General features: G+C 70.3%; 45 protein-coding genes, 1 tRNA gene and 1 pseudogene. 25 read left to right on the top strand and 22 right to left on the bottom strand.

Going from position 1 to position 43,694, the window contains the following annotated elements:
- The 5 genes and pseudogenes from G3573_RS04455 to G3573_RS04475 all read right to left on the bottom strand — a co-directional run.
- A pseudogene (locus G3573_RS04455) lies at positions 1 to 202 on the bottom strand (hypothetical protein); the annotation flags it as partial.
- A 64-nt stretch (positions 203 to 266) separates the two neighbouring features.
- Positions 267 to 737, bottom strand: coding sequence for a hypothetical protein (locus G3573_RS04460; RefSeq protein ID WP_163259650.1), 471 nt, complete (start codon positions 735 to 737; stop codon positions 267 to 269).
- A gap of 67 nt (positions 738 to 804) precedes the next feature.
- On the bottom strand, positions 805 to 1,197 hold the full coding sequence (gene folB / locus G3573_RS04465) for a dihydroneopterin aldolase (RefSeq protein ID WP_163259651.1): 393 nt from the start codon (positions 1,195 to 1,197) through the stop codon (positions 805 to 807).
- 4 nt (positions 1,198 to 1,201) lie between these two features.
- A complete protein-coding gene (locus G3573_RS04470) occupies positions 1,202 to 1,951 on the bottom strand; it encodes an SDR family oxidoreductase (RefSeq protein ID WP_163259690.1) in 750 nt (249 codons plus the stop codon).
- On the bottom strand, positions 1,951 to 2,103 hold the full coding sequence (locus tag G3573_RS04475) for a hypothetical protein (protein ID WP_163259652.1): 153 nt from the start codon (positions 2,101 to 2,103) through the stop codon (positions 1,951 to 1,953). Before G3573_RS04475 ends, G3573_RS04470 begins: the two co-directional genes overlap by 1 nt.
- Positions 2,104 to 2,155: 52 nt before the next feature.
- Between G3573_RS04475 and G3573_RS04480 the strand changes: the two genes are divergently transcribed.
- On the top strand, positions 2,156 to 2,632 hold the full coding sequence (locus tag G3573_RS04480; RefSeq protein ID WP_240454514.1) for an NUDIX domain-containing protein: 477 nt from the start codon (positions 2,156 to 2,158) through the stop codon (positions 2,630 to 2,632).
- A 3-nt stretch (positions 2,633 to 2,635) separates the two neighbouring features.
- Here G3573_RS04480 and G3573_RS04485 read toward each other — a convergent pair whose 3' ends face one another.
- From G3573_RS04485 to G3573_RS04500, 4 genes are read right to left on the bottom strand one after another with little or no spacing between them, the layout of a single operon-like run.
- Positions 2,636 to 2,899 (bottom strand): hypothetical protein, encoded by a 264-nt coding sequence (locus tag G3573_RS04485; protein WP_163259654.1) that lies wholly within the window; start codon positions 2,897 to 2,899, stop codon positions 2,636 to 2,638.
- Positions 2,896 to 4,326 (bottom strand): radical SAM protein, encoded by a 1,431-nt coding sequence (locus G3573_RS04490; RefSeq protein ID WP_163259655.1) that lies wholly within the window; start codon positions 4,324 to 4,326, stop codon positions 2,896 to 2,898. Before G3573_RS04490 ends, G3573_RS04485 begins: the two co-directional genes overlap by 4 nt.
- Positions 4,247 to 5,017 carry a prolipoprotein diacylglyceryl transferase family protein gene (locus G3573_RS04495; RefSeq protein WP_163259656.1) on the bottom strand — a complete coding sequence of 257 codons (771 nt, stop codon included), beginning with the start codon at positions 5,015 to 5,017 and terminating at the stop codon, positions 4,247 to 4,249. Before G3573_RS04495 ends, G3573_RS04490 begins: the two co-directional genes overlap by 80 nt.
- Entirely contained in the window at positions 5,014 to 6,483 is a 1,470-nt protein-coding gene (locus G3573_RS04500) for a S41 family peptidase (protein ID WP_163259657.1), read from the bottom strand. Before G3573_RS04500 ends, G3573_RS04495 begins: the two co-directional genes overlap by 4 nt.
- Positions 6,484 to 6,602: 119 nt before the next feature.
- Between G3573_RS04500 and G3573_RS04505 the strand changes: the two genes are divergently transcribed.
- From G3573_RS04505 to pgsA, 3 genes are all read left to right on the top strand, one after another.
- Complete coding sequence (locus G3573_RS04505; protein ID WP_163259658.1) at positions 6,603 to 7,049, top strand: DMT family transporter; 447 nt, start codon at positions 6,603 to 6,605, stop codon at positions 7,047 to 7,049.
- 22 nt (positions 7,050 to 7,071) lie between these two features.
- Positions 7,072 to 8,949 (top strand): excinuclease ABC subunit UvrC, encoded by a 1,878-nt coding sequence (uvrC, locus tag G3573_RS04510; protein WP_163259659.1) that lies wholly within the window; start codon positions 7,072 to 7,074, stop codon positions 8,947 to 8,949.
- A gap of 79 nt (positions 8,950 to 9,028) precedes the next feature.
- Positions 9,029 to 9,661: a CDP-diacylglycerol--glycerol-3-phosphate 3-phosphatidyltransferase gene (gene pgsA, locus G3573_RS04515; RefSeq protein WP_163259660.1), complete on the top strand. Its 633-nt coding sequence runs from the start codon at positions 9,029 to 9,031 to the stop codon at positions 9,659 to 9,661.
- 54 nt (positions 9,662 to 9,715) lie between these two features.
- Here pgsA and G3573_RS04520 read toward each other — a convergent pair whose 3' ends face one another.
- The 3 genes from G3573_RS04520 to G3573_RS04530 all read right to left on the bottom strand — a co-directional run bounded on the left by G3573_RS04520 (position 9,716) and on the right by G3573_RS04530 (position 12,587).
- Positions 9,716 to 10,231 (bottom strand): energy transducer TonB, encoded by a 516-nt coding sequence (locus tag G3573_RS04520; protein ID WP_163259661.1) that lies wholly within the window; start codon positions 10,229 to 10,231, stop codon positions 9,716 to 9,718.
- 84 nt (positions 10,232 to 10,315) lie between these two features.
- Positions 10,316 to 10,840, bottom strand: coding sequence for a beta/gamma crystallin-related protein (locus G3573_RS04525; protein WP_163259662.1), 525 nt, complete (start codon positions 10,838 to 10,840; stop codon positions 10,316 to 10,318).
- A gap of 64 nt (positions 10,841 to 10,904) precedes the next feature.
- Positions 10,905 to 12,587, bottom strand: a complete 1,683-nt coding sequence (locus tag G3573_RS04530; RefSeq protein WP_163259663.1) for a cisplatin damage response ATP-dependent DNA ligase — start codon at positions 12,585 to 12,587, stop codon at positions 10,905 to 10,907.
- Positions 12,588 to 12,656: 69 nt separating this feature from the next.
- Between G3573_RS04530 and G3573_RS04535 the strand changes: the two genes are divergently transcribed.
- Positions 12,657 to 12,938, top strand: coding sequence for a DUF1294 domain-containing protein (locus tag G3573_RS04535; protein ID WP_163259664.1), 282 nt, complete (start codon positions 12,657 to 12,659; stop codon positions 12,936 to 12,938).
- Positions 12,939 to 13,013: 75 nt separating this feature from the next.
- Here G3573_RS04535 and G3573_RS04540 read toward each other — a convergent pair whose 3' ends face one another.
- The 5 genes from G3573_RS04540 to G3573_RS04560 all read right to left on the bottom strand — a co-directional run bounded on the left by G3573_RS04540 (position 13,014) and on the right by G3573_RS04560 (position 18,220).
- The gene (locus tag G3573_RS04540) at positions 13,014 to 13,478 is read right to left on the bottom strand and encodes an RcnB family protein (RefSeq protein ID WP_163259665.1); all 465 of its coding nucleotides are present in this window, start codon (positions 13,476 to 13,478) and stop codon (positions 13,014 to 13,016) included.
- A gap of 160 nt (positions 13,479 to 13,638) precedes the next feature.
- Positions 13,639 to 14,058, bottom strand: coding sequence for an RcnB family protein (locus G3573_RS04545; RefSeq protein WP_163259666.1), 420 nt, complete (start codon positions 14,056 to 14,058; stop codon positions 13,639 to 13,641).
- 153 nt (positions 14,059 to 14,211) lie between these two features.
- The gene (locus G3573_RS04550; RefSeq protein WP_346427342.1) at positions 14,212 to 15,822 is read right to left on the bottom strand and encodes a M20/M25/M40 family metallo-hydrolase; all 1,611 of its coding nucleotides are present in this window, start codon (positions 15,820 to 15,822) and stop codon (positions 14,212 to 14,214) included.
- Positions 15,823 to 15,896: 74 nt separating this feature from the next.
- Positions 15,897 to 17,675, bottom strand: a complete 1,779-nt coding sequence (locus G3573_RS04555; protein WP_163259667.1) for an ATP-binding protein — start codon at positions 17,673 to 17,675, stop codon at positions 15,897 to 15,899.
- A gap of 263 nt (positions 17,676 to 17,938) precedes the next feature.
- Complete coding sequence (locus tag G3573_RS04560; RefSeq protein WP_163259692.1) at positions 17,939 to 18,220, bottom strand: BolA family protein; 282 nt, start codon at positions 18,218 to 18,220, stop codon at positions 17,939 to 17,941.
- Positions 18,221 to 18,268: 48 nt separating this feature from the next.
- On the opposite strand from G3573_RS04560, the gene G3573_RS04565 reads away from it, so the two are divergent.
- The 5 genes from G3573_RS04565 (at position 18,269) to G3573_RS04585 (ending at position 23,982) form a co-directional block, all read left to right on the top strand.
- Positions 18,269 to 18,943, top strand: coding sequence for a J domain-containing protein (locus tag G3573_RS04565; RefSeq protein ID WP_163259668.1), 675 nt, complete (start codon positions 18,269 to 18,271; stop codon positions 18,941 to 18,943).
- A gap of 223 nt (positions 18,944 to 19,166) precedes the next feature.
- Positions 19,167 to 20,174: a cobaltochelatase subunit CobS gene (cobS, locus tag G3573_RS04570; RefSeq protein ID WP_163259669.1), complete on the top strand. Its 1,008-nt coding sequence runs from the start codon at positions 19,167 to 19,169 to the stop codon at positions 20,172 to 20,174.
- A 5-nt stretch (positions 20,175 to 20,179) separates the two neighbouring features.
- Complete coding sequence (locus G3573_RS04575; RefSeq protein WP_163259670.1) at positions 20,180 to 21,049, top strand: hypothetical protein; 870 nt, start codon at positions 20,180 to 20,182, stop codon at positions 21,047 to 21,049.
- Positions 21,050 to 21,106: 57 nt separating this feature from the next.
- Positions 21,107 to 23,053, top strand: a complete 1,947-nt coding sequence (cobT, locus tag G3573_RS04580; protein ID WP_163259671.1) for a cobaltochelatase subunit CobT — start codon at positions 21,107 to 21,109, stop codon at positions 23,051 to 23,053.
- Positions 23,050 to 23,982, top strand: a complete 933-nt coding sequence (locus G3573_RS04585; protein WP_163259672.1) for an esterase-like activity of phytase family protein — start codon at positions 23,050 to 23,052, stop codon at positions 23,980 to 23,982. The genes cobT and G3573_RS04585 overlap by 4 nt, the downstream gene beginning before the upstream one ends.
- 193 nt (positions 23,983 to 24,175) lie before the next feature.
- On the opposite strand, the gene G3573_RS04590 is transcribed toward G3573_RS04585, so the two are convergent.
- From G3573_RS04590 to G3573_RS04600, 3 genes are read right to left on the bottom strand one after another with little or no spacing between them, the layout of a single operon-like run.
- Entirely contained in the window at positions 24,176 to 24,739 is a 564-nt protein-coding gene (locus tag G3573_RS04590) for a demethoxyubiquinone hydroxylase family protein (RefSeq protein ID WP_163259673.1), read from the bottom strand.
- On the bottom strand, positions 24,729 to 25,253 hold the full coding sequence (locus G3573_RS04595) for a disulfide bond formation protein B (protein ID WP_163259674.1): 525 nt from the start codon (positions 25,251 to 25,253) through the stop codon (positions 24,729 to 24,731). Before G3573_RS04595 ends, G3573_RS04590 begins: the two co-directional genes overlap by 11 nt.
- Positions 25,254 to 25,306: 53 nt before the next feature.
- Positions 25,307 to 25,882: a YqaA family protein gene (locus tag G3573_RS04600; protein ID WP_163259675.1), complete on the bottom strand. Its 576-nt coding sequence runs from the start codon at positions 25,880 to 25,882 to the stop codon at positions 25,307 to 25,309.
- A gap of 150 nt (positions 25,883 to 26,032) precedes the next feature.
- On the opposite strand from G3573_RS04600, the gene hppD reads away from it, so the two are divergent.
- The 13 genes from hppD (at position 26,033) to G3573_RS04665 (ending at position 36,976) form a co-directional block, all read left to right on the top strand.
- Positions 26,033 to 27,079 carry a 4-hydroxyphenylpyruvate dioxygenase gene (hppD, locus tag G3573_RS04605; RefSeq protein WP_163259676.1) on the top strand — a complete coding sequence of 349 codons (1,047 nt, stop codon included), beginning with the start codon at positions 26,033 to 26,035 and terminating at the stop codon, positions 27,077 to 27,079.
- A 90-nt stretch (positions 27,080 to 27,169) separates the two neighbouring features.
- A complete protein-coding gene (locus tag G3573_RS04610) occupies positions 27,170 to 28,258 on the top strand; it encodes an isoaspartyl peptidase/L-asparaginase (RefSeq protein WP_240454515.1) in 1,089 nt (362 codons plus the stop codon).
- Between the two features lie 131 nt (positions 28,259 to 28,389).
- Positions 28,390 to 29,529, top strand: a complete 1,140-nt coding sequence (locus G3573_RS04615) for a homogentisate 1,2-dioxygenase (RefSeq protein ID WP_163259677.1) — start codon at positions 28,390 to 28,392, stop codon at positions 29,527 to 29,529.
- A 3-nt stretch (positions 29,530 to 29,532) separates the two neighbouring features.
- Positions 29,533 to 29,808, top strand: coding sequence for a hypothetical protein (locus G3573_RS04620; protein ID WP_163259678.1), 276 nt, complete (start codon positions 29,533 to 29,535; stop codon positions 29,806 to 29,808).
- A gap of 2 nt (positions 29,809 to 29,810) precedes the next feature.
- Positions 29,811 to 30,188: a cupin domain-containing protein gene (locus tag G3573_RS04625; protein WP_346427343.1), complete on the top strand. Its 378-nt coding sequence runs from the start codon at positions 29,811 to 29,813 to the stop codon at positions 30,186 to 30,188.
- A gap of 134 nt (positions 30,189 to 30,322) precedes the next feature.
- On the top strand, positions 30,323 to 31,069 hold the full coding sequence (locus G3573_RS04630; protein ID WP_163259679.1) for a hypothetical protein: 747 nt from the start codon (positions 30,323 to 30,325) through the stop codon (positions 31,067 to 31,069).
- 9 nt (positions 31,070 to 31,078) lie between these two features.
- Positions 31,079 to 32,083 carry a fumarylacetoacetate hydrolase family protein gene (locus G3573_RS04635; RefSeq protein ID WP_163259680.1) on the top strand — a complete coding sequence of 335 codons (1,005 nt, stop codon included), beginning with the start codon at positions 31,079 to 31,081 and terminating at the stop codon, positions 32,081 to 32,083.
- Positions 32,084 to 32,116: 33 nt separating this feature from the next.
- Positions 32,117 to 32,632, top strand: a complete 516-nt coding sequence (locus G3573_RS04640) for a CcdC protein domain-containing protein (protein WP_163259681.1) — start codon at positions 32,117 to 32,119, stop codon at positions 32,630 to 32,632.
- Between the two features lie 6 nt (positions 32,633 to 32,638).
- On the top strand, positions 32,639 to 33,466 hold the full coding sequence (locus G3573_RS04645) for an alpha/beta hydrolase (RefSeq protein ID WP_163259682.1): 828 nt from the start codon (positions 32,639 to 32,641) through the stop codon (positions 33,464 to 33,466).
- A gap of 43 nt (positions 33,467 to 33,509) precedes the next feature.
- Positions 33,510 to 33,593, top strand: a tRNA-Leu gene (locus G3573_RS04650).
- 196 nt (positions 33,594 to 33,789) lie between these two features.
- Positions 33,790 to 34,620, top strand: coding sequence for a hypothetical protein (locus G3573_RS04655; protein ID WP_163259683.1), 831 nt, complete (start codon positions 33,790 to 33,792; stop codon positions 34,618 to 34,620).
- Positions 34,621 to 34,790: 170 nt separating this feature from the next.
- Complete coding sequence (locus tag G3573_RS04660) at positions 34,791 to 36,590, top strand: long-chain-acyl-CoA synthetase (protein WP_163259684.1); 1,800 nt, start codon at positions 34,791 to 34,793, stop codon at positions 36,588 to 36,590.
- A 119-nt stretch (positions 36,591 to 36,709) separates the two neighbouring features.
- Positions 36,710 to 36,976, top strand: coding sequence for a hypothetical protein (locus G3573_RS04665; RefSeq protein ID WP_163259685.1), 267 nt, complete (start codon positions 36,710 to 36,712; stop codon positions 36,974 to 36,976).
- A 93-nt stretch (positions 36,977 to 37,069) separates the two neighbouring features.
- Here G3573_RS04665 and G3573_RS04670 read toward each other — a convergent pair whose 3' ends face one another.
- Together G3573_RS04670 and nhaA are read right to left on the bottom strand one after the other, a co-directional pair.
- Positions 37,070 to 39,667 (bottom strand): TonB-dependent receptor, encoded by a 2,598-nt coding sequence (locus G3573_RS04670; RefSeq protein ID WP_163259686.1) that lies wholly within the window; start codon positions 39,665 to 39,667, stop codon positions 37,070 to 37,072.
- Positions 39,668 to 39,862: 195 nt separating this feature from the next.
- The gene (nhaA, locus tag G3573_RS04675) at positions 39,863 to 41,077 is read right to left on the bottom strand and encodes a Na+/H+ antiporter NhaA (RefSeq protein WP_163259687.1); all 1,215 of its coding nucleotides are present in this window, start codon (positions 41,075 to 41,077) and stop codon (positions 39,863 to 39,865) included.
- An 89-nt stretch (positions 41,078 to 41,166) separates the two neighbouring features.
- On the opposite strand from nhaA, the gene G3573_RS04680 reads away from it, so the two are divergent.
- A complete protein-coding gene (locus G3573_RS04680) occupies positions 41,167 to 42,600 on the top strand; it encodes a protein adenylyltransferase SelO (RefSeq protein WP_163259688.1) in 1,434 nt (477 codons plus the stop codon).
- A gap of 66 nt (positions 42,601 to 42,666) precedes the next feature.
- Positions 42,667 to 43,694 (top strand): nitronate monooxygenase (locus G3573_RS04685; RefSeq protein ID WP_163259689.1); only part of this gene is annotated, 1,028 nt, incomplete at its 3' end.

A 43,694-nucleotide genomic window follows, 5' to 3' on the forward strand; every position in this document is an offset into this window, starting at 1 on the left:
AGGCGGTGTCGGGCGCGCCCGCGCCGATGGTGCGGCCGTGGTGCGCGCCGCCGGACAGGGCGTCGGCGCCCATGGCGCCGGCCGGGCTGAAGGCCGGGTCGCTCTCGATCCGGCGCGCCTCTTCCGACGGCTCGGGCGGCGGCGGCGGAACCATGGGTTCCTCCGGCTGGGTCGGCTCGTTCGGGTCCTTCGGATCGCTCATATTGGCCTGCGACTCGCTGATCGGCGTTCGGTCATGGTGCGACGTGCGTCCGCGCCGCGCAACGTCAGCCGGCCGGGGCCGGCGTCGGCGCCGGCCCCGGGGCGGCGGTCGCCGGACCGTTGCAGCGGCCAAGCGTGATCGGCACGTCCCACGGTCCGCCGGACACGATCATCTGGCCCGGCTCGCTCGGGTCGAGCAGCAGCAAGACGTCGACCTGCGACGTCCGCCCCTCGGCCGAGCAGTCGCCGGTGAGGGTGTAGCCGCTCTCGGTCTTGGAGACCTTGCTCCAGGTGCAGGTCGTCTCGCCGGCGGTGCGCACGCCCTGGGCCGTGAACATCCAGGCGCCCGTGGCGCACATGTCGGGCTTGGCCGCCCAGACGCCGACGAAGGACGGCGGCTCGTCGAGGGGCTGGGCCGCCGCCGGCGGGACCGGCGGCTGGGCCTGTTCGTCGCGCGCGGGCCCCGGGGTCACCTCGCGGCCCTTGCAGGCCGCCGCCAGCGGCAACAGGCACAGACAGAGCACGGCCAGACGCATCGCACGCTCCTTCTAGAGGTCAACGCGCCTTCGGCGCGCCGGTTCGCCCCGTCGCCTTCGCCCCGCTTCAGGCGCGGGACAGCGCCACTTCGCAGCCGGCGGCTTCCGCGCCTGGGATGGCCTCGGGCTTTTCGACCCGCACGCGGACGGCGCGCACGCGCGGGTCGTCCAGGCAGGCGCGCGCCAGCCGGTCGGCGTATTCCTCGACCAGGTCGACGTGGCCGGCGGCGGCCAGGGCGCGGGCCTGGGCGGCCACGGTCTCGTAGTTCACGGTGTCGGCGAAGCGGTCGACGCGCTGCTCGCCCAGCTCCAGCTCGACGTCGACGACCAGCGGCTGGGCGCGGCCCTTCTCGTGAGCGTAGACGCCGATCTCGGCGTCCACCCGCAGGCGCTTGACGAACACCTTGAGCGGGCCGCGGCGCACGGCCTCGAGGCGCGTCGGCGTGGGGGCGAGGGTCATGAGCTCAGGGTTCCAGCACGTCGGGCGTGCGCCAGGCAAGGTGCTGGCCGCCGTCGACGGCGATCATCTGGCCGGTGACGGCGGGCGAGTCCACCAGGAACAGGACCGCCGCGGCGATCTCCTCGGGGCTCGCCCCACGCTCCAGCAGGGTGCCGCCGGCCTCGGCGGCGAAGTCGTCGGGGCTCTGCCAGATCGAGGCCAGGGTCGGGCCCGGCCCCACCGCGTTGACGCGGATCTTCGGGGCCAGCGCCTGGGCCAGCGTGCGGGTGGCGAACCACAGGCCGGCCTTGGACAGCGAATAGGAGAAGAACTGCGGGTTGGGCTTCCACACCCGCTGATCGACGATGTTGACGATCGAGGCCCCGTCGGGAGCCTGGCGGGCGAAGCTCTGGGCCAGCACCAGCGGCGCGCGCAGGTTGGTCTCCATGTGCGCGTCCCAGCCGTCGCGCGTCATGGTCAGCGCCCGGTCGTCCCGGAAGGTCGAGGCGTTGTTGACCAGCACGCTGACCGGGCCGAGCGCCGAGGCGGCCTTGGCGACCACCCGCTCGACTTCGGCTTCCTTGGTCAGGTCGGCCTTCACCAGGGCCGCGGCGCGCCCCTTGGCGGCGATCTCGTCGGCCAGGGCCTGCGCCTCGGCTTCCGAGCGGCCGTAGTGGACGGCCACGTCGAAGCCCGCGTCGGCGAGCTTCAGCGCGACGGCGCGGCCGATCCGCTTCGCCGCGCCGGTGACGAGGGCCGTTCCGCGCACGGCGATCAGTCGAGGCGGCCGAACTCGTAGAGGTTCAGCGCGGCCAGGGCGACGATGAAGACGGCGATGGTGGCGATGGCGATCATCGGACGAGACTCCGGAACAGGTCGCGCCGGGCTTAGCGGGCGGCGACGGTTACGGCAAGCGGCGCGACGCATGCGGGCGCGGCGTATATGCTGGCCGCACCTATCCGTTCCTGAGGAATGCGCCTTGGCCGGCACCTGGCGACGGTCCGTCGAACCGTTCACCCGTCCCCTGTTCTTCGCCGTCTCGCGCGCCACGCGCGGCATGACGCTGGGCGTGCGCGGGCTGGTCACCAACGCCGACGGCCACGTCCTGCTGATCGAGCACACCTACCTGCACGGCTGGTGGCTGCCCGGCGGCGGCGTCGACCGCGGCGAGACGGCCGAGCAGGCGGTGATCCGCGAGCTGCGCGAGGAGGCGGGCGTTGCGGTGCAGGGCCGCCCGCGCCTGCTGTCGGTCCACTCCAACGAGCGGTTCTTCAAGGGCGACCACGTGCTGGTCTTCCGGGTGACCGACTGGACGCCGACCGAAGCCACCTCGCACGGCGAGATCGCCGACGTGCGCTTCTTCCCGCCCGACGCCCTGCCCGAGACCACCAACCCGGCCAGCCGACGGCGCATCGCCGAGGCCCTGTTCGGCGCCGAGCCCGACACCGCCTGGTGAGGCTCAGCCGCTGCGGCGCAGGCCGCGGCCGAAAATGAACAGGCCCAGGCCGACGATGATCGGCAAGGCGCCGAACAGCAGCGGGATGAGGATCGCCTCGCCCATGCCGCCCATGCCGGACGATCCTGGCCGCTTCAGCTCGTCGCCGACCAGCATGACCAGGAAGCCGGCCGTGCAGAGCCCCGAAAGGGTGAAGACCAACACGCCGACGACCATGACCAGGCCGCCGAAGAACGTTCCGACCGAACGCTTTTTCTGACCGCTCACGCCGCTCCTCCCCGTCCGCGCGCCAGGGCCGCGGCGCCCGGCGCGCCCGGCCGATAGAAGGTGTTGTAGGTGTCGAACGGGATGATCCGGCCGTCCGGCTCCACGAAGTGCACGCAGGACCGCTTCACCGTGCCGAGGTCGAAGTTGAAGCGGTCGAGGAACTGGGACACGACCACGCGGAAGGTGTCGGCGTAGCCGATCTGCTCTGGCACGGCCGCTTCCGGCAGGCAGCACAGCAGGGCGGCCAGCTTCTCCGAGGTGTCGGTCTGGGCCGTGGACAGCGACATCAGGTCGAACACCCGCCGCTGCAGCTCCGGATAGCTCTCGAAGGTGACGGTGTTCGGGGCGGCGGCGACCAGCAGTTCGCGTGGCAAGAGCGAGGTGACCGGCACCACCTTCTCGCCGTCGCGCAGGCCGTAGCCGATGCAGATCTGGTCCGGATTGCACGGCAGCGGGATCAGGTCTTCCAGCGCGAACACGCCCGCCTCGGCGATGCGCCGGCGCACTTCCGACAGGACGATGCGGTGGCGCTTGGGATCGAAGCCGTCGTTGCGGCCGGCGTCCTGGATCGGCTGGAAGGTCACGCCCCTCACGCAGCGCCACTTCAGGGCGAAGCGGACGATGTCGGCGATCTCGTCGTCGTTGACCCCGCGCTTGAGGGTGACCACCAGGGTGGTCGACAGGCCCACGCGCTCCAGCGCCTCAAGCGCCTGGACGCGGATCGCGCTCAGGTCGGCCCCGCGCAGGTCCATCAGGGCCTCGCGCTTCAGCGAGTCGAACTGGAGATAGACCTCGAAGCGCGGCGCGAACTCGGCCAGCCGCTCGGCGAAGCCCGGCTCGCGGGCGATGCGCAGGCCGTTGGTGTTGATCATCAGATGGCGGATCGGCCGGCGCCGCGCCGCCGCCAGGATCTCGAAGAACTGCGGGTGGATGGTCGGCTCACCGCCGGAGATCTGCACCAGGTCCGGCTCGCCTTCGGAGTCGACCAGCACGTCGAACATGGCCTCGATCTCGGCCAGCGGACGGTGGCCCTCGCGCTTGACCGAGGAGTCGGCGAAGCAGACCGGGCAGCTGAGGTTGCAGGCCTCGTTGACCTCCACGATGGCCAGGCACGAGTGCTGCTCGTGGTCCGGGCACAGGCCGCAGTCGTAGGGGCAGCCGTGGTCGGTGCGGGTCTGGGCGGTCAGCGGCCGATCGCCGGGCTTCAGCCAGTCCTTCTGGGACTTCCAATAGTCGACGTCGTCGCAGACCAGGGTCTTCTGCACCCCGTGGTCCCGGCAGCGCTTGAGGAAGAAGACGTCGCGATCTTCGACCACGATCTTGGTCGGGGCCAGGCCCAGGCAGGTCTCACACAGGCTCGTGGTCTGGCCGAAGAACAGGTAGGGCGCGACCTTGCGCGTCGCGTTCTCGCCGGAGCTCCCGTCCATAGAACACGCCCCCGTAGACGATCAGCCCCAGGCTGAGCAGGTGGAACAGATTGAACGGTCCGGCCACGCTTGGATAGGGCTTGAGGAACTCCCAGGCGAACCGCTGCAGGCCGTACCAGGCGCACAGGACGTAGAAGCCCCGCTTCAGGGCCCACGGCGCGCGGGCGTTCAGGCCCGCCAGATAGACGGCCAGGAACAGGGCCATGGCCAGGGCTTCGTAGACCTGCACGGGATGGCGCCCGACGCCGTCGCCGAGGTCCACCGCCCAGGGCAGGGCCGTCGGCGTCCCGTAGGTCCGGTCGGCGAGCCCCGAGAACAGGCAGCCCATCCGGCCGATCACGACGCCCAGCGCGAACGAGCCCACGAACACCACGCCGGTCGAGCCGCGGATGCCCCGCATGAGCTTGTACAGCTCGACCGCCGCGATCGCGCCGACCAGGCCGCCCGCCACGCTGTGCGACAGCATGGGCGAGGCGGTGCGCAGGGTGTTCAACGACCCGGCCAGCCAGGCTCCCGTCACGGCGCCCAGCGCCAGGGCGGCGAACCAGCCGGAGCCGACCTGCATCGCCGTGCGCTCGACCGCCGCGCGCAGCCGCCAGCGGTAGAGCACCGCGCCCAGGGCCGCGCCCGCCAGCCAGGCCGTCAGGTCGAAGGCGACGTGCGCGAGCGGATGGGTCGGGACGGCGATCATCGCGCTGTCTGAGCCACCCAAGCCTCCAGCGCGGCGGTGTCGGCGATGTCGCCCCCGAACGCCTTCTCCGGAATGAAAGGTCCGATCTGGCGCGGCGCGCCCAGGGCGACCTTCTGCAGGGTCGAGAACCAGCCCAGCCCGGACGGCAGGGGCGCCTCACGCACCTCCATGTAGCGGGTCGCCGCGTCGGTCGCCTCGCCCAGGTGCAGCGCGCCCAGACGCCGGAAGTCGCGGGTGACCAGCAGGCACGAGCTGAAGCAGGCGTTGTCGGTGAGCACCACCAGCCGGCCCTTCAGCAGCGAGCCCTTGCCGCTGGCCGGCTTCGGCTCGGGCCGGTCCACGCCGGGACAGGCTCGGACCGGCTCGTCGAACGGACGCCCCTGCTCGATCGCCGCTGCGATCTCGCGTTCCAGCGCCTCGTAGTAAGCCACCGTGTCCGGCCCCCGCGAGGGAGCCTGGTGCAGGCGGAAGTCGCGGACGGCCTCCAGATTGCCGGACGTGGCGCGCCACAGGGCCGGGCAGTCGCCGGCCTCGGCCTTGAGGTTGCGGGCGACATAGGCCTCCCCGGTCAGGGCGCTCGCCAGCTCCACGCCGAAGGCGGACGAGCCGCCGCCGTTGCCGCGCAGGTCCAGCACGACGATCGGCGCGGTCCGGATCTCCGCGGCCTTGGCGGCCACCTCGTCGATCACCGGCCGGGCGCGGTCGTCCAGCGACTGCAGCGAAATCCACCAGCCGCCCTCGAAGCGCCGCACGCCGAAGCCGGCCTCGCCGGCGCTGACCGCCTTGCTAAGCTGCGGCTGAAGCACGGCGCCGGTCGCCGCCCGCCACTCGAGCCCGACCGTCTGGGTGCGCCCCTCCTGTTCGAACTCGCAGGCCGCGGGCCGCTTCAGGAACGGGTTGCCGTCGTCGAGCAGCAGCCAGGGCGCGTTCTGGATGCGCTGCGCCTCGATCGACCACACGGCGCGGAAGCCGCCGACGCGTTCCTTCGCCAGCGCGTCGGCGTCGCGGCCGTCGCAGCCGACCAGCCGCGCCCCCTCGAGCGAGGCGGCCTTCTCGGGCCGCGCGTCGACCGCCACCCGCCAGGCGCCGCCGCGACGGGCGACGACGATCCCGGTCCAGGCGTAGCTGGCCGGACGCAGGCTCTGGCGCGCCCAGATATGCTTGTCGCCCAGGTCGGTGGCGAAGCCGTTCATCACCGCCGCGTAGCCCGTGTAGCCCTGCACCTCCGCGGCCCGCGCCAGCGCAGTCTCGCGGGCGTGGGCGAGACCGGTCTGGAACGCCTCGTCGCCGAGTTCAGGCGCGGCGCCAGGGTGGTTGTCGCGGATCAGCCGAAAGGCGGCGTCGAGGTCGATTTCGGTCAGGGCGCGCCAGTGCGCGGCGGCGGCGTCCGACGGCGTCTGCGCCGCGGCCGTACCGGCCAGCGCCAGACCGAAAAGCAGGCCCGCGGCCGCGCCCCTGACCGACATGTTCGCAATCCCCCGTTCTCCGAACCGGATTTAGAGCTCGACCGGAACGGTGTCACGCCCGTAGGACCGGCGTGCGTCGCAGATTGGTCGACGCGAACCGTCGCCGTCGGGAGCCGCCCGTGAACCAGGTCCTTTCCGCCATCCTCGTCATGCTGGTCGGCGGCGCCCTGCTGGCCCTGCAGGCCCCGACCAACGCCATGCTGGGCCGGGCGGTCGGCTCGCCGGTCAACGCCGCCTTCGTGTCCTTCCTGGTCGGCACGGCGGTGCTGATCGTGGTGACGCTCTCGCTGCGGGTGAAGCCGGACGTCGAGGCGGTGAAGGCCCTGCCCTGGTACGCCTGGCTGGGCGGAGCCTACGGCGCCTTCCTGGTGGCCGCGACCACCTTCGCCGCGCCGCGCATCGGCGTGGCCTCGGCCCTGACCCTGGCGATCTCCAGCCAGCTGGTCGTGGCCCTGGTGCTGGACCAGTTCGGCGCCTTCGGCCTGGCCAGGCTGGCGGTCACGCCGGCCAAGGTGGCCGGCGTCGTGCTCGTGGCCATCGGCGTGGTGCTGGTTCGTCGCGGGTGATCCGGCGCGGCCGCGGGCCTATATGATCCCGCTGATGGACGACTCGACCGCCCTCCCCCAGGCCCTGATCGGCGCCGAGCTGATCCGCGACGAGGCCCGCCGCGCGCCCGACTGCGCCGGCGTCTACCGGATGATGGGCGACGCCGGCGAGGTGCTCTACGTCGGCAAGGCCAAGAACATCAAAAAGCGCGTCACCCAGTACGCGCAGGGCCGCTTCCACACTCAGCGCATCGCCCTGATGGTGTCGCTGACCCGGTCGATGGAGTTCGTCACCACCGCGACCGAGACCGAGGCCCTCCTGCTGGAGGCCAACCTCATCAAGCGGCTGAAGCCGAAGTTCAACGTGCTGCTGCGCGACGACAAGAGCTTCGCCGAGCTGCTGATCCGCCGCGACCACCCCGCACCGCAGATCCGCAAGCACCGCGGCGCGCGCACCATGAAGGGCGACTATTTCGGCCCGTTCGCCTCGACCTGGGCGGTGAACCGCACGCTGAACACGCTGCAGAAGGCCTTCCTGCTGCGCTCCTGCTCGGACAGCGTGTTCGACAGCCGCACCCGGCCCTGCATGCTGCACCAGATCAAACGCTGCTCGGCCCCGTGCGTGAACCTGGTCACCCCGACCGAGTACGCCGAACTGGTCGAGGAGGCCGGGGACTTCCTGCGCGGCAAGAGCCGGGCGGTGATCCAGCGGCTGTCGGACGAGATGCAGGCGGCGTCCGACGACCTCGACTTCGAGCGCGCCGCCCAGATCCGCGACCGCGTGCGGGCCCTGTCGGCCATCGCCATGGAGCAGTCGATCAACCCGGAGACGGTGGAGGAGGCCGACGTCTTCGCCCTGCACTTCGAGGGCGGCCACGCCTGCGTGCAGGTGTTCTTCTTCCGGGCCGGACAGAACTGGGGCAACTGGGCCTACTTCCCGCGCGTGGACAAGTCCGACACCGAGCCCGAGATCCTCTCGGCCTTTATGAGCCAGTTCTACGAGGACAAGCCGATCCCGCGGCTGATCCTGGCCTCGCACGAGCCGGCCGAGCAGGTGCTGCTGGCCGACGCCCTGGCCCTGAAGCGCGAACGCAAGGTCGAAATCCAGGTCCCCCAGCGCGGCGAGAAGCGCGACCTGGTCGACCACGCCCTGAAGAACGCCCGCGAGGCGCTGGGCCGCAAGCTCTCGGAGAGCTCGGCCCAGGGCAAGCTGCTGGAGGGCGTGGCCGAGACCTTCAAGCTGGACGGCCCGCCCGAGCGCATCGAGGTCTACGACAACAGCCACGTCATGGGCACGAACGCGGTCGGCGGCATGATCGTGGCCGGGCCCGACGGCTTCCAGAAGAACCAGTACCGCAAGTTCAACATCCGCGGCGACGAGCTCACCCCCGGCGACGACTACGGCATGATGCGCCAGGTGCTGGGCCGGCGCTTCTCGCGCCTGGTCAAGGACGAGGAAGAGGGCGAGGACCCGATCCGCCCCGACCTGGTGCTGATCGACGGCGGGGCCGGCCAACTGGCGGCGGCCCTGGTGGTGATGACCGAGCTCGGCGTGGACGACATTCCCGTCGTGGGCGTGGCCAAGGGGCCGGACCGCGACGCCGGCCTGGAGCGGTTCTTCATCCCGGGCCAGGAGCCGTTCATGCTCGAGCCCAAGAGCCCGGTGCTCTACTACCTGCAGCGACTGCGCGACGAGGCGCACCGCTTCGCCATCGGCAGCCACCGCACCCGGCGCAAGATCGACATGCACAAGAACCCGCTCGACGAGATCGAGGGGATCGGCCCGCGCCGCAAGAAGGCGCTGCTCGCCGCCTTCGGCTCGGCCAAGGGCGTGGCCCGCGCCGGCGTGGCGGACCTGGCCAAGGTCGACGGCGTCAACGACGCGCTCGCGCAGCGCATCCACGACTTCTTCCGGCGCTGAGCCCTTGCGTAAGCTTAGCCGGAGACAAATTCGGCGCTCGCGCGCTATGGATGGCGGGTCTTATCGACCGAGGAATCAGATGACCGCCGTCAACCCGCTTCCCAACATCCTGACCTGGCTGCGGCTGGTCGCGGGCATCGTGTTGTTCGCCCTGCTGGCCAGCGCCGTGGGCGCGGTGCCGTTCGCCGACCACATCCCGCCGGACATGCAGGAGACCTTCGCGGTCTGGGCCTTCATCATCTTCGTGGTCGGCGCGGTCACCGACTGGTTCGACGGCTGGCTGGCCCGCAAGCTGAACGCCACCACCGACTGGGGCGCCACCTTCGACCCGATCGCCGACAAGATCCTGGTCTGCGGCACCATCCTGGGCCTGGCCTCGCTGGGCCAGCAGCCGCACATCGTGGTGCCGGGCGCGCTGATCCTGTTCCGCGAGTTCGCCGTGTCGTCGCTGCGCGAGTCCTCGGCCTCGCGCGGCATCAAGCTGCCGGTCACCCTGCTGGCCAAGTGGAAGACCACCCTGCAGCTGCTGGCGCTGGGCCTGGAGCTGTTCGCCTACGTCTGGCCGTTCCTGGGCCTGCCCGACGATCCCGCCGTGCGCGGCCCGGTGACCAACACCGCGCACGTGCTGATGTGGGTGGCCGCGGCGGTCAGCCTGTGGACCGGCTGGGGCTACTTCCACGCCGCCCGCCTGAAGATCTCGCACGAGCGCTGAAGCAAGCCTGCGGACGCCGGTCGCCCGGCGTCCGCATCAGCACTTGAGCAGGATCTAACGTCCGTCGAGGACGTAGCCGGGTTCGTTCCGTTCCGAGTCGTAGCGCTTGCCCTGCCGGCGAGCCATCTCCCGGGCCTTGCGGTCCACGACCACCGGCGTCGCCGAGGCGTCGCCCTCGCCGACCTCGGGGCCCGACGGCAGCTCCGGATTGACCGCCGCCCGCAGCCCTTTCCCGGCCACCGGCCAGTAGCGCAGGGTCGCCTCGCGGACCCGGGCGTGGTCCAGGTCGCAGTACTGCGTGTCGAAACGCCAGGACTTCACCGCCTTCACCGCCGCGGTGCGGAACGCGTCGGCCGCATCCGCCTCGCGAACGCGCACCTCGGTGGTGCGGCCTTCGGCGTCCACGCGATAGCTGACCGTGACCCAGTGGTCGCGATCCTCCAGTCCCGTGGTGTCGAACGACGGCGCCGGTTGGTAGGTCGCCTGCGCCTTGCAGGTGTCGGCGGCTTGCGCGAGCCCCGCGAAGCCGAGCACGGCCGCCGACGCGGCCGCGAACACGACAAGTCTCATGGGTGGTCCCCTTTGGTGTCCCCGCCGCTCAAACTTGACTGTGGCGGTCGAAGTTCCAGGCCGCTCGCGGCGCGGACGAACTCCTCACTTCTTCCTGGGCGGAGGCGCCCGGCGCAGGGACGACACGTCGTTGGCCATGCCCAGCGTGGTGGTGTCCGGAACGCTGGTGGTCAGGTCGTCGCAACGGCCTGAATAGCGGATGCCGGTGCACACCTCCCAGGGACCGGCGTCGGCGGCCAGCTCGATCGAGCGCACCCGGTCGTTCAGGCCGATGTCGCCGAGATCGGCGACGTCGCCGTTGATCGCCCGCCATTCCCCGCGCCAGACCGTGCCGGTGTAGAGCACGATCGGCGGCCGCCCGCCGCCGGGGCAGACCAGTGCGCCGGCCTGCGACACGCCGATGTCGCGGCCGCGGCAGTCCAGGGTCTCGATCGAGCTTTCGCGCGGCGCGCCGGACGGGTCGCGGCACAGGGCGCGCAGGGTCGAGCCGTGCATGCGCGCATCCTCGCAGCGCGACGTGTAGCTGCCCTTCGGCGGAACCGGTGAGGGCGCCCAGGCCGCAAGGCCCGTGGTCGCCAGCCAGGCCAGCACTGCGAACGGAGCGCGCATCGACGCCTCCTCGACGCGTCCGGCCCACCAATCGGCGACCGGCGCCGCCGGTTCCGTGCTTATATCAGGCCCGTCCGCCGCCCGCTTCGATGCGCTCCAGCAGCGCCTGCACGGTCTCCAGCGTGTCGGCCTCGCGCGAAGGCTTGTCCCAGCGGATGCGGCTGATGCGCGGGAAGCGCATGGCCACGCCCGAGCGGTGGCGCGGCGAACGCTGCAGGCCTTCGAACGCCACCTCGAACACCAGGCCGAAGTCGCGGTCGGCGCGCACCGAGCGCACCGGCCCGAACCGTTCGACCGTGTGGTCGCGCACGAACTTGTCGATCAGCTTCAGCTCCTCGTCGGTGAAGCCGAAGTACGCCTTGCCGACCGGGGTCAGCTGCCCCTCCTCGGTCCAGACCCCGAAGGTGTAGTCCGAATAGAAGCTTGAGCGCTTGCCGTGACCGCGCTGGGCGTACATCAGCACGGCGTCCAGCAGGTAGGGATCGCGCTTCCACTTGAACCACGGCCCCTTCGGCCGGCCGGGCTCGTAGACCGAGTCCCAGCGCTTCAGCATCAGGCCTTCGGCCGCCGCGCCGACCGGCGGATCGGCGCGCAGGGCGACCAGCTCGCCCCAGGTCTCGAACGGCACCAGCGGCGACAGGTCCAGCCGCGGCGACGGGTGCGCCGCGACGAAGTCCGTCAGCCGCGCGCGACGCTCGGCGAACGGCAGGGCGCGGGTGTCCTGGCCGGCGTCGGACAGCAGGTCGTAGGCGCGCACGACGGACGGGAAGGCCTTGATCAGCTTGGCGCCAACGGTCTTGCGGTTGAGCCGCTGCTGCAGGTCGGCGAAGGGCGCGACCTGGCCGTCGCGGATCACCAGCAGCTCGCCGTCGATCACGCCGTCGAAGTCGAGCGCGTCCATCAGGTCGGGGAAGGCGCCCGAGATCTCGTCGCCGGTGCGGCTGTAGAGCCGCTTCACCCCGCCCTCGCACACCGCCTGGACGCGGATGCCGTCCCACTTCCACTCGGCGGCGAAGTCGGCCGGGTCGAGCTTGGCGAAGTCGACCGCCTCGTCGATCGCGTGGGCCAGCATGACCGGGCGGAAGCGGCCGGGCGCATCGGCGGACGGCCGGTCGGAGCGGCCCTCCAGCCAGGCGAACAGGTCGCCGTAGGGCGCGGCCAGCGCGTGCCAGACCTCCTCGATCTCGGCGACGTCCACGGGTTCCAGCGGCGCGCCCGCCTCCGCCGCCTCGCCGGGGCGGGCCGGCAGCGGGACCCGATCGGGCCGGATCATCGCCGCCGCGGTCTTGGCAAGGCGTGCGGACAGCCCCACCCGCAGGCCGCCGGTGACCAGCTTCAGCAGCGCCCAGCGGCCGGTCGAGTCCAGGGCGTCCAGCCAGCCCTCCAGCAGGCCCTGCACCTCGTCGCGTTTGGCGGTGCGCAGGGCCTCGACCACCTCGGACAGCTCGGGCTCGCGGTTGGGCCGGCGCGAGGGGTCGACCGGCCAGATCAGGGCTACGGTCTCGGCCAGGTCGCCGACATAGTCGTAGGACCAGCCGAACAGCACCGGATCGATCCGGGCCTCCACCGCGCGGCGGATCATGGCCGGCTTGGCGGCGTGGAAGGACAGGTCGCCGGTCAGCGAGGCCAGCGCCCAGCCACGGTCCGGATCGGGGGCCGCGCGCAGGTAATCCCGGACCAGCACCAGCTTGGCGTTGCGGGACGACGTCAGCGAGAGCCGGTCGAGCAGGTCGGCGAAGGCGCGCATTTGCGGGGAACGATAGGCTCCGTTTAGATCCGGCCGCTAGCCTGACGCGACAAGGCCGAAACGCGTTCCATGCCGCTGCTGATCTATCTCGCCGCCGTCAACCTGATCGCCTTCGCCGCCTACGCCTGGGACAAGCAGCGGGCGGTGGCGCGCAAGCGGCGCGTGCCCGAGCGCACCCTGCTGTTCCTGGCCGCGGTCGGCGGCAGCCCGGGCGCCTTCGCAGCCCAGCGGATCTGCCGCCACAAGATCAGCAAGCGGCCGTTCCAGGCGGTGTTCCGGATGATCGTCCTGGTGCAGGCGGCGGCCCTGGTCTGGGCGGTCGTGGGACACGGGATCGTTCGCCTGCCCTGACGCGCAAAAAAGAACCCCGGAACCGAGGTTCCGGGGTGGGGGAAGTTGGCTCGAAGGAAACCTTCGGGGAGGGACTTACTCGAACAGGCCGGAGACCACGCCCGCGATCACGCCGGTGGCGACGGCGGTCAGCACCGCGTTGTCGTCCACCCGGGTCCACACGTAGCCGCGCGGCGGGGCGTAGAGGCCGTAGCGGCCGTAATCCACGCGGTAGGCCGGGGCGTAGTAGGCCGCCGGCAGACGGTCGCCGTAGCGCCAGTCGCGGTACACGTAGCCGTACGGACGGTGGTAGACGCCGGCGCGATAGCGACGCTCGGCGGCCCGCCAGCGAGCTTCCTCGGCCCGGGCGTAGGCCCGGTCGGCCTTGCGCATGGACTTGTAATAGTCACGGTCGGCCCGCTCGCGGTCGCGGTAGTAGTCGCGATCGTCGTGGCGGTCGTGATGGCCGCGGCCGTGATCGTGGGCGCTGGCGGTGGTGGCGGCGCCCAGCGCGCCAGACGCGATCGTCAGGGCCAGGGCGGCGGAGAGAACCTTTTTCATCGTGCGTCTCCTACTGAACTGAGGCCCACCATGACGGAGCCTAGCCGAACCCAACCTGAACGGCGGTGTTCAGCTACGGTTCATCTGCGCCGCCGTCGCGCCGTTGTACGACAACGCCCCGGAGGCCGGCTCCGGGGCGTTGTGACGCTTGGTTGAACGCCTATTCGAACAGGTCGACCACCACCGAGGCGATCACACCGGTGGCGATGGCGGCCAGCACCGCCTTGTCGTCCACCCGGGTCCACACGTAGCCCGGCGGCGGCGCGTACAGGCCGTAGCGCTCGTATTCCAGCCGATAGACCGGGACGTAGTAGGCGGGCGGCAGGCGCTCGCCATAGCGCCACTCGTGGTGGACGTGGCCCGGCGGCGGGCTGTAGCGCCCGGCCCTGTAGCGACGTTCGGCGGCGCGCCAGCGGGCGCGTTCGGCCTTGGCCTCGAACTTTTCGGCCTTGCGGTCGTCGTGCCCCCGTTCATCGTGTCCGCGACCGTGCCCGCGATCCCGGGCGTCGGCCGCCGGGGCCGCGGCGAGCGCGCCGACCGCGACGACGGCGGCGAGGGCGGTGGAGAGGATCCTGTTCATCGTGCGTCTCCCTTTCTCGGAGCGCACGGTGGGCTGCGTCGCCCGAACGAAATCCCAACAACGATGCTTAGCCGCGCGTTCAGTAAAACGCCCCGGCGGTGAACCGCCGGGGCGTTTGCAGGAAGGGTCAGAGCCCTTTCCGGGGCGTGCGGATCACTGCTCGTCCGGGTCCGGATAGGCGAACGGATCGGTCGGCTTGGGCTGGGTCGGCACGACGTTGCGCGGCAGCGGCTCGTCGGCCTCGGCGGCGTTCAGCAGCATCCAGGCCATGACCGCGGCGGCCTGGCGCAGATCTTCCGGACGCAGATGATCGAAGCTGTCCAGGTCGGTGTGGTGGACCTGGGAGCCGTAGTCCAGCGGGTCCTGCACGAACTGGAAGGCCGGCAGGCCGACGCGGGCCATGTAGACGTGGTCGGTGCCGCCGGTCGGCGCGATCACCACCTGGTCGGCGCCCTGGCTGCCGTAGGGCGAGAGCCACTCGCGCAGCACCTTGGCGGCGGCGACATTGCCCTCGGCGTAGACGCCGCGGATCTTGCCGGAGCCGTTGTCCAGGTTGAAGTAGGCGGCCAGGTCCTTGTAGCCGGGCAGCGGCGTGACCGGGAACTGGCTCTGCGACACCGACGGGCCCATCGCCTGCTTGGCCGCGTCCGGATGCGGCGGGCGCTTGGCCAGGTGGCTGTCGACGTAGGCGGCCGAGCCCAGCAGGCCCTGCTCCTCGCCGTTCCACAGGGCGAAGCGGATGGTCCGCTTGGGCTTCACGCCCAGCGCCTGCAGGATGCGCGCGGCCTCCATCACCACCGCGGAGCCCGCGGCGTTGTCGGCGGCGCCGTCGGAGGCGACCCAGCTGTCCAGGTGCGCGCCGGCCATCACGTAGCCCGCTTTGGGGTCGGAGCCCGGAATTTCAGCGAAGACGTTGTAGGCCTTGGTGTCGCGGTCGTCGAAGCGGACCTGGCTGTCGATCTGAAGCTTCACCGGGCCGGTCTTGGCCAGGCGCGCCAGCCGACGGTAGTCCTCAGCGGCGATCTCCACGCCGGGCAGGGAGGGCGTGTCGCCGACCTTGTAGTTGTAGCCGGTGCCGTGGACGAGGCCGTTGTCGCGGGCCGACATGCGGCCCCAGGCCACCGCGCCCTCGGCCTTCAGGAAGGCGTCGAGCTTGCCGGCGAAGGCGCGGCGCTCGATCGACTTGTCCAGCTCGTCCGGATCGAACTTCGGCTGGCGGTACTCGTCGCGCTTCTTCACGTCGGCGTCGGCCAGGCGCACGAAGGCGGGGTCCTTCGCGTCCTTCGGCGGGGCCGGCCAGCTGATCAGCACGATCTTGCCGGCGAGCTTGCCGCGCCACTGATCGAAGTCGGCCTCGCGCTTGATCGGGGCGACGATCACCTCGGCCGACACGGGGCCGTTGGTGGCCGGGGTCCAGGCCACCGGAATGGCGCGCAGCTCGATCGGGCGGGGCGTGATCATCTTCACGCTGGAGGACTCGATCCACCAGCCGCGGCCGAAGTCGAAGCCTTCGGTGTGGACGTTCGACAGGCCCCACTCGCGGAACTGGGCCTGGGTCCAGCGCTCGGCCTCGCGCATGGCGGGCGAGTTGGTCAGGCGACCGCCGATCCGGTCGGTCAGGTACTCGGCGGTGTCGACCACCTCGCCGTGGTTGAAGGCCTGGTCGTTGATGCGGTTGACCATGCCGAGGTCGGCCGGCTTGGCCTGCGCGCTCGAACCGAGCAGGGCCGCGGCGGCGACCGCGGCCATAAGATACGTCTTCACTGTTGGACTTCCCCCTATTGTATGGCGACGCTAGACTCGCGCGCGCGCCGTCACAAGGGGGCGGCCCGCGGCGCTCAGGCCGCCGGCCGCAGGCCCTCGCGGCCGGACGGGACGCGGTGCAGCAGCCCGGCCAACGCCTTGAAATCGATGGGCTTGTTGACGTAGGCGTCGGCGCCGGCGGCATAGCCCGCCTCGTGGTCCTCGGCCCGGGCCGAGGCCGACAGGATCACCACCGGCGTCTCGCGGTTCGGGCCCTCGGTCTCGCGCAGCCGGCGCGTGGCGGTCAGCCCGTCCATCACCGGCATGTTCACGTCCATCAGGATCAGGTCGTAGGCCTGCGCCTCGCACAGGTTCAGGGCCAGCTGGCCGTTCTCGGCCGAGGCGGTGGCGTGGCCGGAGGAGGCCAGCCAGGCCTCGACCAGCATGCGGTTGACCGGGTGGTCCTCGACCACCAGCACCTTCAGCGGCTCGCCGGAGTCGAGGTCGGCGGTGACCTCCTCCTCGACCTTGGCGCGGGCCCAGGCGCGCACCTCGGCATCAATGGTCAGCACGAAGGTCGAGCCCTGGCCCGGCGTGGATTCCAGGGTCAGCTCGCCGCCCATCATCTCGGCCAGCTTGCGCGAGATGGTCAGGCCCAGGCCCGTGCCGCCGAAGCGGCGGGTCGAGGAGGCGTCGAGTTGGGTGAAGGGCTGGAACAGCCGCTCCACGTCCTCCTGCGCGATGCCCGGCCCGGTGTCGGACACGGCGAAGCTCAGGCGCGCGCGGCCGCCTTCGAGGCGTTCCGACGAAAGCTTCAGGCGCACGGCGCCCTTGTCGGTGAACTTCACCGCGTTGGACAGCAGGTTGTGCACGATCTGCGACAGGCGGTTCGGGTCGCCGATCACCGCCACCGGGGCCATCGGGTCCAGATCGACGACGTAGTCGACGCCCTTCTCGCGGGCCCGCGCGGTCCAGGCGGCGCCCAGGCGCTCGACCAGTTCCGGCAGCTCGATCTCGATGGCTTCCAGCTGCATGCGGTCGGCCTCGATCTTGGTCAGGTCGAGGATGTCGTTCAGCAGGGCCAGAAGGCTGTCGCCCGAGTTGCGGACGATGGAGACGTATTCGCGCTGGGTCGCGTCCAGCCGGCTCGAGGACAGCAGCTGGGCGGCGCCCAACACCCCGTTCATCGGCGTGCGCAGCTCGTGGCTGACCACGGCCAGGAAGGCGGACTTGGCCTTGTTGGCGGCGTCGGCCTTGTCGCGCGCGCCCTTCAGCTCGGCGATCAGGTGGGCCTGGTGGTCCTGGAAGGCGGTGATCTTGGCCTGGCCGACGGCGCTGACGATGGTGTGCACCGCCAGGCCCGAGGCCATCATCGGGAAGGCGGCGACCAGCGGCCAGAAATCGGGCGTGCCCCACAGGCTGGCGGCGAAGCCGATCAGCACGGCGGTGTAGGGGGCCGACACGGCCAGGGCCTGCTTGGGCGAGTTGCGCAGCTGGCTGAACACCAGCAGGTAGCCGACGCCGATCAGCGACAGGGCCAGCGGCCGGCCGAAGGCGTGGTGCGAGGTCCAGGCCAGCACGGGCGCGGCGGCCCAGAACACGGTTGTGGCGGCGCCCACGGCCGGGAACACGGCGCCCCAGCCGCGCTTCATGCCGGACGCGATGCGCTTCTCGAACCAGCCGCGCACGGCGCCGGCGGCCGAGGTCAGGACGAACCAGGCCAGCGCCGCGAGCGGCGGAATGGTCACGGCCAGCGCGATCGCCCAGCTGGCGATCAGCCAGTAGCGCAGGTAGTTGGTCTGCAGAATGGTCGAGAGGGCCTGGGCCGCCTCGCCGGGCTTCGCCTGACGGCGCCCCGTCCTTGTTTCGGCCATGCCCTCCCCCCGGACGGCGTTTAGGTCGGGGAAAGTTCTATCGTGACCGTTTTAAGACGAGGTGAATCTCTCCTCCACCGTAGAGCGAAGCGGCACGGGGGAGGGGGACCATGCGAAGCATGGTGGAGGGGGCGAGCCGCAGCCGCCCCGCTCAAAGTCTATTCGAATCCGGACCTTACCTTTACGTCGCGCGCCGGCTCGCCCCCTCCACCACACTTCGTGTGGTCCCCCTCCCCCGCTTCGCAGGGGAGGAGAAAATGCCCTCAGCCCGTCTCGGAAGGGGACAAAGCTTTTATCGAGAGGGCGTGCACGGGGCCGGCCAGTTCTTCGCGCAGGGCCGCGTTGACCCGCCTTTGACGTTCGACGCGAGTCAAGCCCTCGAAAGCCGCCGACACGATCACCACGTTGAAATGGCTCTCTCCGCCTTCGCGCGTTCCGGCGTGGCCGGCGTGGCGAGCGCTGTCGTCGACGATCTCCAGCCGGTCGGGGCTGAAGGCGGTTTCCAGCTTCCGCCGTAACGCCTGCGTCACAGAGCCTGGGGACATTTCACGGGTTTCCTTGAAAGCGACTCTTTCGGGCTTAGACTTCGGATCATGAGCGGCGCGTTTCAATACAAGCCCAAGTTCGTGGACATCCGCGTCCGTCCTCCCAAATCCGAGGAGGAGGAGGCCGCGAAGAACGACGTCAATCGCCTGAAGCCCGGCGAGAAGCGTTGCGACCATCCGGACTGCCTGTCGGTGGCCACCGCCAAGGCGCCCAAGTCGCGCGACCTGCCCAACGACTTCTACAATTTCTGCCAGCCGCACGCGGCCGAGTACAACAAGAGCTGGGACTATTTCGCCGGCATGAACGAGGGCCAGATCCGTCGGGCCCGCGAGGACGAGCTGACCACCGGCGGGCGGCCGACCTGGGCGTTCAAGGCCTCGCCGAACTCGCGCGAGGCGGCCGCCTTCGCCGCCAAGATGGGCGGGCAGAACACCGGCGGGGCCGGGGCCTACGCCGACCCGTTCGGCATCTTCGGGGCCGCCAAGCGCCGCGCCCAGGCCGAGGCCGAGACCGCCTCGCGCCGGCTCGGCAAGCTGGAGCGCCAGGCCCTGGCCGACCTCGACCTGGACGACAACGCCGACAAGGAGGCGATCCGGGCCCGCTACCTGGACCTGGTCAAGCGCTGCCACCCCGACGCCAACGGCGGCGACCGCTCGGCCGAGCACAAGCTCCAGCGCGTGATCAAGGCCTACAAGACCTTGCAGAAGACCGGGATGGCGTGAGCCTCCCCTCTCCTCCCCTGTGAGCGAAGCGAAACGGGGGAGGGGGACCACGCGAAGCGTGGTGGAGGGGGCGAGCCGGGAGCGCGCCCATCACTCTATAGCGAGCGGCGGCGGTTCGCCCCCTCCACCGCCGTTCCGGCGGTCCCCCTCCCCCGCTTCGCAGGGGAGGAGATAACGGCGCGAAGCTCTCGACCACACCCGTCCGGGCGCTTAGATAACGCCCATGTCCGTGAGCACCGCCCTCCCCGAAACCGATCCCCTGCTGGCCATGGAGCCGCACCGCCGCGTGTCGGTGCGCGAGGCCTTCGGGGTCGACAGTGACATGACCGTGCCGGCGTTCGAGACCGCCGACCCGCACGTGCCGGAGATCGACCCGGCCTACCGGTTCGACCCGCAGACCACGATCGCGATCTGCGCCGGATTCGCCTACGACCGCCGCGTGATGGTCCAGGGCTATCACGGCACCGGCAAGTCGACCCACGTCGAGCAGATCGCAGCTAGGCTGAACTGGCCGCTGGTGCGGGTGAACCTGGACAGCCACGTCAGCCGCATCGACCTGGTCGGCAAGGACGCCATCGTGCTGCGCGAGGGCAAGCAGGTCACCGAATTCCGCGAGGGCATGCTGCCCTGGGCCATCCAGCGCCCGATCGCGCTGGTCTTCGACGAGTACGACGCCGGCCGCCCGGACGTGATGTTCGTGATCCAGCGCGTGCTGGAGGCTCAAGGCCGCCTGACCCTGCTGGACCAGAACCGGGTGATCCGTCCGAACAAGTGGTTCCGCCTGTTCTCGACCACCAACACCATCGGCCTGGGCGACACGACGGGGCTGTATCACGGCACCCAGCAGATCAATCAGGGCCAGATGGACCGCTGGAACATCGTCACCACCCTGAACTACCTGGACCACGACACCGAGCAGCAGATCGTGCTGGCCAAGACCCCGGAGTACGACAACCCCGAGGGCAAGCGCACCGTCGCCGCCATGGTCCGGGTCGCCGACATGACCCGCAACGCCTTCATGAACGGCGACATCTCCACGGTGATGAGCCCGCGCACGGTGATCACCTGGGCCCAGAACGCCACCATCTTCGGCGGCGACGTGGGCATGGCCTTCCGCATGACCTTCCTGAACAAGTGCGACGAGCTGGAGCGCCCCACCGTGGCCGAGTTCTACCAGCGCGCCTTCGGGACCGACCTGCCGGAGAGCGCCGCGCGGGTGAAGGTGGCGTAGCCAAGATGGCGATCATCGAGACAACCTGCAGCCATTGCCACCGCCAGGCGCAGGTCAAGCTTGTTGCCCGGATTTCTGATGGTCCACGCGCAGGCCGCGCAATGGGACATACCGGCTGGGCGCGATCAATTGCGACCAGCGCTACGACCTCTGCTCGCATCTCGAACCTAGGCAACGAGGCGAAGCGGCAGACGCTACTGAAAGATCTGCAAAGCGCCGCCTCCCAGATAGATAAAATCAAGATCGCGGGAGAACTCGCCCAAATTGCCGCAAAGGGAAAAGACCCGATCATTGCTGCATTTGCCGGAAAGTGTTCGTTTGTAGATTGCGGCGGCCCCATCCTTCTCATTGGAAGCCTTGATCATCCTTACGACGTAGCGTTCCAGCCGACTTCAGAACAGTGGGCCGGGATACACGTGCAAGCGTTCAATGGCGGAGCTTTTGAACTCGCGACGATCTATCCAGTCGCCAGTGGCCTGGACCCTCACCCGGCTTGGCCACAGGTCGCAAAGGAGCAGTTGCCAGAACTCGTCGAAGACCTTAACCGCAACCGGAGTCCCAGTCGTATTCTGGCGGGCGCACGCACAGTTCTGGACACTATGCTTAAGGACCTCCTGAAGGAGGATATGCCCAACGGAAGGGGAGCAGCTATTCGACTGCTGCACGAGCGCGGCATCGTAACAGAATCGATCGCCGAATGGTCAAAGAAGCTTTGGAAGGACGGCTCGGACGCTTCACATGACGGCTCAGGAGATCGCGCGCGAGCCACTGCATACCTCGATTTTTTGAAAGTACTTCTGCGCGTTGCCTATGTGCTTCCCCACGACATTGAAGCGCTAAAGGCAAAGGAAGATGCCGAAGCGCTAATTGGATAGCCGCCGTTCGGCCTCCGGCACCTTACGTTCCCCGGTACCCCGCGCTATCTCACCCCCATGGCGTCCAAGACCGAAAGCCCCGTCGAGCCGTTCAAGCGTGCGCTGGCGCACGCCACCCGCTCGCTGGCCGAACAGCCGGACCTGGAGATCACCTTCTCCGGCGACGGTCCGCGCCTGGCCGGCAACGTGGCGGTGCTGCCCCATCCCCCGCGCGATCTGAACGCGCGTGACGCCGCCCGCATTCGCGGCCTGGCCGACCAGATGGCGTTGCGCCTGGCCCACCATGACGCCGCCGCCTACGCCAAGGCGCGCCCGGCCGGCAACGAAGCCGCCGCCGTGTTCGAGGCGCTGGAGCAGGCCCGCATCGACGCGATCGGGGCCAACACGCTCGGCGGCGTGAAGGCCAACCTGGCCGCCGCCCTGGAGCACCGTCTGGAGAAGACCGGGCTGAACCGGGTCACCGATCCGTCCATGGTGCCGCTGGCCGACGCGCTGCACCTGATGGTGCGCGAGCGGCTGACGGGCGAAGGCCCGCCGGACGGCAGCCGCATCGCCGTCGAGCTGGTGCGCGAGAACATCGAGCGCCGCGCCGGGCGCGAGCTGGACCGGCTGCTCTCCGCCCTGCACGACCAGTCCGCCTTCGCCCGGATCGCCAAGGCGGTGCTGCGCGACCTGGAGATGGGCGAGACCGAAGCCACGGCCGAGGACACCGCCGACGAGGAAGGCGACGAGGACCAGGGCGCCGAACCCGAAGAGGGCGAGGACGACGACAGCGGCGGCGACAGCCAGGGCCAGGACGGCGCCTCGATGGAGCGGGGCGAGGACGCCTCGTCCGATAGCCAAAGCGTCGACCAGCAGGCCGGCGACAGCGACATGGACGCCGAGGCCGAGATGTCCGACGAGGGCCCGGAGCTGGGCGAAGGCGTCCTGCCCAACCGGCCCGACATCAAGGACTCAGGCGCGGTCGAGCCGGCCTACAAGGTGTTCACCCGCGCCTTCGACGAGGAGGTGCTGGCTGAGGACCTGTGCGATCCGGAGGAGCTGGATCGCCTGCGCGCCTTCCTGGACCAGCAGCTGGCGACCCTGTCGGGCGTCGTCTCGCGCCTGGCCAACCGGCTGCAGCGGCGCCTGCTGGCCCAGCAGAACCGCGCCTGGAGCTTCGACCTGGAGGAAGGCGTGCTGGACGTGGCGCGCCTGACCCGAGTGATCGTCGACCCGACCGCGCCGCTCAGCTTCAAGCAGGAGGAGGACACCCCGTTCCGCGACACGGTGGTGACCATCCTGCTCGACAATTCCGGCTCCATGCGCGGGCGCCCGATCATGGTGGCGGCGGTGTGCGCCGACATCCTGGCCCGCACGCTGGAGCGCTGCGGCGTGAAGACCGAGGTGCTGGGCTTCACCACCCGCGCGTGGAAGGGCGGGCAGTCGCGCGACGCCTGGATCAAGGCCGGCAAGCCGCAGAACCCGGGCCGCCTGAACGACCTGCGCCACATCGTCTACAAGCCGGCCGACAGCCCCTGGCGGCGCGCGCGCAAGAACCTCGGCCTGATGATGCGCGAGGGCCTGCTGAAGGAGAACATCGACGGCGAGGCGCTGATGTGGGCGCACCAGCGCCTGATCGGCCGGCCCGAGGCGCGGCGGATCCTGATGGTGATCTCCGACGGCGCGCCGGTCGACGACTCCACCCTCTCGGTCAACTCCGGCCACTATCTGGAGCGCCACCTGCGCCAGGTGATCGGCGAGATCGAGACCGCTTCGCCCGTCGAGCTGATCGCCATCGGCATCGGCCACGACGTCACCCGCTACTACCAGCGCGCCGTGACCATCGTGGACGTCGAGCAGCTGGGCGGGGCCATGGTCGAGAAGCTGGCCGAGCTGTTCGACGAGCGGCCCAAGGCCGTGGGCCGCTCCGAACCCGGCCGCACCCGCGCCTTAGAGGCGGGCGGCGCGCTGAAGCGCTTCACCAAGGCCGCTTTGGCCCAAGCCGTCGCCGCCGGCCGATGAGATCCGCCCTCGCCGTCCTGGCCGCTCTGGCGGCGCTGTCCGCCTGCGCCGCGCCCGAGCGTCACAGCGAGCCGGCCGCCAGCCAGCCGGAGCCGCGCTGGGCCGCCGTGCGGGTCACCGCCACGCCGGTCCCGCTCGGGATCGAGGCCCCGGCCGGCCTGCGCTACGCCGGCGGGATCGCCCTCACCAGCCCCGACACCTCGCGCCTGCACGGCCTGTCGGATCTGCGGGTCGGAACCGACGGGCGGCTGGTCGCGGTCAGCGACGACGGCGACCTGTTCGAGGCCAAGCTGGCTCTAGACGCGCAGGGACAGCTGGTCGGCCTGAGCGACGCGCGGATCAAACCGCTGACCGGCGAGACCGGCGCGGCCCTGCAGGGCAAGGCCGAGGGCGACGCCGAGGGGCTGGCGGTGCTGGCCGACGGGCGCACCCTGGTCAGCTTCGAGCGCGACCACCGCGTGCTGGTCTATCCGGCCGGCGGCGGACGCCCGGTCCGCGGGCCGATCCCCGACGTGCGCATGGGCGACAACGAAGGCCTCGAGGCCCTGGCCGCCTGGCCGGCCAAGGGCGCCGACGCCTATCTGGCCGGCGCCGAGGACGGCCGCACCTTCGTCTGCCGCCTGTCGGGCGCCTGCGCGCCGGTCGACCTGGGCGCGGCGCCGAGCGGCTTCGGCCTGGTCGCCGCCGACATGGAAGGCCCAGAGCCGCTGCTTCTCTACCGCGCCTGGGACCCGGTGCGCGGCAGCCGCATCCGCCTGAAGGCCGGCGGGCGGGAGCTGCTGTCGCTGGAGCGGCCGGCGAGCGTCGACAACTTCGAGGCGATGAGCGCGGTGCGGGGCGACGGCGGCACGCGCATCTACCTGCTGTCGGACGACAATTTCTCGGACGGACAGCGGACGCTGCTGCTGGCGCTCGACTGGGCGCAGTAGCGCCTTCTCCCCTTGAGGGAGAAGGAGGGTCCCGTCCACCGGAGCCCGAAGGGCGCAGGTCTGGACGGGAGGATGAGGGGTCGCGCGACCTCTCAGCTTCGAACCGCCGCGCGACCCCTCATCCTCCCGCGCAGCCCTCCGCTGACGCTCCGGGGCGCGGGCTCCGTCCTTCTCCCTCAAGGGGAGAAGGAGTTCAGACCTTCTCGCTGATCTTGATGGCCGCGCGGCAGCCGGCGCGGATGACGGCGGACAGGACCGCGTAGCCGGGGGCCTCGCGGGCGCCCTCTTCGACCGCCTTGTCGCGGTGGGCCAGTTCGTCGTCGCGGAACTTCGACAGCTCGGCGGCCAGCTCAGGCTCGCGCGCCTGAAGCTCGGCGATCTGGCCGGCGTAGTGCTGCTCGATGACGTTCTCGACCGCCTCGGTGCAGGCGTGGGCGGCCTTCTCGCCCATCAGCGCCGTGCCGACGCCCAGCGTGAAGCCGGCGGCGCGCCACAGCGGGGCCATCAGGGTCGGGCGGACCTTCTGCTCGTTCAGCAGCCGGTCGAAGCGGTCCAGGTGGGCCTTTTCGTGGGCCTCCATCTCCAGCAAGTCGTCGGAGATACGGCCCTTGCCGGCGGCCGCGGCGAACACCGCGCGCTGGCCGCGATAGATGTGCACCGCGCCCAGTTCACCGGCGTGGTCGACGCGCAGGATCTCGCCGAGGCGCTGGCGGACGGCGTCGAGACCCGGACGGGCGAGCGGCGGCTTATCGGCCACGGAAGACGTTCTCCTTGCGGCGCATCGAGGCGATCAGGCTGGCCACGGCCAACCCGGCGGCGATCACAGCGTTCCAGCCGGCCATCGACAGGCCGCCCCAGCTCCAGACCGCCACGTCGCACATCGGCACCTGGACCGACCCGCCGGTCAGCAGCGACTGCAGGCCGGCGATGTCGACCGCGCCGCCGCCGCCGGTGCAGCTGGCCGGCCCGGGCCACCACTTCACTTCGACCCCGGCGTGGAAGACCGCCACGATCGCTTCGCTGGCGAACACCGCGAACAGCAGGAAGGCCGCCACGCGCGGCGTGCCCTTGGAGCGGGTGAACAGGGCCCAGCACGTGGCCGGCAGGGCGATGGCGATGGCCGCCCAGTAGAGCTTGCGCTGCTCCAGGCACAGGTGACAGGGCGCGTAGCCGCCGAAGTGCTGGAAGGCGTGCGCGGTCGCCAGCATGGCCGCGGCGGCCAGCAGGGCGAAGACGGTCCACCACCGGAAGATGAAACGCAGGGCGCTCATGGCCAGACTGTTAACTCCAAGGCCGCGCCGCGTCGAGCGGCGGGCGCGTCAGGTCAGAGCAGGCGCACCAGCAGGACGCCGCCGACGATGAGGGCCAGCACCACCGCCGCGACGGTGTAGAGCCGACGCTCGACGACTTCGAGGATCTGCGGGCCGAAGCGCTTCAGCACCCAGGCGGCCAGGAAGAACCGCGCGCCGCGGGTGACGACCGAGGCCGCGACGAACACCGCGAAGTTGAACTGCGCCAACCCCGAGGCGATGGTCACCAGCTTGTAGGGGAACGGCGTGAGGCCTTTGACCAGGATCACCCACAGGCCGTACTGGCCATAGAGTTCCTTGAACTTGTCGAGCCCGTCGGCGTGGCCGATCAGGCTGAGCACCCACAGGCCGACCGGCTCCAGGAAGTAGCCGATGGCGTAGCCGAGGCACCCGCCCAGCACCGAGGCGATCGTGCAGATCGTGGCGTAGCGGTAGGCCTTCTCCGGCCGCGCCAGGATCATCGGCGCCAGCATGACGTCCGGCGGAATCGGGAAGAACGAGCTTTCGGCGAAGGAAACGGCGGCGAGCGCCTTCGGGGCGTGGCGGCCGGCGGCCAGCTTCATCACCCAGTTGTAGAGGGGTCGGATCACGTCGGCCTTCGCACGGCGAGAGAGCGGATATGGTCGTGCTAGCAGGCTTGCGGGACAAAGTCTCGCGCCCGCGCGCCGCACGCTTGGCTCAGCCGACCTCCGGCATTAGGTTCCGCCAACTTTTCTGTTCGACCCCCAACGGAGACGATCATGGCCGACGCCAAGAATCCCATGGGCACCGACGGCTTCGAGTTCGTCGAGTTCACCAGCCCGACCCCCGACGCCATGGCCGCCACCTTCGAGCGCCTCGGCTTCACCGCCGTCTCGAAACACCCGACCAAGGACGTCGTCCGCTACAAGCAGAACGACATCTCCTTCCTGCTGAACCGCGAGCCGACCGGCCAGGGCGCCGACTTCCGCGCCGCGCACGGCGGTTCGGCCAACGCCATGGGCTTCCGCGTCGCCGACGCCGAGGCCGCCTACAAGCGCGCGCTGGAGCTGGGCGCCAAGCCGGCCGAGGTCGCCGGTTCGTCGCTGGAGCACGTGCGCGCCCTGCAGGGCATCGGCGGCAGCTTGCTGTACCTGGTCGAGAAGGACGCCGCCTGGGCCGGCTGGACGCCGCTGCCGGGCGCCGAGAAGGAGGCCGAGAACGAGGTCGGCCTGCTGTATCTCGACCACCTGACCCACAACGTCCACCGCGGCCAGATGCGCACCTGGTCGAAGTTCTACGGCGACGTGTTCAACTTCGAAGAGCAGAAGTACTTCGACATCAAGGGCAAGGCGACCGGCCTGTTCAGCCAGGCGATGATCGCGCCCGACCGCAAGATCCGCATCCCGCTGAACGAGAGCCAGGACGACAAGTCCCAGATCGAAGAGTTCCTGAAGGACTACGGCGGCGAGGGCATCCAGCACCTGGCGCTGGGCGTGCGCGACATCTTCGAGACCGTCGAGGCCCTGAAGGCCCGCGGCGTCGACTTCCAGGACACCATCGAGACCTATTACGAGCTGATCGACAAGCGCATCCCGGGCCACGGGCATGACGTGGAGCGGATGAGGAAGAACCGCATCCTGATCGACGGCTCGGAGGCCGAAGGCCTGCTGCTGCAGATCTTCACCGCCAACCTGTTCGGCCCGATCTTCTTCGAGGTCATCCAGCGCAAGGGCAACGAGGCCTTCGGCGAGGGCAACTTCCAGGCCCTGTTCGACTCCATCGAGCTGGACCAGATCCGCCGCGGCGTGATCAAGGTTGACGCCTAAGAGCGTCCGACGGGCGGGCGCCGCAAGCGCCCGCCCTTTTTGTTTGAAGCGGACCGCCCGACCACAGGGCGGCCGTGGGGGAGTCCGCCGATGAAAACGCCGCTGAAAGCCCTGGTCCTGTCCGCCGTCATGGCCGCGCTCGCGGCCGGCGCCGCCCACGCCGGCGACAAGAAGGACCGCAAGAAGGACGACGACAAGAAGCCCGAGTGGTCGATCGTCATCCACGGCGGGGCCGGCATCATCGAGCGGGCCCAGATGGACCCGCAGACCGAGGCGGCCTATCGCGCCGCCCTGGCCAAGGCGCTGGAGACCGGCTCGAAGGTGCTGCGCGACGGCGGCACCTCGCTGGACGCCATCGAGGCGACCATCCACCTGCTGGAAGACGATCCGCTGTTCAACGCCGGCCGCGGCGCGGTCTTCACCGCCGAGGGCAAGAACGAGCTGGACGCCGCCATCATGGACGGCTCCAACCTGAAGGCCGGCGCGGTCGCCGGCGTCACCACCGTGCGCCACCCGATCTCGCTGGCCCGCGCGGTGATGGACAACTCCAAGCACGTCATGCTGATCGGCAAGGGCGCCGAAGCCTTCGCCGCCGACCAGAAGCTGGAAATCGTCGATCCGTCCTACTTCTTCACCGAGCGCCGCTGGAAGCAGCTGGTCACCGAGCTGACCAAGCAGGGCCTGCCGATCCCGCCGCGTCCGGCCGGGGCCCCGGCCCCGAACGCCGAGGCCGAGCGCGCGCCGCTGGACGAGCGCAAGTTCGGCACCGTCGGCGTGGTCGCCTACGACAAGAACGGCAACCTGGCGGCCGGCACCTCGACCGGCGGCACCACCGCCAAGCGCTGGGGCCGGGTCGGCGACACCCCGATCATCGGCGCGGGCACCTACGCCTCCAACGACAGCTGCGCCGTCTCGGCCACCGGCACGGGCGAGTACTTCATCCGCCTGACCGTGGCCCGCGAGATCTGCGCGCTGGACCAGTACGAGGGCATGAGCCTGCAGGAAGCCGCCGACGAGGTGATCCAGAAGCGCCTGACCGCGCTGGGCGGCGACGGCGGCATCATCGCCATCGGCCGCAAGGGCGAGATCGCCTGGAGCTTCAACACTCCGGGCATGTACCGCGCCAGCGCCGCCTCGAACCGCGAGCCGGTGGTGGCGATCTTCAAGGACGAGCGCTGAGCCGTTCTCGCGTCAACTCCGGCGAAATCCGGAGGACCGGCGTTCCATTTTTTCATTCCGTCGGCGCGGGCCTTGGCTAAAAAGCCGGGGCCCGTCGTCCGTCGGGTTCATCTCTCGATCGAGGTCGCGTCATGGCGAAAGGCAATTGGATTCCGGTGAAGGCCGCCGAGGGCGTGCATTCGCGCCAGGCCCACGCCGATCTGCCGGAAGGCACCTATGAGCGGGAGATCTCCAAGGAGGGCTTCTTCGGCCCGGCCGCCTTCCTCTACCACCGCCGCCCGCCGACCGGCTGGGTCAGCTTCGAAGGCCCGCTGCGTCCGCGCGCCTTCGACCTGAACGGCCTGAACGAGCCGCAGACCTCGCCCTGGTCCGCGCCGATCGTGCTGCACAACAAGTCGGTCGAGGTGCGCTTCTGGAAGCTGGCGCAGCCGATGGCCAACCTGGCCCGCAACGGCGACGGCGACCAGATCCTGTTCGTCCACGACGGCGAGGGCGACCTCTACACCGACTACGGCCGCATCGCCTACGTGAAGGGCGACTACCTCTATCTTCCGCGCGGCACCATGTGGCGGCTGACGCCGTCCCAGCCGACTGCGATCCTGATGATCGAGGCGACCAACACCCACTACACCCTGCCCGACCGCGGCCTGATGGGGCCGCACGCGGTGTTCGACCCGGCCATCCTCGACACGCCGAAGATGGACGAGGCGTTCAAGGCCCACCAGGCCGAGGAAGGCCTGTTCCGGGTCGAGATCAAGAAGCGCGGCCAGGTGTCGGTGGCGGCCTATCCCTACAACCCGCTGGACGCGGTGGGCTGGCACGGCGACCTGTCGCCGGTGCGCCTGAACGTGCGCGACGTGCGCCCGCTGATGAGCCACCGCTATCACGTGCCGCCGAGCGCCCACACGACGTTCCTGAGCGACCGGTTCGTGATCTGCACCTTCGCGCCGCGGCCGTTCGAGACCGACCCGGGCGCGATCAAGGTGCCGTTCTTCCACAACAACGACGACTTCGACGAGGTGCTGTTCTACCACGCCGGGGACTTCTTCAGCCGGGACAACATCGACGCCGGCATGATGACCTTCCACCCGTCGGGCTTCACCCACGGGCCGCACCCCAAAGCGCTGAAGAACATGTTCGTCTCGGCCAAGCCGGCGACCGACGAGTACGCGGTGATGATCGACACCCGCGACCCGCTCGAGGTCGGCGAAGGCGCGGCCAGCGTCGAGAACCACGCCTATGTCGACAGCTGGAAGACGGCGGGGGCCTGAGCCATGGCCTTCGCCGCCGATCCCGAACTGGAGGCCCTGGCCGAGGAAGAGATGGCCCGCGCCCTGACGCTGAGCTGGCGCGAGGCCGCGAAGGTGACGCCCTGGGGCGACACCTACACCGGCTTCGCCCCCTCCGGCGGCGAGGTCCATTTCGAGCGCAACTACCTGTGGGCCGAGGAAGAAGGCGGCGACGTCCGCGTCGAGGTGATCGTCTATGACGACCCCGAACGCTACGACGAGGCGGCCCGCCGCGACGGCCTGATCCAGAGGCCCGGCTGAGCGTGTCCGGCGGGGAGCTGCAGCACGGCGCGCTCGACGCCAAGTTCGCGGCCATCGCCGAGCGCTGGCGCCCTCGCATCGCCGCCCAGCTGAACGGCCAGGACGTCCGCCTGGTGAAGGTGCAGGGCGTGTTCCCCTGGCACAGCCACGCCGAGGCCGAGGAGATGTTCCTGGTCTGGAAGGGCCGCTTCCGGGTCGAGTTCCGCGACCGGATCGTCGAGATGGGGCCGGGCGAATTCGTCGTCGTGCCGCGCGGGGTCGAGCACCGCACCGCCGCCGACGAAGAGGCCGAGGTGCTGATCTTCGAACCGTCCGAGGTGGTCAACACCGGGGACGCCCCGGCCTCGGAATTCACCGCTCCGGGCGGCGTGCACGTGTGACCTGGAGCGCGCGGGCGCGCCCAAGCGGAACCATAAGGTTAACTCTACAGTTGCGACCTACGCCGCGCGCGTCATAGTCGAGACCGCCGTTCGGCGAGCCTGGGACCTCGGGCGCCGGCAGGGGGAGACGGGTCGTGTACGATTATTCCGATTTTCCGACCGACGCCGGCGGATACGAGCCGCAGCCCTGGATCGAACTGGTCCTGCTGGCGGCGGTCGTCGTCCTGCCGATCCTGGCCTTCTTCCTCGCCCGCGCCATGCTCGTGGGCCGCTTCGAAACCGATCGCCGCAAGGCGGTGGAGACGATCTACGACGCCATCGACGTGCGCGCCCGCGGGGCCGCGGCCGCGGTGGGGCCGGCCATCCTCTACGGCGCCGACCTGCTGGTGAAGGAGATCAAGGACCGGCTGGGCGCGGTGATCGCCCTGGGCGGCCCGCTGGCCAAGGAGCTGAAGGCGCTGGAGGACGCGATCAAGGGCCCGCCGCCCCCGCCGCCGCCTCCCCCGCCGCCGGGCGGCCACAAGTGCACCTGCGTGTGCACCTGCGTCGACGGCAAGGGCGGCGAAGGCCGCGCCAAGGCCGAGGACGGCCAGGCCCAGGGTCAGGGACAGGGACAGGGCCAGTCGCAGGTCAGCATCCTGACCTCCGGCAGCGTGATCCTGACCGCCCCGCCGACGACGGCGAGCACCCCGACCACCTCCACGACCAACAACGACGGCGGCCACAAGCTCGACCAGACCCAGCGCGTGCGCCTGGCGGTCGGCGCCTTCACCGACTACTGGTCCGGCCACAAGGCGCAGCGCCTGAAGGAGCTGTCCGAGGCCCAGAAGGCGCTGCTGACTCCGGCGCCGACGGTTTCCAAAACGCCCGCGAAGCACTAAGCCGGAGGCATGAAGCTCGCCTCTCTAAAGTCCGGCCGCGACGGCCGGCTCGTCGTCGTGTCGGAAGACCTGGCCTGGTACACCGACGCCTTCCTGATCGCGCGCACCCTGCAGGAGGCGCTGGACGACTGGGCGCGCTGCGAGCCGCTGCTGCGCGGCCTGGCCGAGAGCCTGGAGCACGGCGCCGTGCCGCGCGGCCGCTTCCATGAACGCGAAGCCGCCTCGCCCCTGCCCCGCGCCTACCAGTGGGCCGACGGCTCGGCCTACGTGAACCACGTGGCCCTGGTGCGGAAGGCGCGCAACGCCGAGATGCCCGACAGCTTCTGGACCGATCCGCTGATGTACCAGGGCGCCTCGGACGGCTTCCTGGCTCCGCGCGATCCGATCCCGCTGGCCGACGAGGCCTGGGGCTGCGACCTGGAAGCCGAGATCGCCGTGATCGTCGGCGATGTGAAGCAAGGCGCCTCGCGCGAAGAGGCCCTGGCGGCCGTGCGCCTGGTCGGCCTGGTCAACGACGTCTCGCTCCGCAACCTGATCCCGGGCGAACTGGCCAAGGGCTTCGGCTTCGTGCAGTCCAAGCCGGCCTCGGCCCTGTCGCCGGTCTACGTCACCCCCGACGCGCTGGGCGCGCGCTGGAACGACGGCAAGCTGCACGGCGCCCTGCTGGTCCAGCTGAACGGCGAGGAGTTCGGCCGCGCCGACGCCGGCGTCGACATGACCTTCGACTTCGGCACCCTGATCGCCCACGCCGCCAAGACCCGCGACCTGTGCGCCGGCACGGTGATCGGCTCCGGCACGGTGTCCAACCGCGACGCCGACGGCGGCCCGGGCAAGCCGGTGAAGGCCGGCGGCCTCGGCTACTCCTGCATCGCCGAAGTGCGCATGGTCGAGACCATCCTGGGCGGCAAGCCCGAGACGCCGTTCCTGAAGCGCGGCGACCAGGTGCGCATCGAAATGCTCGATGAGAAAGGCCACAGCCTGTTCGGCGCGATCGAACAGACGGTGGCCGGCTGATCTAAGTCACACGCGAGGCCGGGGGGCCCTCACATGCACGTTTCCACGTCGACGCCGCAGTACCTGCCGTATCTGATCCCTGTGGCGGTGGTCGCCCTGATCGTCCTGCGCAACCGCCGCGAGCGGCGTCTGCGGCTGGAGCTGATGTGGATCCTGCCGGCCTTCATGCTGCTGGCCGCGGGCGCGGCGCTGATCTACGCGCCGGGTCCGCACCCCGGCCCGGCCGCCATGGTCGGGCTGGCCGGCGCGCTCGCGCTGGGCGCCGTGCTGGGCTGGGTGCGCGGACGCACCATCCACATCCAGCACGATCCGGAGACCGGCGCGCTGACCGCCAAGGCCTCGCCGCTGGGGATGATCCTGATCCTCGCCATGTTCGCCATCCGCTACCCGCTGTCGCTGTACGCGCGGGCGCACCCCGAAGCCCTGCACGTCAGCCCGACCATCCTGGCCGACGGCTTCCTGCTGTTCGCGGTCGGCCTGATCCTGGCCCAGCGGGTCGAGGTAGCCCTGCGCGCCCACAAGCTGATGAGCGCGCCGGCCGCGGCCTGACGGCCCATGCCTGAGACGCGCTTCACCGCCTCGGGCGTGCGCCTGCGCGAACGCGGCCGCCGGCCCGGCGAGCTGAACTGGCTGCTGCTGCCCGGCGGCCCCGGCATCGGGTCCGAGAGCCTGACCGAGCTGGCCGACGCCCTGAGCGTCCCCGGAACCGTCTGGCTGGTCGACCTGCCGGGCGACGGCTCCAACCAGCCGGCCGACGGCGCGACCCCGATCTTCGAGAACTGGCCCCACGTCCTGCTCGAAGCCGCCCAGGCCCTCCCGAACGTGGTGTTCGCGGGCCATTCCACGGGCGGGATGTACCTGCTGTCGGTCCCCGAGCTGGAAGCGCACCTCGTCGGCCTGGCGCTGCTGGACGCCGCCCCGGACGCCGCCTGGCACGCGCGCTTCGTCGAGATGACGCGCCGCCATCCCCTGCCCGCCGTCGAGGCCGCGTCGGCCGCCTACGAACGCTCCGGCCGCGACGAGGACATCGCCGCGATCACGGTCGCCTCGGCCGAATGGAATTTCAGCCCGCGCGGCCTGGAGGCCGGGCGCGCGCTCCTGGCCCGCATGCCCTACAGCGGCGCCTCGATCGCCTGGTCGGAGGCCAACTTCGACCACGTCTACGAGGCGGCCTGGTTTCCCGCCGAGCTGCCCACCCTGCGACTGGCCGGCGACGACGACCGCATCGTCTGGCGGGGCGGCTGGGACGAGCCGCGCTTCAACGGGCCCAACGTCGTGGTGAGGCGCATTCCCGACGCCGGACACTTCCCGTGGATCGAGGACCCGCAGGCCGTCGCGGCCGCCTTCGACGAGCTCGCACGCCGGATCCAGGCTTTGCGTTGACCGGCGCGCGCGCGGCGCTAGAGTGCGCGCCCTTCGGCCCCGTGCCCCGGTGGCGAAATGGTAGACGCGGGAGACTCAAAATCTCTTGCCGCAAGGCGTGCTGGTTCGAGTCCGGCCCGGGGCACCAAAATTCCCGCACCCCGCGCGGAGCGAAACATTAATTTTCGCGTTCCACGGGAAGCGTGGCGGAACTTGGCCCCAACCTGCACTGTTATTCGAACCGGATGCATGGTTAACATGCGAGGGGAGACAGGGGGGACGCTATGCGACGCTCAAAGAGCATCGCGGCGGTTCTGGGGGGCGCGGGCCTAGGATTGGTCTGTGTGGCCGCCGTAACGATCTGGGCGCACGGCGGCGCGACCGCCGACGAGCCCCTGCCCGATGACGAACTGATCACCGCCGGCGTCAGCGAAGCGCCCCCGTTCCTGACCTCCGCCACCGCCGCGCCGATCGCCGAAACCACCAGCGCCGTCTCCGCCGGCACGCCGGCCGCCCCAGTGGAATGGGTGCAGGAAGGCGTCCGCGAGATCGACGCCGCCACCGCCCCCGCCCTGCGCCAGGCCGAGCGCGTCGCCACCCGCTACGAGCCGCGCCTGAGCGTGCGCATGAACGAGAACGACGAGGGCGTGGCCACCGGCTCCGAACTGGCCCTGGCGCTCTCGCCGCAGGCCTCCAAGACCGCCACCTCCTCGCTGGAACAGAAGCTCGACAAGCTGGCCGCGCGCATGGGCGTGGCCGAGGACTTCGGCCAGAAGCCGCGCTGGGTGGTGTTCGCCGCCAGCGACAACCAGGCGGTCGGCCTGAACATGCTGCGCGGCCGCAAGGGCGAACTGAAGCGCGCCGGCTTCAGCTCCGAAAAGGTCGCCGCCATCGGCGACGCCCAGGTCGGCGTCGGCTGGCGCAAGGGGCCGTTCCAGGCCGCCCTGTCCTTCGTCGACCGCAAGATCGCCGCCTTCGGCGAGGACGCCAACGAGCGCTTCCTGGCCTTCACCGTGTCGATCAAGCCGACCCGGCAGAAGTCGGCCGCCCGGCAGCCGACCCGCACCGGGCCGGAGCCGCAACCCACGCCCGAGCAGGCCGAGCTCCTGCGAGCGCGCGGCCAGGCCCAGGCCCAGGCCCAGTATCGCCCGAGCGAATCGGCGCCCGAGCGCTGATTCCCCGGGCGTGGCCGCGGCGCCGCGCCACGGCCGCGACATGCCCGCAAGCGCGTGGATTTCCGCGTTCGGCAAGGTCCCGTAAACCCTGTTGACGCACCCTCCCGCTCAGCCTTGACCGCTAAGGGATTCCCTTGCGATCAAACCTTCCGGAAGCGAGAGGACGGACCATGGGCCTGTTGGCGCGCGCGCGCAGAGAGCTGAAGTTCACCGGCGGGCTGCAGCGCTTGCTCAAGCGCATCAAGACCATCGACCCGGCTTCCAATCACCTGCTGTGCGACGACTGGGAACAGGCGGTGGACCGCTGGCCCGAGAACGTGGCGGTGATCTTCGAGGACCGGCAGATCACCTACCGCGACCTCGACCAGATGGCCAACCGCTACGCCCACTGGGCGAAGGGGCGCAACATCCGGCGCGGCGACACCGTCGCCCTCTACATGCCCAACCGGATCGAGTACCTGGCCATCTGGCTGGGCCTGTCCAAGGTCGGCGTGGCCACGGCCCTGATCAACTCGAACCTGACCGGCGGAGCCCTGGCCCACAGCCTGAGCATTTCCGGCGCCGGCCACGTGCTCGCCGACTACGAGACCTACGCCGCCTTCGAAGACGTGCGTCACCAGCTGCCGCGCAACGTCATGCTGTGGGTGCTGGGCCTGCGCGCCGAGGGCGAGACCAGCGACCGCCGCGGCCTCGACACCGCCGTGAAGGGCGCCAGCGCCGTGCGGCCCGACAAGGGCATGCGCATGGACCTGACGGCCAGCTCGACGGCGCTGTACATCTACACCTCGGGCACCACCGGCCTGCCCAAGGCGGCCAAGATCACCCACGCCCGCGCCCAGCTCTACATGCGCGCCTTCGCGGCCGCGACGGCGGCCACGGCCAGCGACCGGGTCTATGTCTGCCTGCCGCTGTACCACTCGACCGGCGGCCTGTGCGGGGTCGGCGCGGCCCTGCTGAACGGCGGCGCCGTGGTGCTGAAGAAGCGCTTCTCGGCCAGCCAGTTCTGGCCGGACGTGGTGGACAAGGGCTGCACCATGTTCGTCTACATCGGCGAACTGTGCCGCTATCTGGTGAACTCGCCGGAGCACGAGCTGGAGCGCAAGCACAAGCTGCGCCTGGCGTTCGGCAACGGCCTGCGCCCGGACATCTGGAAGACCTTCCAGAGCCGCTTCGCCATCCCCGAGATCCTGGAGTTCTACGGCTCGACCGAAGGCAACGTCTCGCTGTTCAACTTCGACGGCCGCCCCGGCGCGGTCGGCCGCATCCCGGGCTACCTGCGCAAGAAGTTCGACATCCGGCTGGTGAAGTTCGACATGGAGACCGAGGAGCCGATGCGCGGCGCCAACGGCCTCGCCGTCGAGGCCCGTCCCGGCGAGATCGGCGAGGCCATCGGCCTGATCGGCACGGACGCGCGCCACGCCTATTCGGGCTACGCCGACAAGGCCGCCTCCGAGAAGAAGATCCTGCGCGACGTCTTCACCCGCGGCGACGCCTGGTTCCGCACCGGCGACCTGATGCGTCAGGACTCCGACGGCTACTTCTATTTCGTCGACCGGGTGGGCGACACCTTCCGCTGGAAGGGCGAGAACGTCTCAACCACCGAGGTGGCCGAGCGGCTCAGCGAAGCCCCCGGCGTGCGCGAGGTGACGGTCTACGGCGTGCCGATCGACGGCATGGAGGGCAAGGCCGGCATGGCCGCCCTGGTGGTCGACGACGGCTTCCAGATCGAGCGGCTCGGCGCCCACATGGACAGCGAGCTGCCCGCCTACGCGCGGCCGATCTTCGTACGCATCCAGACCGACCTGGAGACCACCGGCACCTTCAAGTACCGCAAGGTCGATCTGGCGGCGGACGGCTTCGACCACACCCGCACCAAGGACGCCATCTGGTTCCGCGATCCCGAGAAGGGCTGGGTGAAGATGACCGCCCGGGTGCGCGAGAAGCTGCTCAAGGGCGAAGCGCGCGTCTAAAGCGCGTTCCGCAAAAGCGGGTCCGGTTTTGCGGTCAGAGCGCGCTCAGGCCTAGCCCCGCGCGAAACCGGCCGCGCCGCCTCCGCGTTCAGACCGCGTTCTGAACCGGAGGACGACGCATGGCTTCGGCCCACCCCACCGTCGACCACGAAGAGATCCAGCGCTGGGCTGAAAAGCACGGCGGCCGCCCCGCCAAGGTCGAGACCGGCGGGCCGGGCGGCATTCTGCGCCTGGATTTCGGCGAGAAGGATCCGAACCTGACGGAGATCTCCTGGGAGGAGTTCTTCGCGATCTTCGACGACAACGACCTGGCCCTGCTGCTGCCGCCGGACGCCAAGAGCCGGTTCAACAAGTTCGTCGCCCGCCCCAAGGACCTGCGCCACTAGCGCCCCGACCGCCGGCGCTCCAGCGGCTAAAGAAAAGGCCGGCCGGGATCGCTCCCGGCCGGCCCGCGACGCCCCTGTTCGGGGACGAAGCTCTTAGTACTTGATGCGCAGGGTCGCGCCCCAGGTGCGGGGCTGGCCCAGGAAGGCGTTGTAGGTCTGGGTGTCCAGAGCCCCGTTGTAGTAGTTGCCGCTCGGCTGCAGCGTCGTCTGGAAGGCGGTGCCCTGCAGCGGCGCGTTGAACACGACCTGGTAGTAGTCCTGGTCGGTCAGGTTCTGACCCCACAGCTCGAAGGTCCAGCGGTCGTCTTCCGAACCGAAGGAGATGCGGCCGTTCAGCAGGGTCATGGCGTCCTGCATGCCGGCCGGCAGCAGGTCCGACTTGGTGTTGTATTCGGACGTGTACTTGGCCGACAGGTTGAAGCCCGCCTTCATGGCGCCGAACGAGTGCTCGTAGGTCACCGCGCCGGTGCTCGACCATTCCGGAGCGAACGACATCTGGGCGCCCGGGAGCAGGCTGAGCGCCGGGAAGTGGGTCGGATCGTTCAGGTCCGTGGCGGTGAACTTGCCGTACTCGGTCTTGGCGTAGGTCACGCCGCCCTGGAACGACAGGCCCTCGATCGGCGCGAACCAGATCAGGTCCATGTCGACGCCCTTGGAGGTCAGCTCGGGGATGGTTTCCACGGCGAAGGCGGTGCCGAGGAAGGTGTTGAGCTGGAAGTCCGAGTACTCTTGCTGGAACAGGGTGGCGTTCAGCAGCAGCGAGTTGTCGAACCAGGTGGTCTTCAGACCCAGTTCGTAGCTGTCGACCATTTCCGGAGCGAAGTGGGTCGAGGCGTCGGGCACGAAGCCGCCCGGGGTGAGCGACTGCACGCGGTCCAGGTTGAAGCCGCCGCCCTTATAACCACGCGCGTAGGACACGTAGGTCATGATGTCGTCGTTGAAGCGGTACGACGCCTTCACGGTGCCCGACCATTCGCGCTCTTCGCTCGACTGGTGGGTGATGCGGTTGTTGAACGCCGGGTTGGTCCAGGGCAGGCAGAGCACGCCCACGGCCGTCTGCTTCTGAGCGGCGGTCAGCGGCAGGTTCTGCCAACGGTTGGTGGCGTAGTTGAACATCGCCGCCGGGCAGACCGAGTTGTTGGTCGGGTTGGTCTGGTGCGTGTCGAGATCCTTGTCCTCCATCGTGTAGCGGAGGCCCATGGTGATATCGAACGCGTCCGTGACGTGCAGGGTGTTGTTGGTGAACAACGCCAGCGTCTTGGAGGTCTGGTCGTAGGTGTCCAGAGCCGACTTGCCGGCCGAGAAGGTCGGGCCCGCGCCGGACGGGACCCACGAGGTCAGCACCGGATCGGGGTTCAGGTCGGTGAACGAGCCGGTCAGGATGCCGACCATGCCCGGGTTGGCGCCGCCGCTGAGGATCAGCGACAGGTAGGTGTTGTAGTCGCCGCCCAGGTTGTAGGCGTCGGTCCGGCTCAAGTCTTCGCTGGCGTAGAAGCCGCCGACCAGCCAGTCGAGGTGGTCGGTCGAGCCGGCCAGACGGATTTCCTGGCTGAGGGTGTCGAACGAGAAGCCGTACTCGCCGTTGGCCTCACGATACAGGATGTCGGCGCCCGAATAGTCGATGTCGTGGCCGTTGGTGGAATCCCAGAACCGGACCGAGGAGATCGAGGTCAGGGTGGCGTTCCAGTTCGGCAGGTCGACGTTGGCTTCGATCGACAGGCCCTTGTCCTCGACCATCTGCGCGGTGCTGCGGTTCGAGTAGGCCGTGCGCGAGAACGGCAGCATCGGGAAGGTCGGGCCGCCGGCCGGAGCGACGCCCTGGCCGTTGGCGGTGATCAGCGGGTTGTTCAGGATCGCGGCGGTCGGGCCCGAGCGGACCTGCACCGCGGCGCAGCAGTTTTCTTCGCGCTTGGTGTAGTCGGCGATGGCGCGGATCTCGACCGAGTCCGACGGCAGCAGCAGCAGCTGGCCGCGGGCGGTCCAGAAGTTCTGGTCCTGGTCCGAGGTCAGGGTGCGCGGACCGTCGCCGGTCTTCACGTCGTAGAAGCCGTCACGCTCGCGCTTGGCCACGTACAGGCGGCCGGCCAGCTTGTCGCCGGCGATCGGGCCGGTGATCGAAGCGGCCGCGCCCAGGGCGCCGTCGCTGCCGGCGGTCAGCTCGCCTTCGGCGCCGAACTCGAACGCCGGAGCCTTGGTCATGACGTTGATGACGCCGGCCGAGGTGTTCTTGCCGAACAGCGTGCCCTGCGGGCCCTTCAGCACTTCGATGCGCTGCATCTCGCCGAGGTCGCCGAAGCCCACGCCGTTGCGCGGACGATACACGCCGTCGACCACGACGCCGACCGAGCTCTCCAGGCCCGGGTTGTCGCCGACGGTGCCGACGCCGCGGATGCGGGCGGTGGTGATGGTTTCGCTGGTCGTCGAGGTGACGGTCAGGCCCGGAGTCAGGATCTGCAGATCCTTGATGTCCTTAACGCCAGCGTTTTCGAGAAGGGTTTCCGACAGCGACGTGACCACGATCGGCACGTCCTGCAGGTTCTGTTCGCGCTTCTGAGCGGTGACCACCAGCTCGTCGACCGAGTTGACCTCGTCGTCTTGCGCGTAGGCCGTCCCGGCGTAGCTCGCACCGGCGGCGAAAGCCGCGAGGACGGCGACCGACGCCGTGCCGCGGAGAATCTTCGTGAAGCGCATTTCCTGCCCCGACTTTTGCGCGCCGCATTGGCTGCGGTCGCGCCGCTCTTTGTTCTTGAAGCCGGCCAAGTCGATCCCTGGACGGATTCTGACTTAATTTGGGTAATCTACGGCGCAGGCGTGAACAAGCGGCCACGCTTCAACCCGTTGCAGGCTTGCGAATGTTGTGACGCAAATGCACCAGCTTCCGCTAGGTCAAGTAGTCTCGACGTAGGGAGTTGGTTCGGCGCCCATCGATCTACGTCGCGAAGCCGCCCAGCCCAGTGCAACGGCGCCACACAGACCCGACAGCAGGGACCCGCAGATCACGCCCAGCTTCATCTGGGCCAGCAGGGCCGGGTCGCCGCCCGCGAAAGCCAGGCCGCCGAGGAACAGGCTGAAGGTGAAGCCGACGCCGCACAGGACGGAGACGCCGTAGAGCTCCGCCCAGGTCGCCCCGCCCGGCCGACGCGCCAGCCCCGTGACCGCCGCCAGGGCCGCGCCGCCGAACACGCCGGCCGGCTTGCCCAGGAACAGACCCAGCGCGACCCCGACGGAAACGGGGGTGAGCACGTCGTGGGCGGGGATATCTCCGAACGCCACGCCCGCCGAGGTGAAGGCGAACAGCGGCAGGATCAGGAAGGCGACCCAGGGGTGCAGCGCCTCGACGGCGACCTTCAGCGGGACCGGCTCGCCCGGCCGCGGCGCTATGGCCGGGACGGTGAAGGCGGCGGCGACGCCGGCCAGGGACGGGCTGACCCCGGCGGCGCGCGCGAACCCCCAGGCCAGCAGGAAGCCCAGCATCGGATAGACGAACGAGACGCGCCGCCCGCGCTGGACGAAGGCCATGGCCGCCAGCGCCAGGGCCGCCCCGATCAGGGGTGTGGCGTGCAGGTGACGGCTGTAGGCCAGAGCGATGATGGCGACTGCGCCGAGGTCGTCGACGATGGCCAGGGTCATCAGGAACACCCGCAGCGGGGCTGGCAGGCCCCGCCCGACCGCGGCGACCACCGCCAGCGCCAGTCCCACGTCGGTGGCGACCGGCGCCGACCAGCCGCGCAGGTCGCCGCCCGGGCCCTGGTTCACCAGCAGGTAGAGGGCGGCCGGAACGACCATGCCGCCCAGCGCCGCCAGCACCGGCATGGCGACGCGGCGGGGGTTGGACAGCTCCCCCTTCAGCACCTCGAACTTGATCTCGAGGCCGACGACGAAGAACACCACCGCCATCAGCCCGTCACGGACCCAGCCGGCGACGGTGTCGCTGGCCCGCCACGCCCCGACCTGCAGCGGGATCTCGGCGTGCAGCAGGCGGAAGTAGGCTCCGGCCCAGGGCGAGTTGGCCAGGGCGAGCGCGCAGGCCGCCGCCGCCGCGAGCAGGACGCCCGACGCCGCTTCGGTACGCAGGAAGTCGAGCGTGAACCGACGGGCCATGGCGCTCCCTCGGGGCCGAGCGTTCCAACTTGGCGGGAGCGCCGGGGGTTATCAAGCGAACGGCTCGCGCCGCGTGTTAAGGGACGCAGATGCCCGTCGCCGCCGCCTTCCGCCTCGACAACCGCTTCCGCGCCCTAGGCCCCGAGTTCGCCGATCCGGTCGAACCGGCCGGCTTCCCCGAGACGACCCTTCGATTTCGCAATAGCCGGATCGCCCGGCGTGTCGGCCTGGACACGCTGACCGACGCGGAGTGGGTCGCGATCTTCGGCCGGTTCGAGCCCCTGCCCGGCGCGCCGGACGAGCGGCTGGCCATGCGTTACCACGGCCACCAGTTCCAGGTTTACAACCCCGAGCTCGGCGACGGCCGCGGCTTCCTCTTCGCCCAGCTGCGCGAGGCCGGCACGGAGCGCCTGCTCGACCTGGGCACCAAGGGCTCGGGCCAGACGCCCTGGTCGCGCTCCGGCGACGGCCGCCTGACCCTGAAGGGCGGCGTGCGCGAGATCCTGGCCACCGAAATGCTGGAGGCGCTGGGCGTCCCGACCTCGAAGTCGCTGTCGCTGATCGAGACCGGCGAAAAGCTCGCCCGCGGCGACGAACCCTCGCCCACCCGCTCGGCCGTGCTGACCCGGCTGTCGTGGAGCCACGTCCGGTTCGGGACCTTCCAGCGCCTGGCCTACTTCGATCGCGCCGACCTGATCGGCCAGCTGATCGACCACGTGATCGAGCTCTACTATCCGGAGCTGGCCGACACCGAGCCGAAGGACCGGCCAGCCGCCCTGCTGCGCGCGGTCACCGCGCGGGTCGCCGGGCTGGTGGCGCGCTGGACCGGCGCCGGCTTCGTGCACGGCGTGCTCAACACCGACAACATGAACATCACCGGCGAGAGCTTCGACTACGGCCCGTGGCGGTTCCTGCCGCGCTACGATCCGTCGTTCACGGCCGCCTATTTCGACCACGCCGGCCTTTACGCCTTCGGGCGGCAGGGCGAGGCGGTGTTCTGGAACCTGCGCCAGCTGGCCGCCTGCTTCACCCTGGTCAGCGAAACCGATCCGCTGGTCGAGGCGCTGAACGGCTTCGGCGAGCTCTATCAGGCCGAGATGCGGGCGGCCTTCGTCCGGCGCCTGGGCGTGAGCCCGCGCGACGAGGCGTCCGACAACGCGCTGGGGACCGCCGCCCTGAAACTGCTGTCCGAAACGGGCGACGCGCTGCGCTGGGAGCCCCTGTTCTTCGACTGGTTCGGCGGCCTGGCCTCCGAGGCGCGGGCCATGGCCGGGCCGCGCGCGGCGGTTTACGCCGGAGAGGCCTTCGACGCCTTCCGCGCGGCGCTGGCGCCCTACGCGGCCGACCGGCCGCAGCGCCTGCAGCACGCCTATTTCCAGCGTGCGGAGCCGGAGGAGATGCTGATCGAGGAGGTCGAGGCGATCTGGGCCGGGATCGACGCCCGCGACGACTGGAGCGCCCTCCACGCCAAGCTCGCGCGCATCGGCGAGGCGCGCGAGGCCTGGGGGATCGCCGTGCCCTGACGTCGAGGCGGTTGCCGGCGAGACCGGGGCGCCTATCTCAGCACCGCGGCCTTAGCCGGAGGGTCGATGACGAGCCTGCTCGAGCGGATCGGAGTGAAGCTTCCGATCGTCCAGGCGCCCATGGCGGGCACCTCGACGCCGCAGATGGCCGCCGCCGTCACCGAAGCCGGCGCGCTGGGCTCGATCGGGGTGGGCGCGGTCAAGGCCGAGGCGGCCCGGACGATGATCGAGGCGGTGCGTGGCGCCACCGACGGCCCCTTCAACGTCAACGTCTTCTGCCACGCCCCGGCCCAGGCCGATCCGGCGCGCGAACGCGCCTGGCTGGCCGCCATGCGGCCGCTGTTCGACGGCTTCGGGGCCGAACCGCCGGCGGCGCTGAGCGAGATCTACAAGAGCTTCGTCGTCGACGACGACATGCTGGACGTGCTGCTGGACACCCGCCCGGCCGTGGTCAGCTTCCACTTCGGCCTGCCCGGGGCCGACAAGATCGCAAGGCTGAAGGCGGGCGGGATCGTCCTGTTCTCCACCGCCACCAACCTGCAGGAAGCCGAGGCGGCCGCGGCCGCCGGCGTCGACGCGATCGTGGCCCAGGGCTGGGAGGCCGGCGGCCACCGCGGCGCGTTCGATCCGTCCGCCGACACCCGCCTGGGCCTGGTCGCCCTCACCCGCCTGCTCGTCGCCAAGGTCCCGCTGCCGGTCATCGCCGCCGGCGGGATCATGGACGGGGCGGGAATAGCCGCCGTCCTCGACCTCGGGGCGCAGGCGGCCCAGCTGGGCACCGCCTTCATCGGCTGCCCTGAATCCAGCGCCGACCAGCACCACCGTGACGCCCTGTTCAGCCCCGCGTCCGAGCGGACCGAAATGACCGCCCTGATCTCCGGCCGCCCCTCCCGCTGCCTGGCCAACCGCTTCACCGCCCTGGCGGACGGCGCGCTGGCCGGCCTGGCCACGCCGGACTACCCGATCGCCTACGACGCCGGAAAGGCGTTGAACGCGGCGGCCAAGGCCGCCGGCGACGGCGGCTACGGCGCGCAATGGGCCGGCCAGGGCGCGCCGCTCGCCCGCGCCCTGCCGGCCGGCGAGCTGGTCCGCAC

The sequence above is a fragment of the Caulobacter sp. 17J65-9 genome (assembly GCF_010975005.1).
Taxonomy (GTDB): domain Bacteria; phylum Pseudomonadota; class Alphaproteobacteria; order Caulobacterales; family Caulobacteraceae; genus 17J80-11.

What these genes read in the sequence shown, in the direction of transcription:
- G3573_RS04460 (WP_163259650.1), bottom strand. Translation starts at nt 737, where the DNA reads ATGCGTCTGGCCGTGCTCTGTCTGTGCCTGTTGCCGCTGGCGGCGGCC.
- folB (WP_163259651.1), bottom strand. Translation starts at nt 1,197, where the DNA reads ATGACCCTCGCCCCCACGCCGACGCGCCTCGAGGCCGTGCGCCGCGGC.
- G3573_RS04475 (WP_163259652.1), bottom strand. Translation starts at nt 2,103, where the DNA reads ATGCGTCGCGCCGCTTGCCGTAACCGTCGCCGCCCGCTAAGCCCGGCG.
- G3573_RS04490 (WP_163259655.1), bottom strand. Translation starts at nt 4,326, where the DNA reads ATGGACGGGAGCTCCGGCGAGAACGCGACGCGCAAGGTCGCGCCCTAC.
- G3573_RS04495 (WP_163259656.1), bottom strand. Translation starts at nt 5,017, where the DNA reads ATGATCGCCGTCCCGACCCATCCGCTCGCGCACGTCGCCTTCGACCTG.
- G3573_RS04500 (WP_163259657.1), bottom strand. Translation starts at nt 6,483, where the DNA reads ATGTCGGTCAGGGGCGCGGCCGCGGGCCTGCTTTTCGGTCTGGCGCTG.
- uvrC (WP_163259659.1), top strand. Translation starts at nt 7,072, where the DNA reads ATGATCCCGCTGATGGACGACTCGACCGCCCTCCCCCAGGCCCTGATC.
- pgsA (WP_163259660.1), top strand. Translation starts at nt 9,029, where the DNA reads ATGACCGCCGTCAACCCGCTTCCCAACATCCTGACCTGGCTGCGGCTG.
- G3573_RS04520 (WP_163259661.1), bottom strand. Translation starts at nt 10,231, where the DNA reads ATGAGACTTGTCGTGTTCGCGGCCGCGTCGGCGGCCGTGCTCGGCTTC.
- G3573_RS04525 (WP_163259662.1), bottom strand. Translation starts at nt 10,840, where the DNA reads ATGCGCGCTCCGTTCGCAGTGCTGGCCTGGCTGGCGACCACGGGCCTT.
- G3573_RS04530 (WP_163259663.1), bottom strand. Translation starts at nt 12,587, where the DNA reads ATGCGCGCCTTCGCCGACCTGCTCGACCGGCTCTCGCTGACGTCGTCC.
- G3573_RS04535 (WP_163259664.1), top strand. Translation starts at nt 12,657, where the DNA reads ATGCCGCTGCTGATCTATCTCGCCGCCGTCAACCTGATCGCCTTCGCC.
- G3573_RS04540 (WP_163259665.1), bottom strand. Translation starts at nt 13,478, where the DNA reads ATGAAAAAGGTTCTCTCCGCCGCCCTGGCCCTGACGATCGCGTCTGGC.
- G3573_RS04545 (WP_163259666.1), bottom strand. Translation starts at nt 14,058, where the DNA reads ATGAACAGGATCCTCTCCACCGCCCTCGCCGCCGTCGTCGCGGTCGGC.
- G3573_RS04555 (WP_163259667.1), bottom strand. Translation starts at nt 17,675, where the DNA reads ATGGCCGAAACAAGGACGGGGCGCCGTCAGGCGAAGCCCGGCGAGGCG.
- G3573_RS04560 (WP_163259692.1), bottom strand. Translation starts at nt 18,220, where the DNA reads ATGTCCCCAGGCTCTGTGACGCAGGCGTTACGGCGGAAGCTGGAAACC.
- G3573_RS04565 (WP_163259668.1), top strand. Translation starts at nt 18,269, where the DNA reads ATGAGCGGCGCGTTTCAATACAAGCCCAAGTTCGTGGACATCCGCGTC.
- cobS (WP_163259669.1), top strand. Translation starts at nt 19,167, where the DNA reads ATGTCCGTGAGCACCGCCCTCCCCGAAACCGATCCCCTGCTGGCCATG.
- G3573_RS04575 (WP_163259670.1), top strand. Translation starts at nt 20,180, where the DNA reads ATGGCGATCATCGAGACAACCTGCAGCCATTGCCACCGCCAGGCGCAG.
- cobT (WP_163259671.1), top strand. Translation starts at nt 21,107, where the DNA reads ATGGCGTCCAAGACCGAAAGCCCCGTCGAGCCGTTCAAGCGTGCGCTG.
- G3573_RS04585 (WP_163259672.1), top strand. Translation starts at nt 23,050, where the DNA reads ATGAGATCCGCCCTCGCCGTCCTGGCCGCTCTGGCGGCGCTGTCCGCC.
- G3573_RS04595 (WP_163259674.1), bottom strand. Translation starts at nt 25,253, where the DNA reads ATGAGCGCCCTGCGTTTCATCTTCCGGTGGTGGACCGTCTTCGCCCTG.
- hppD (WP_163259676.1), top strand. Translation starts at nt 26,033, where the DNA reads ATGGCCGACGCCAAGAATCCCATGGGCACCGACGGCTTCGAGTTCGTC.
- G3573_RS04610 (WP_240454515.1), top strand. Translation starts at nt 27,170, where the DNA reads ATGAAAACGCCGCTGAAAGCCCTGGTCCTGTCCGCCGTCATGGCCGCG.
- G3573_RS04615 (WP_163259677.1), top strand. Translation starts at nt 28,390, where the DNA reads ATGGCGAAAGGCAATTGGATTCCGGTGAAGGCCGCCGAGGGCGTGCAT.
- G3573_RS04620 (WP_163259678.1), top strand. Translation starts at nt 29,533, where the DNA reads ATGGCCTTCGCCGCCGATCCCGAACTGGAGGCCCTGGCCGAGGAAGAG.
- G3573_RS04635 (WP_163259680.1), top strand. Translation starts at nt 31,079, where the DNA reads ATGAAGCTCGCCTCTCTAAAGTCCGGCCGCGACGGCCGGCTCGTCGTC.
- G3573_RS04640 (WP_163259681.1), top strand. Translation starts at nt 32,117, where the DNA reads ATGCACGTTTCCACGTCGACGCCGCAGTACCTGCCGTATCTGATCCCT.
- G3573_RS04645 (WP_163259682.1), top strand. Translation starts at nt 32,639, where the DNA reads ATGCCTGAGACGCGCTTCACCGCCTCGGGCGTGCGCCTGCGCGAACGC.
- G3573_RS04660 (WP_163259684.1), top strand. Translation starts at nt 34,791, where the DNA reads ATGGGCCTGTTGGCGCGCGCGCGCAGAGAGCTGAAGTTCACCGGCGGG.
- G3573_RS04665 (WP_163259685.1), top strand. Translation starts at nt 36,710, where the DNA reads ATGGCTTCGGCCCACCCCACCGTCGACCACGAAGAGATCCAGCGCTGG.
- G3573_RS04670 (WP_163259686.1), bottom strand. Translation starts at nt 39,667, where the DNA reads ATGCGCTTCACGAAGATTCTCCGCGGCACGGCGTCGGTCGCCGTCCTC.
- nhaA (WP_163259687.1), bottom strand. Translation starts at nt 41,077, where the DNA reads ATGGCCCGTCGGTTCACGCTCGACTTCCTGCGTACCGAAGCGGCGTCG.
- G3573_RS04680 (WP_163259688.1), top strand. Translation starts at nt 41,167, where the DNA reads ATGCCCGTCGCCGCCGCCTTCCGCCTCGACAACCGCTTCCGCGCCCTA.